This window comes from Flavobacterium sp., from assembly GCF_043722275.1.
Taxonomy (GTDB): Bacteria; Bacteroidota; Bacteroidia; order Flavobacteriales; family Flavobacteriaceae; genus Flavobacterium.
On record NZ_JAYSPC010000098.1, the window covers coordinates 1 to 57,671 of the forward strand.

At 32.5% G+C, this 57,671-nt stretch carries 51 protein-coding genes and 1 tRNA gene (1 of these 52 running past the window's edge); 23 read left to right on the forward strand and 29 right to left on the reverse strand.

Features of this window, described 5'->3' with window-relative positions:
- Nucleotides 1–105 precede the first annotated feature (105 nt).
- The 6 genes from ACHZDT_RS11965 to ACHZDT_RS11990 form a co-directional block, all read right to left on the reverse strand.
- Nucleotides 106–699: a recombinase family protein gene (locus tag ACHZDT_RS11965; protein ID WP_394774857.1), complete on the reverse strand. Its 594-nt coding sequence runs from the start codon at nt 697–699 to the stop codon at nt 106–108.
- A gap of 241 nt (nt 700–940) precedes the next feature.
- Nucleotides 941–1,321, reverse strand: coding sequence for a hypothetical protein (locus tag ACHZDT_RS11970; protein ID WP_394774858.1), 381 nt, complete (start codon nt 1,319–1,321; stop codon nt 941–943).
- Nucleotides 1,322–1,332: 11 nt separating this feature from the next.
- On the reverse strand, nt 1,333–2,532 hold the full coding sequence (locus ACHZDT_RS11975) for a hypothetical protein (protein ID WP_394774859.1): 1,200 nt from the start codon (nt 2,530–2,532) through the stop codon (nt 1,333–1,335).
- Nucleotides 2,533–5,046 (reverse strand): DNA (cytosine-5-)-methyltransferase, encoded by a 2,514-nt coding sequence (dcm, locus tag ACHZDT_RS11980; RefSeq protein WP_394774860.1) that lies wholly within the window; start codon nt 5,044–5,046, stop codon nt 2,533–2,535. It abuts the gene before it with no gap.
- 103 nt (nt 5,047–5,149) lie between these two features.
- On the reverse strand, nt 5,150–6,121 hold the full coding sequence (locus ACHZDT_RS11985) for a hypothetical protein (protein ID WP_394774861.1): 972 nt from the start codon (nt 6,119–6,121) through the stop codon (nt 5,150–5,152).
- A 133-nt stretch (nt 6,122–6,254) separates the two neighbouring features.
- Nucleotides 6,255–6,491, reverse strand: a complete 237-nt coding sequence (locus ACHZDT_RS11990; RefSeq protein WP_394774862.1) for a helix-turn-helix domain-containing protein — start codon at nt 6,489–6,491, stop codon at nt 6,255–6,257.
- 156 nt (nt 6,492–6,647) lie between these two features.
- Between ACHZDT_RS11990 and ACHZDT_RS11995 the strand changes: the two genes are divergently transcribed.
- The 5 genes from ACHZDT_RS11995 (at nt 6,648) to ACHZDT_RS12015 (ending at nt 9,723) form a co-directional block, all read left to right on the forward strand.
- Nucleotides 6,648–7,214: a hypothetical protein gene (locus tag ACHZDT_RS11995; protein ID WP_394774863.1), complete on the forward strand. Its 567-nt coding sequence runs from the start codon at nt 6,648–6,650 to the stop codon at nt 7,212–7,214.
- Nucleotides 7,215–7,301: 87 nt separating this feature from the next.
- A complete protein-coding gene (locus ACHZDT_RS12000) occupies nt 7,302–7,703 on the forward strand; it encodes a hypothetical protein (protein WP_394774864.1) in 402 nt (133 codons plus the stop codon).
- Between the two features lie 105 nt (nt 7,704–7,808).
- A complete protein-coding gene (locus ACHZDT_RS12005; protein ID WP_394774865.1) occupies nt 7,809–8,489 on the forward strand; it encodes a hypothetical protein in 681 nt (226 codons plus the stop codon).
- 428 nt (nt 8,490–8,917) lie between these two features.
- Nucleotides 8,918–9,466 carry a hypothetical protein gene (locus ACHZDT_RS12010; protein ID WP_394774866.1) on the forward strand — a complete coding sequence of 183 codons (549 nt, stop codon included), beginning with the start codon at nt 8,918–8,920 and terminating at the stop codon, nt 9,464–9,466.
- 62 nt (nt 9,467–9,528) lie between these two features.
- Complete coding sequence (locus ACHZDT_RS12015; RefSeq protein WP_394774867.1) at nt 9,529–9,723, forward strand: hypothetical protein; 195 nt, start codon at nt 9,529–9,531, stop codon at nt 9,721–9,723.
- A gap of 965 nt (nt 9,724–10,688) precedes the next feature.
- Here ACHZDT_RS12015 and ACHZDT_RS12020 read toward each other — a convergent pair.
- The 5 genes from ACHZDT_RS12020 to ACHZDT_RS12040 all read right to left on the reverse strand — a co-directional run bounded on the left by ACHZDT_RS12020 (nt 10,689) and on the right by ACHZDT_RS12040 (nt 15,283).
- A complete protein-coding gene (locus tag ACHZDT_RS12020; RefSeq protein ID WP_394774868.1) occupies nt 10,689–10,973 on the reverse strand; it encodes a hypothetical protein in 285 nt (94 codons plus the stop codon).
- A gap of 333 nt (nt 10,974–11,306) precedes the next feature.
- A tRNA-Ile gene (locus tag ACHZDT_RS12025) sits at nt 11,307–11,380 on the reverse strand.
- A gap of 146 nt (nt 11,381–11,526) precedes the next feature.
- On the reverse strand, nt 11,527–11,931 hold the full coding sequence (mce, locus tag ACHZDT_RS12030; RefSeq protein ID WP_394774869.1) for a methylmalonyl-CoA epimerase: 405 nt from the start codon (nt 11,929–11,931) through the stop codon (nt 11,527–11,529).
- A gap of 24 nt (nt 11,932–11,955) precedes the next feature.
- Entirely contained in the window at nt 11,956–14,319 is a 2,364-nt protein-coding gene (locus ACHZDT_RS12035) for a hypothetical protein (protein WP_394774870.1), read from the reverse strand.
- Nucleotides 14,279–15,283, reverse strand: coding sequence for a hypothetical protein (locus tag ACHZDT_RS12040; protein ID WP_394774871.1), 1,005 nt, complete (start codon nt 15,281–15,283; stop codon nt 14,279–14,281). Before ACHZDT_RS12040 ends, ACHZDT_RS12035 begins: the two co-directional genes overlap by 41 nt.
- A 171-nt stretch (nt 15,284–15,454) precedes the next feature.
- Between ACHZDT_RS12040 and ACHZDT_RS12045 the strand changes: the two genes are divergently transcribed.
- Nucleotides 15,455–17,143, forward strand: coding sequence for an Ig-like domain-containing protein (locus tag ACHZDT_RS12045; protein WP_394774973.1), 1,689 nt, complete (start codon nt 15,455–15,457; stop codon nt 17,141–17,143).
- On the opposite strand, the gene ACHZDT_RS12050 is transcribed toward ACHZDT_RS12045, so the two are convergent.
- Nucleotides 17,140–17,907: a nitrilase family protein gene (locus ACHZDT_RS12050; RefSeq protein ID WP_394774872.1), complete on the reverse strand. Its 768-nt coding sequence runs from the start codon at nt 17,905–17,907 to the stop codon at nt 17,140–17,142. The genes ACHZDT_RS12045 and ACHZDT_RS12050 overlap by 4 nt on opposite strands.
- Before the next feature lie 37 nt (nt 17,908–17,944).
- Here ACHZDT_RS12050 and ACHZDT_RS12055 point away from each other — a divergent pair, with 37 nt between their 5' ends.
- The 9 genes from ACHZDT_RS12055 (at nt 17,945) to ACHZDT_RS12095 (ending at nt 28,982) form a co-directional block, all read left to right on the forward strand.
- Nucleotides 17,945–18,127: a hypothetical protein gene (locus ACHZDT_RS12055; RefSeq protein ID WP_394774873.1), complete on the forward strand. Its 183-nt coding sequence runs from the start codon at nt 17,945–17,947 to the stop codon at nt 18,125–18,127.
- A gap of 13 nt (nt 18,128–18,140) precedes the next feature.
- Entirely contained in the window at nt 18,141–21,296 is a 3,156-nt protein-coding gene (locus ACHZDT_RS12060) for a SusC/RagA family TonB-linked outer membrane protein (RefSeq protein ID WP_394774874.1), read from the forward strand.
- Nucleotides 21,297–21,330: 34 nt separating this feature from the next.
- Nucleotides 21,331–22,860: a SusD/RagB family nutrient-binding outer membrane lipoprotein gene (locus ACHZDT_RS12065; protein ID WP_394774875.1), complete on the forward strand. Its 1,530-nt coding sequence runs from the start codon at nt 21,331–21,333 to the stop codon at nt 22,858–22,860.
- Between the two features lie 157 nt (nt 22,861–23,017).
- Complete coding sequence (locus ACHZDT_RS12070; RefSeq protein WP_394774876.1) at nt 23,018–24,337, forward strand: GntP family permease; 1,320 nt, start codon at nt 23,018–23,020, stop codon at nt 24,335–24,337.
- 4 nt (nt 24,338–24,341) lie between these two features.
- Entirely contained in the window at nt 24,342–24,809 is a 468-nt protein-coding gene (locus ACHZDT_RS12075) for a RidA family protein (protein ID WP_394774877.1), read from the forward strand.
- Between the two features lie 167 nt (nt 24,810–24,976).
- Nucleotides 24,977–26,008, forward strand: a complete 1,032-nt coding sequence (locus ACHZDT_RS12080; RefSeq protein WP_394774878.1) for a PfkB family carbohydrate kinase — start codon at nt 24,977–24,979, stop codon at nt 26,006–26,008.
- Between the two features lie 9 nt (nt 26,009–26,017).
- A complete protein-coding gene (locus ACHZDT_RS12085; protein WP_394774879.1) occupies nt 26,018–26,665 on the forward strand; it encodes an aldolase in 648 nt (215 codons plus the stop codon).
- A 4-nt stretch (nt 26,666–26,669) separates the two neighbouring features.
- Nucleotides 26,670–27,785 (forward strand): D-TA family PLP-dependent enzyme, encoded by a 1,116-nt coding sequence (locus ACHZDT_RS12090; protein ID WP_394774880.1) that lies wholly within the window; start codon nt 26,670–26,672, stop codon nt 27,783–27,785.
- A gap of 126 nt (nt 27,786–27,911) precedes the next feature.
- The gene (locus ACHZDT_RS12095; RefSeq protein ID WP_394774881.1) at nt 27,912–28,982 is read left to right on the forward strand and encodes a dipeptidase; all 1,071 of its coding nucleotides are present in this window, start codon (nt 27,912–27,914) and stop codon (nt 28,980–28,982) included.
- Here ACHZDT_RS12095 and ACHZDT_RS12100 read toward each other — a convergent pair.
- Complete coding sequence (locus ACHZDT_RS12100) at nt 28,979–29,758, reverse strand: DeoR/GlpR family DNA-binding transcription regulator (protein ID WP_394774882.1); 780 nt, start codon at nt 29,756–29,758, stop codon at nt 28,979–28,981. The two genes, ACHZDT_RS12095 and ACHZDT_RS12100, sit on opposite strands and share 4 nt — an antisense overlap.
- Nucleotides 29,759–29,948: 190 nt before the next feature.
- Here ACHZDT_RS12100 and ACHZDT_RS12105 point away from each other — a divergent pair, with 190 nt between their 5' ends.
- Nucleotides 29,949–32,252, forward strand: coding sequence for a family 20 glycosylhydrolase (locus ACHZDT_RS12105; protein ID WP_394774883.1), 2,304 nt, complete (start codon nt 29,949–29,951; stop codon nt 32,250–32,252).
- 64 nt (nt 32,253–32,316) lie between these two features.
- Here the strand turns inward: ACHZDT_RS12105 and ACHZDT_RS12110 are convergent, their stop codons facing one another.
- From ACHZDT_RS12110 to ACHZDT_RS12125, 4 genes are all read right to left on the reverse strand, one after another.
- Nucleotides 32,317–33,603 carry a cytochrome P450 gene (locus ACHZDT_RS12110; RefSeq protein WP_394774884.1) on the reverse strand — a complete coding sequence of 429 codons (1,287 nt, stop codon included), beginning with the start codon at nt 33,601–33,603 and terminating at the stop codon, nt 32,317–32,319.
- 221 nt (nt 33,604–33,824) lie between these two features.
- Nucleotides 33,825–34,571, reverse strand: a complete 747-nt coding sequence (locus tag ACHZDT_RS12115) for a succinate dehydrogenase/fumarate reductase iron-sulfur subunit (protein ID WP_394774885.1) — start codon at nt 34,569–34,571, stop codon at nt 33,825–33,827.
- 81 nt (nt 34,572–34,652) lie between these two features.
- Nucleotides 34,653–36,653 (reverse strand): fumarate reductase/succinate dehydrogenase flavoprotein subunit, encoded by a 2,001-nt coding sequence (locus ACHZDT_RS12120; protein WP_394774886.1) that lies wholly within the window; start codon nt 36,651–36,653, stop codon nt 34,653–34,655.
- 11 nt (nt 36,654–36,664) lie between these two features.
- Entirely contained in the window at nt 36,665–37,330 is a 666-nt protein-coding gene (locus ACHZDT_RS12125; protein ID WP_394774887.1) for a succinate dehydrogenase cytochrome b subunit, read from the reverse strand.
- A 351-nt stretch (nt 37,331–37,681) separates the two neighbouring features.
- Between ACHZDT_RS12125 and ACHZDT_RS12130 the strand changes: the two genes are divergently transcribed.
- Together ACHZDT_RS12130 and ACHZDT_RS12135 are read left to right on the forward strand one after the other, a co-directional pair.
- A complete protein-coding gene (locus ACHZDT_RS12130; protein WP_394774888.1) occupies nt 37,682–39,043 on the forward strand; it encodes a hydroxymethylglutaryl-CoA synthase family protein in 1,362 nt (453 codons plus the stop codon).
- Between the two features lie 222 nt (nt 39,044–39,265).
- A complete protein-coding gene (locus ACHZDT_RS12135; RefSeq protein ID WP_394774889.1) occupies nt 39,266–39,670 on the forward strand; it encodes a helix-turn-helix domain-containing protein in 405 nt (134 codons plus the stop codon).
- A 368-nt stretch (nt 39,671–40,038) separates the two neighbouring features.
- Here ACHZDT_RS12135 and ACHZDT_RS12140 read toward each other — a convergent pair whose 3' ends face one another.
- Complete coding sequence (locus ACHZDT_RS12140; RefSeq protein WP_394774890.1) at nt 40,039–40,488, reverse strand: GNAT family N-acetyltransferase; 450 nt, start codon at nt 40,486–40,488, stop codon at nt 40,039–40,041.
- Between the two features lie 80 nt (nt 40,489–40,568).
- Nucleotides 40,569–41,204 carry a hypothetical protein gene (locus ACHZDT_RS12145; protein WP_394774891.1) on the reverse strand — a complete coding sequence of 212 codons (636 nt, stop codon included), beginning with the start codon at nt 41,202–41,204 and terminating at the stop codon, nt 40,569–40,571.
- A gap of 453 nt (nt 41,205–41,657) precedes the next feature.
- Here ACHZDT_RS12145 and ACHZDT_RS12150 point away from each other — a divergent pair, with 453 nt between their 5' ends.
- On the forward strand, nt 41,658–42,950 hold the full coding sequence (locus ACHZDT_RS12150) for an aminopeptidase P family protein (RefSeq protein ID WP_394774892.1): 1,293 nt from the start codon (nt 41,658–41,660) through the stop codon (nt 42,948–42,950).
- A gap of 277 nt (nt 42,951–43,227) precedes the next feature.
- Complete coding sequence (locus tag ACHZDT_RS12155) at nt 43,228–44,004, forward strand: alpha/beta fold hydrolase (RefSeq protein ID WP_394774893.1); 777 nt, start codon at nt 43,228–43,230, stop codon at nt 44,002–44,004.
- A 76-nt stretch (nt 44,005–44,080) separates the two neighbouring features.
- Here the strand turns inward: ACHZDT_RS12155 and ACHZDT_RS12160 are convergent, their stop codons facing one another.
- Both ACHZDT_RS12160 and ACHZDT_RS12165 read right to left on the reverse strand, forming a co-directional pair.
- The gene (locus ACHZDT_RS12160) at nt 44,081–44,455 is read right to left on the reverse strand and encodes a hypothetical protein (protein WP_394774894.1); all 375 of its coding nucleotides are present in this window, start codon (nt 44,453–44,455) and stop codon (nt 44,081–44,083) included.
- A gap of 18 nt (nt 44,456–44,473) precedes the next feature.
- Nucleotides 44,474–44,794, reverse strand: coding sequence for a hypothetical protein (locus tag ACHZDT_RS12165; RefSeq protein ID WP_394774895.1), 321 nt, complete (start codon nt 44,792–44,794; stop codon nt 44,474–44,476).
- Between the two features lie 289 nt (nt 44,795–45,083).
- Between ACHZDT_RS12165 and ACHZDT_RS12170 the strand changes: the two genes are divergently transcribed.
- Nucleotides 45,084–45,227 (forward strand): hypothetical protein, encoded by a 144-nt coding sequence (locus tag ACHZDT_RS12170; RefSeq protein ID WP_394774896.1) that lies wholly within the window; start codon nt 45,084–45,086, stop codon nt 45,225–45,227.
- A gap of 9 nt (nt 45,228–45,236) precedes the next feature.
- On the opposite strand, the gene ACHZDT_RS12175 is transcribed toward ACHZDT_RS12170, so the two are convergent.
- From ACHZDT_RS12175 to ACHZDT_RS12205, 7 genes are all read right to left on the reverse strand, one after another.
- On the reverse strand, nt 45,237–45,911 hold the full coding sequence (locus ACHZDT_RS12175) for an ATP-binding cassette domain-containing protein (protein WP_394774897.1): 675 nt from the start codon (nt 45,909–45,911) through the stop codon (nt 45,237–45,239).
- Nucleotides 45,912–46,201: 290 nt separating this feature from the next.
- Nucleotides 46,202–48,967: a PD-(D/E)XK nuclease family protein gene (locus tag ACHZDT_RS12180; protein WP_394774898.1), complete on the reverse strand. Its 2,766-nt coding sequence runs from the start codon at nt 48,965–48,967 to the stop codon at nt 46,202–46,204.
- A 64-nt stretch (nt 48,968–49,031) separates the two neighbouring features.
- Complete coding sequence (locus tag ACHZDT_RS12185; RefSeq protein ID WP_394774899.1) at nt 49,032–50,495, reverse strand: OmpA family protein; 1,464 nt, start codon at nt 50,493–50,495, stop codon at nt 49,032–49,034.
- Nucleotides 50,496–50,607: 112 nt separating this feature from the next.
- Nucleotides 50,608–51,801, reverse strand: a complete 1,194-nt coding sequence (kbl, locus tag ACHZDT_RS12190; protein WP_394774900.1) for a glycine C-acetyltransferase — start codon at nt 51,799–51,801, stop codon at nt 50,608–50,610.
- A gap of 81 nt (nt 51,802–51,882) precedes the next feature.
- Nucleotides 51,883–55,041, reverse strand: a complete 3,159-nt coding sequence (locus ACHZDT_RS12195) for a UvrD-helicase domain-containing protein (RefSeq protein WP_394774901.1) — start codon at nt 55,039–55,041, stop codon at nt 51,883–51,885.
- Nucleotides 55,042–55,182: 141 nt separating this feature from the next.
- Nucleotides 55,183–55,788 carry a lipoprotein signal peptidase gene (locus tag ACHZDT_RS12200; RefSeq protein WP_394774902.1) on the reverse strand — a complete coding sequence of 202 codons (606 nt, stop codon included), beginning with the start codon at nt 55,786–55,788 and terminating at the stop codon, nt 55,183–55,185.
- 118 nt (nt 55,789–55,906) lie between these two features.
- Complete coding sequence (locus ACHZDT_RS12205) at nt 55,907–56,122, reverse strand: hypothetical protein (protein WP_394774903.1); 216 nt, start codon at nt 56,120–56,122, stop codon at nt 55,907–55,909.
- Between the two features lie 179 nt (nt 56,123–56,301).
- Here ACHZDT_RS12205 and ACHZDT_RS12210 point away from each other — a divergent pair, with 179 nt between their 5' ends.
- Both ACHZDT_RS12210 and ACHZDT_RS12215 read left to right on the forward strand, forming a co-directional pair.
- Nucleotides 56,302–56,658: a roadblock/LC7 domain-containing protein gene (locus ACHZDT_RS12210; protein ID WP_394774904.1), complete on the forward strand. Its 357-nt coding sequence runs from the start codon at nt 56,302–56,304 to the stop codon at nt 56,656–56,658.
- A 35-nt stretch (nt 56,659–56,693) separates the two neighbouring features.
- Nucleotides 56,694–57,074: a hypothetical protein gene (locus ACHZDT_RS12215; RefSeq protein ID WP_394774905.1), complete on the forward strand. Its 381-nt coding sequence runs from the start codon at nt 56,694–56,696 to the stop codon at nt 57,072–57,074.
- A 247-nt stretch (nt 57,075–57,321) separates the two neighbouring features.
- On the opposite strand, the gene ACHZDT_RS12220 is transcribed toward ACHZDT_RS12215, so the two are convergent.
- Nucleotides 57,322–57,671, reverse strand: partial view of a TraR/DksA family transcriptional regulator gene (locus tag ACHZDT_RS12220; RefSeq protein ID WP_394774906.1) — the 3' portion only. It continues 31 nt past the right edge of the window; the window shows 350 of its 381 coding nt (coding positions 32–381); its start codon lies off the right edge, out of view — the gene reads right to left on this strand; it ends in the stop codon at nt 57,322–57,324.

A 57,671-nucleotide genomic window follows, 5' to 3' on the forward strand; every position in this document is an offset into this window, starting at 1 on the left:
CTACTTTTTAGACACCTTTTTGAGTTCATTTATACTGCTCACTTTTATCCAGAATTAGGTGCTCACTTTATCCAGAATATCCACTTTTACAATAGATACCCTATTTTAAGATTGTAAAGTTTTTCTAATCTTAACAATTGTATTGTTAGAAAGACTAGTTATTGAGGAGAGTTTTCTAATTGAATAGTTTTTGTCTTTGATGAGTTCTAAATGGGATTGATTGTATTTGGATAAAAATTGTTCAGTTGTTTCATTTGTATTCATTTGACGCCCTTTGTAAGTACCTTTTGCTTTCGCTATTAAAATCCCCTCTTTTTGTCTTTCCAACAAAGAACTTCTTTCCATTTCAGCCACATTGCTTAAAACATCAGTAATCATTTTGAAAATGCTATTTGGTTTATTCTCAACTATCGAAAATAAACCAATGTTTTCTACAAACACATTAATATTAAGGTTGTTTAAGGTATTTAGTGTTGTTTGAATGTCATAAGCATTACGTCCCAATCTGTCAATAGAATGAACATGCAAAGTTTCTACTTTTTTAGCATTTATATCATTCAATAATTTTATTGCACTTGGACGCTCGTTAAATGGAATAGAACCAGAACATTTATCAATATAAGTTTTGTGTGTAGTGTTTTCTTGTCTTAAAGTTGATTGCTCGGTTGTACTGGTTCTAATATATTTTGCGATTTTCATTCTTCTTTGCTTTATGATTGAAACAAAGATAAGGAACCTTTATAGTTGTACCTAATTTAGCGTAGTTATTTTTGATACATTATTAAGTCAATAAAACCGAACAAAGTTCCGTGTTAATGGTACCCTGATATAAGTATAGCTAAATTTTGATACATTGATCTTCTTCAGTCAGAAGCTTTTTCTCGTTTATAGTTACTAATTCGTATTTTAAAGGAAAAACTACTTTCCAACTCGATCTGTATTATAAGACTAATCCTCGATCAAAATCAACAAGATATTGCTGAGGAATAGTACTCCTAATAACTGCTGTATTTTGAACTTTTCCCTCCGAAAAACTATGAGTTGTAATTAAATCTTGAACAAATTCATTACAATTTATTCTATGAAGTACATTTTTAGCTCTACCCTTAGTAAATTTTCTTCTTAAAGGAGGAGTAAATTTAATTAAATTAGAATGGCAATGAATTCTACCCTCTCTTCCCCAAGCACCTTGTAGTTGATTCTCTTCCCATAACAAAGAGATAGAGCCATCTGATTTTGCTAAAAACCCTAATGTTTCAAAATATTCATTTTGAGAATCAAATCTCATTCTTTGTCTTTTTCCAAAGTATTGTTGATACATAATTTTATTTTTTAATTATCATTGTAAATTTTTGCTAATTCAGTCTTTATTTCTCTAAAAGTCATATCAACTTTTAAGTCTTTACTTAACCCTGTATTTATGCAGTAAACAAATGAATCTTTTCGGTAGTAGATTTCATTTTTATTTAATGATTTTTCAATATTGTCTGTCTTTGCCAATAAACATACAAGTTGATAATCTGGATTTATAGCATCCGTTTTATTATTTGGATGTGCTTTTGTATAATGTTGTGTTGCTGTTAATTTAATTAGATTTTCTAAATAATGAGCAAGCTGAGGGAATTTGCTTTTAGGAAAAATGTGATGAACTTGTGTAGCATCTCCGTTACTCCATTGATCTTTAATTTCACTCTCAGTGTACATTTTCTTAATCTGACAGATTGCTTTTTGAACTAAATAAGCATTAAAGGCAGTTCCCGATACAATGTTTTGCTCACTTTCATTTATAGCTTCTTTTCGTGAAATGGTCTTATCTTTTGATATATCGCGCCAATTTTTTCTATTATACATTAAATCTGTATAATAAAACTGGCTTTTTGATATCTTCCCGCCGACGGAACCCGGCAAATCATTTTCGCAAGCGTATAAATTAAGAAGTTTTGGGTATATTCTTTTAATTTCAACTTCCTTATTTATTGCAGTGTTTCCGATTATAAATTTTATAAAACGACTTTTCAGAGCTTCAAAATCAACTTGTGTTAAAGTACCATCCTCATATTTTACTTTATATGATTCAAAAAACTTCAATAACCCACTATCCGATAAAACTTTTACAAAATATTGATAGAGAAAATTATAGGCATTTCTGTCTTTTAGCGAAATATATTCCAAAACTGACAAGTTTGCAATATTATAATAATTTTTCGTCCCTCGTTTTTCTATATTCAAAACTCCTGCATATGCTAAAAGACGTAAAGGTTGTTGAATGAATTTATCATATTCACTTTTCGTTGTCGGATTAGTAGCAGACGGTTTATTAAATATCGCTTTAACGTTTTTAATAAAATATTGTGAATCCCAAATATCTTGAACTGTAAACTCTTTATTTGGCTCACTTTCTCGCAAATTTATAATACAATCAGCAATAATACACACAACATCAGGTGTACATTTTTGATCCATAAATCTTGCATCTTGTTTAACCCTTATGTCGTAATTTATACTATTAAGTAATTTTTGCAATTCTGTCATCTATTCAATATCTTTTAGAAGTCCGAAGAAAAAAACGGAGTTGTTATCAATATTTAATGAACGTGTACCGTAATTTCTTGCAACAGAATAAAACTTGCTAAATTCTTCTGTACCAAAATATTCTAAATCTCTTTCATTTACTGGACGACTGCCATTTCTTAATGTTAGAATTGCTACAGAACCGTCAACAATTGTATTTTTAGGTAAAAAACAAGCTCTAGGATTGTAGGTTAAATTTGGAACTAAAACGGCCGTTTCGTTATTAATAAATTTTTTCACATCCAGACTCTCAATTTCATCTGTATAGCAATCATAATCTTTAATATCAATTGTTTTATTTGATGCTATATTTCTAGATTTAAGAACCCTAAAATTACCTTTGGTATTTGTTATTTTTTTTGTGATTTGTCTGTCCCTATAAGCATTAAAAATATTAAATTTCATTTTGTTTGAAATAGCATCAAACAGGTCATTCCTATAAATTAACCAGTATGGAAAATCTTGTGAAAAAATATATTCTTGACTTTTCATACTAATTTCTTTTGTAATGTATGATTCGATCTCAATAACATTCTTTATTGGTTTTTTTTGAGTAAAAGCAATAAAGCTTATTGTTTCTATTTTAACACCTTTAAATCCTTTTTCTCCATAATCTGTTATTTTTTTAACTTTTAAGTTTTCTAATAATTCTCTAGTTTTATTGAATTCAGGAGAGTTGATTAAGCTTTTTGGAATAATTAAAGCTACAATATTTCCAAGTTTCAATGATTTTTCAATGAAAAATGAAAATATATTATTTGTTTCAGTATTAAAGATTCCTTTTTTATATGAGGATAATAAAGACTTTTCTTTTGTGATTTTTTTAAATGGTGGATTTCCAACTACAATATCATATTTGTTCTCAAATTTGAATAAAAGGAAATCAGAATTAATAAAATTAATTGAAATGTTTTTTGGAATTTCAATTTTTTTCAACAATAACCTCAACGTATTAATTGAATTTTCATCAATATCAACTACGTCAATTATTACCTTATTTACTGTTTTATATTTCTCAATTAAAAGAGGTAAAAAATTCCCAACTCCAATCGATGGCTCCAAAATCCTTAAATTTTTGAACTCTTTGGCGTCGGGTAAATCTTTTATTACGGAGTAGCAGATGTCTTGACTTGTATAATAAGCCGAGTTTTCTGTTCTTGCAGTATTGGATAATTCTGCAATTTTTGAAAGTATTGAGTATGGAAATTTGAAACTATTTATCTCAATAAATGAATTTAAGTTTTCAATTTTTTCTAAATCGTTTTCTTCAATTAGCCTTTTTATATTTTGTTCATTAAAATTATCATTAAGCAAATAAGTTTTTATTTTTTTCGCTATTTGCTGAAATATAATTGTTGGAACCGCTTCGCCTAAACAATGGCGAATATTCATTTCTTCCTTTTTTAGAAATAATTTTTTATCTTCTAATGAAAGCTTATTTAGTTCTTCAACTGATTTTTCAGTCCATTTAAAACTGTTCGGGACCGACATCATTAGCATAAGTTCACGAATGCTAAAAACGCGGTCATCAACTGGATGAACAGTATTTTGACTGGATAAAATATCGTTGCGAGTATGGACACAAGGTGCAACTTTATTCCAATACTGTCTTTTATATTTATCTCCGTTTTTGTTGGCATTATAAATTATAGTTCCATCAACAACTTTATGAGGAATTTTATCTAAATCTTTGTTATCAAATGCTGATTCACCTTCTTTAATGCCAGAAATCCAACTTTGCATAGTTGGAGTATATTTTTTAAAACTATGATAAATATCGGTTTCCGATATTTCTCCCATTGTTTTTAAACTTGGTAATTTTCCAATTATTTCTTTTAAGGTTTTCTCTTTTACTAAACTTGGAGAAACATTAAAAGGTGTAATTTCTTTCAAATCTTTTCGAGTTCCAATCACTAAAGTTCGAGTTCTACTTGATGGATTCCCGTAATCTTTGAAGTTTAAAACTTGATAATTTATATGATATTCTCCTGCAAGATTTACTTCAATTGCTTCCTTGATACTCTTATCTTTTCCGTCAATGTCTGTGCATTCTGTATTTAAAAATGCCCGAACATTCTCAAAAATGAAAAATTTAGGTTTTATTTCTTTTGTTAATAATATAGATTCTATTACTAAAGAATTCCTGTTTAATTCGTTCCCCTTTTTATGATTTGCAACAGACATTCCTTGACAAGGTGGAGTTGCAATCAAAACATCAAGTTCTTTAGCTTTTTCCTTAATATTCCATTTCAACAATTCAGTACGGATTTTATTTTTAGCTTGAATTGTTGTTATGTCATCACTTATGTAAGCACTTTCATAATCGCATTTTGAATTATATCTCTGGATATTAAGTCTTTTTTCTAAAATTTCAACTGTCGCAACGCAATGAAAATTTTCGGATTTGAAGCCATAACAACCAACTCCAGCACTGCTGAATAAACTAATATATGTTAATGGATTCTTTAATTTCATTTTAATTTTTTAATTTTCAAAACTACAAAAATTAAAGGATTTTGACTCCGTAATTTTGATTTTTAACGAAGTTCAATTTTTAGCAGCGTTATCTAGGATCTTATTATTCCTCGTTTGTCGGTATGTGTTTTTCTTTACAATAATTTTCTACTTCTGTATCGTTAGCAAAGTAGTTATCGCAAAACTCATTGAGTTCTTTTTCTGCACCTGAGCTATATTTTTCGCTTGCCGTCATTAATTTTTCAGTCTGTTCAATAAACTTTTCAAACTCTTTATTCATTTTGCAAAGTTTGTCAATGGTTTTAAAATCCAAATCTCGGAATATTGAAGGATAAAGGATTTTACTTTGATATGGGTTTGCGTTAAGTTCAATAATTCCAATTCCAAATGATTGATTTAGTCTAGCCATTTCTTCGTTTAAACTGTCGCTAAATTCAAATGCAACTAAATAACCATAATTCGCCCAACTAGAATTTGAAACTGCTTGGAAAAAAGCTTTTTTAAGTTCGCTGTCGCTGTTTATTTCTCTTTTTAACTCATAAGAGCTTATCTTAAAAGTATCAACACGATTTATAGATTTTAAAAAATTTTGACTGGCTTTTGTTTGCAAACTCAAGAACTTAATTCCAACCATATCAGGATGCGTCCAAATTTGATTATTATCCTTTCCGTTTGATTGTTCGTGGAAAATAGTCTTTGAGTAAGTATCTGTATTTTTTAAGTAACTGCTGAGAAGTTTGTGTAAATCTCTTTCATCATAAGTCTTTGACTTGTTTGTCTTTACAGATTTTAATATTTGAGTTTCTATGTCTCCACTCAAAATTTCGATACCAATATTTTGCTCGTTTTTCGTTAAATAGTAGGAATATGTTCCGCCATCTTGCTTAATTCGTTTTACTCTAGTGTCGCCATTACGTATGAAGTCGCCAAGAACTGCTGAAATTGTCGAACCTGGTGTTTTTGCAACGCCAAAGTCATAGTAGCCTTTACTAACAATATGATTGAGAACCGCTAAATAATTGGTTATGTCGTTAATGTCTTCTAAACTTTTTAATACGGCTTCTTTTAATGTCATTGCTTGTTAGTTTTTTGTGTGTTACGCTTCGGCTTTCTACCATTAGCTAGCTCGTTGTAATCGAAATAATCTTCGTTTATCTATCCTAATTTAAGTTATCGAATGTAATATTCAGTGAGACTCTTCCAAACGCTCAAACTTCATTTTCAAATTTGAACATTAAAGATGTTTCAATTCCTAAGCCAATTGCCAAAGATTTGATGGTGCAAATAGTTGGATTTATCACACCTCGCTCAATTCTAGTAATTTGTGGCAATGAAACTTCAGCCAAATTGGCTAGCTCTTCTTGGGACATACCTTTTTCTTCTCGCATCATTTTTAGATGTTTTCCGAATCTTATCAGATAATCTTTATCCTTGGTATAGATCAAAGTTTTACAAATTATGAGTTTAAAATGTAAAAATCCTTTAATTATTGGCTACCTATCTAATCATACATGATTAGTTATTCATGTTTTTTATATATTTGCCTATGTAATTCTTACAAAATAGCCAAAGGCTTTAAAATCTTAAACCAAATCATTATTATGAAAATTGATCCATCCTCAACAATAACTATTACTTTATTACTATTTATGAGCAGTATTGGATACGCTCAAGTATCATATTTACCTAACAGTCAACATCAAGAAACTAACAATCAGGCATCTCAACAAGAACTGTCCGAAGAATACACTGAATCTAAATTTCAAGGAGAAGAAGAGATTGAGCTTACGAAATCAAGTAACACTCTTGGTATGAAAAAGACTGAAAATGGATGGGAAGCAATCAATAACAAGAAGAAAGCATTACCCGTAAGCAACAATAAAACAGTTGTTGATAGAAAACAATTTATTGGCAATTATACTGTCAAAATGAATATTGACGCTATGAACACAACTTTTTACGCTAATGTAAGTATAGTAAAAGGGAAGCTGAAATTTGTTGTGAATGAGGGTGGTTCAATAAACTCTTATTATGAAGAGACATCAATTAAAGAGATTCAAAAGAACATTCAATATGACTTTAACGCTAATGATTTAGACAGCGGAAGTAGTCGTACATATCATTTCAAGAAAAAAGGCAATCGTTTTGAACTAAAATTTAATTATTAGAATAAAACTCTATTTATTGATTTCATTTAAAAAAAAGAACTGTAATCGTAAAAATTAAAGAGTAAAAACTATTATAATTTTTAGAATATGAAACAACACAATAGACTATTGTTAGTGATATTAATGCTAATATCTATTTGTTTACATATCAGTTTAAATCCCCTTAAATCAGGGTTAATTAGGTTTTTTGATAAAAACAAGAAACACGAAATTAATCGAGAAATATTTGTTGACAGTTATGCTGTAAAAATGAGCATTGATGGTTCAAATCCTACTTTTTATGTTGATGTAAGAGCAATAGACGGAAAACTATACTTTGCTGTAAATGAGGGAGGAAAAACAGGCTTCGATTATGACGAAACATCAGCAAAAGAGATTATAAAAAATGTAGAATATCACTTTGAGGCTATTGATACTGATAGCGGAAGTAATCGTATATACTGTTTTAAGAAAAAGGGGAATCGTTTTGCACTGACATTTAATTATTAGAATAAAATCCTAGTTTATTAATACAAAATTGGAGTTCAGAAACCAAAACAAAAACGGGGTGTAATCGAAAAACCTAAAGAGTAGAAAACAACTAATTTTTTAAATATGAAAATAATAAAAATTTTATCGGCTGTAACGTTTAGTGTTCTTCTATTTTCTTGCGGAGGAAAAGGAACTGATAAAGAAGAGAAAAACACAGACAAAAAAATTGAAGATGTTATTGCAGATTGTAATTGTTCTGAACTTACTGAAGCTGATGGTGAACTTAAAGGTGTGACCAAAAAAGGGAGCAAAGATTTATATACAGGTGTTTGTGTAACAAAGGATCAATATGACACAATAACTAATAAAAATACATTTAAAAATGGTTGGCTGGTGAACGAGATAGTGAAAGAAAAAATAGGTAATGAATATATAATCACTAAGGATATTGATTATGAAAATGGAGAACCAGACACTTATAAATATGTGAAAACTGAGCAAAATAATAGTGCTAAGTTGACCTTTGTTAAAAATTACAAAGAATACAAAAAAAAGAAAGCAATCATAGATTATAATATCACAATATTCTCTGGAGAAAAATTCAGCTTGGCAGTGAGTACACATTATAGGGATGGCAATGAGTTTTCACATAAAAACGCTTCACCTCAGCCTGTTTGTATGCCAAATTCTGACGGAACTATTGATGGAGGTTGGAGATTAGATGGACTTTCTCAGGATAGACTTTATGAAATTTTAGATGATTTAAAAAAAGAATTTCCACATTTTAATTACTGGAAAAACTAAAAGATAAAAATATCAATAAAAAAAGCGGGAAGATTTTCTCGCTTTTTTTATGAATTACAATTTTATAAAACTAAAAAATCTAATAAGAATAAGTGAAAAATTACAAGTAATTTATGTTGTTCTTTTCGACTAGAAAAAAAGAAAAATAAATTAAATTTTAACATTTCTCAAAAATACCTCAACTATAAATAGATATCTCAACACTAAAAATCACTTCATTGGGGTGCAATATTTCCAAATTTTAGATGATGTTTTTTCAAAGATTCTTCATTATATCTTTGCCTAAGAAATCAAAAACAACATCTCTTAACAATCATTTAGAGATTTAAAATTCAAATCATTACAATTCGATTTTTAAAAATTCGCATTATGTGAGGGTGGATTTCTATGCTTAAAAAATAGTAACAAAGTAAAACAAAAATAAAATTATGATGAGAATACACTTTGACAATTGTCCAACTTGCGCAAATAATAATGCGGTATTAAATCTTTTAACTTCAAATAATGTGAAGTTTAAAATTGTAGAAAAAGAACAAGTGAAATCTTTTGAAACGAAAGAAATTGAAGTAAAGAGCAAAGATACTTTACCGACAACTTTTAATAATTTCTATTGCGGACCCGAAAAGAACAAAAAAACTTCAAATGTGAATGTATTGACGAAATTTATGGGCGAAAAAATTGGAGATAAAATAACTCTTAAAACAGATTTTATTTCTGCATCAAAAGAAACTCTGTATAACGGATTTAAATTATCTCTGAAAGTCATTGGTGATGATGTTTCATTAATAATGAAAGGAAATAACGAATTAGAACTAAAATGTTGGACGATTTCTCGCATTACTTCTTATATGAAAAAGAAGAACCCCTCTATTACTGAAAACAATGTTAGAGCATTGCTTTTAGGTGGTTCATTGAAAGTAAAGTTTTGCGTTTCCGTTCTCAAAGACCACGGAACACATTGGAGAGTTTTTAAATAAACAAAGAAGCAACTAAGTATTAAAGAGCTAAAAAATAAATCGTTAAATAAAACAAATTAAATATGTATAAAGCATACGGAAAAACTGATAATTGGGGAAAAAACATTAAAATAACTTATAATGATGTAGTGATATTCGAAGAGAGGTATTTAGATGTTGAAGACGAAGTAGACACGCCCGAATTTATTGATAAAGTCTTTGATAGAGAAATCTTAAAGCATCAAAGAAGTACAAAATTAGATGTATTATTAAGTTAAACAAAGCTATTCTTATTGTGTAGTTTATAAATCCTAAACATGGAAAATATTAACAAGTTATTTTTTAAGGATAATAGAATAAAGAGCAGAAATATCAAACTGAATAGTATTCTAAAATGAAAAGCGATTTGATATTAGTCAAATCGCTTTTTTATTTTTTCTCGCGCGAATAGGGCGTTTTTGGAAGGTTATTTTGAACGAAACAACACAAAGTATTGTTTCTTGTATTTTGAGTTCTTAAATGTCAATTTTTGATTAAAACATTTAGATTTTTGGTCTGGTCTTTACTTGCTGGTAATTATTTTGTTCAGATGAGTTTATCCCAATACAGATGTTAATCTGCTGGGTCATCTTGAACATAATTACCAACAATTTTTTTCTTGCCGTATAAATACCCTGTTCATAATAAATCGTCCTTGATTTACTATTGGGTTAGCCACTGTCAATGCTATTTGGACGCACTGTCATACCTCTCGCTCCTAACCTTAATGCCACGATTTCACTTTGTATAATTCCCCTGGTAGTGATTACGATATAGAACCCAGCGTTACTCATTATCCGCCATTCTATAAAGATTTTGTTTTAACTCCTTAAATTATATATAAAGAAATGAATTGTTCCTTTTCGTTTTTTTTAATTTAATCTTTCAATTTTTGTTTTTAAAATGTCGATTTGAATTAAACATCTCAACTTTTCTTTCTTTTTAATATCGGTTTCAGACTGTAACTTTTCTTTGTTTATGATAATCTGACTGTTCAACTTTTTAATTTTGTCATAGTTAATCATTGATCTTTTCTAATTTTTCTATTAGAATTACCTCCATCAACTTAAATAGAGTATGTTCGTTATAAAGATGTAAATTTTTATACTTGACTATTTCAGTATCTTGTTTTTTCAACTCTCTTTGAATTTTCGACTTTGAAACATTGACAATTTGTCGAATTGTTTCTACATCATAATACTTCTTATTTTCTTTTATTACAAATACTATCATTTGTTTTTATCTTATATTTTTTGGCTAATGAATTATATTCTTTAATCAAAGCATCAATGGTTTCATCATCATTTTCTGCAGTTTCTTCTTCATCTTGAACCTCATCATCTTTTTCATCGCCATAGCCCATTATTTCATCATATTCATCGCTGATATCTTTACTATAATTTGTTTCTTCTTCTGGAAGCTCCTGAATTTCTTTGTCGTATTTCTCAACAATAAATTTGATAAAACTGGTGTGTAATCTTTTTTTCATTTTCTGTATTTATTTTTCTGAGTTGATTTGTTTCAACCTTAAATTATATATAAAACTGAAAATATATCTTTTTAAAGAAGATGGATTTTTTATAGTAAGATTGCCGTTTTTGTATGTATTTGTCAATACAAGTTGTTACAAAACGAAAAATAGTATTTGCAACTGGTATTGAGAAAAAATAATGATTTTTAATTACTCCCGAGAATTATTAGATGAAGTAGAAAGTTGACCAGAAAAGATAAGGTGAAGATTGTTTTACACTTTGTTTTACACCTGTAAAAACAAAAACGTCTTAACTTGTTGTTTTTCAACTTGTTAAGACGTCTGTTCTTGTGGTCCCACCTGGGCTCGAACCAGGGACCACCTGATTATGAGTCAGGTGCTCTAACCAGCTGAGCTATAGGACCGGTTTGAGGATGCAATATTACTACTATTTTTTATTCACTCCAAATATTTTGGGATATGATTTCTATTTAATTTCAATACTAGTCGCTATATTCTCACAACATAATTGATTTTCAACATCTTATTTCAAATAAAAAAACTACTTTTTTTATCTAATTTCCTGACAAAGCTCGACTAAAACGCCATTTGTGTTTTTTGGATGCAGGAAAACTACTAATTTATTATCTGCGCCTTTCTTTGGAACTTCGTTAATCAATACAAAACCTTCGTTTTTTAGACGAACAATTTCGGCATGAATATCTTCGACGTCAAAAGCGATGTGATGAATTCCTTCTCCTTTTTTTTCTAAAAACTTTGCAATTGGACTTTCCGGATTTGTCGCCATCAAAAGTTCAATTTTATTGGTTCCGGTTTGAAAAAAAGATGTCGAAACTCCTTCGCTTTCCACGACTTCCATTTTATAGGACGGAACGCCTAATAATTTTTCGAACAACACATTTGCATCGTCCATGTTTTTGACTGCAATCCCGATATGCTCTATTTTATTTACCATGACATTTAAATTTAAGAAATCAACTTATTTATTAACGTAAGTATTAAAATAACCACATTCAGCAATTACGTCCTGATAGTATTTAGTGTCAGAATAGTCTTTTTTCAAGGTTTTAAAGCTATTCCAGGCAATAAAATTAATTTTATCATCATCGACTTCCCATCCATTTTTCATATTGTTGTACTTATTATTATAATATTCGTTGCGCTCGCATTTTGCCAGCATATAAATACATTTTGCCTTTTGTTCTTTTGTTGTTGCTGCTTCAAATGCTTTTTGGTAATACATTTTAGGAACATCACAATTCGTAATCATTTTTTTCATTGGCTCTCTAAACGAATATGGACCTGAGCCATAACCTATAATACTTATTTCATAAAAAGTTCTGCCGTTACCAAAATGAGTTAAATTATAAAATGCATTTCCAAGCAATAAACTATTGGTATAAACATCTTCTTTTTGAGCCAGTTTATCCTGCATTGATTTCAAAGTATTTAAAAAATCAAGTTGAGTATATTTCTTTTTTTGATACGCTGCATGATCACAATCGTGACAATCTTTAATATTTCCGTTAAACGGATTTCCTAAAAAAGTATAATATTGAACTGAATCTGTTTGCTGAATAAAAGCAATTGCCTCGGGAATTTTATTTTTGAATGTGGACTGAACTGCCTGAAAATTATTAATATCTTTCAGTTTCAAATTATAAATCCCCGCTCCTATTTTCTCAATTTCAGTTTTATTTGGCTTAGCCAAAAATGCTTTCATATCAAGCAAACTCTTTTCATTGTCATAAAAAGAATTTCCGGCGCCCCAATAATCTTCCGGCATTTCTCCGCCAAACAATTCTACCATTACAGGATTTGATTTTGCACGATAAAGTGTCGCTAAATAATTCTTGCTCCACGATGCTGCATTTTGATAACGAAATTCCTGTCCTTTATATGTTTTGGGAAGTTCATTATACAACCAGTTCAAATCGGCTAAAACTGTTTTTTCGTTTTTGTCTGTCAGTTTATCAATTTTGCTCATGTTATTTACAAAACGAAGCAATCTCAATTGATAATTTGCCAATTCGGTTTTAGGCATTGTTTTTTCTGCTTTATTCAAATTATTATCCGCAGCAGCATAATCACCTTTTAACGTTTGTAAATATCCTAACGAAATATCCCATAAATACGGCTTTTCAGTATTTCCGGCAGCAGCAATTTTTGAAACCAAATCAAAAGCTTTAGTATTAATTTTAGCTTTATTTGCTTCTTTATTCTCTGCAACGGTTTGTTTTAAAGCCGGAGTTTTATAATCGTCCGGATTTGTTTTTGCCTCAAATGAACTATTGATCGCTTGTTCCTGATTATTGACCAAACGCGTTAGCAAATAATTCAAATGCTCGCTTTTAGGATCTAATTCATAAATTTTATCTATCGCCTGAGTTTCGTCTTTATAAAATCCGTGAACTGCCCAAAGCGCGGCTTTTTCCTTATTGGTTTTTGCCAAAGCCAATGATTTATTCCAATCGGCATCATTTTGAGGATGAAAACTATACGCCGTAACAACCCTTAATGCTGGACATTTATCAAAAACCTGAGCATATAAATAATTTGAAGTCGAATATTTTTTCTGCTTGTAATTTATTCCTGCGATATAAGAAAGCGCACGATAATACAATACATTTTTAGGTACAGAAGCTTCTGTTTTATTAAAAAATTCGATTGTTTTTTTCTTATTGCTGCTATAGAAATACGCTTTTGTAGTAAGAAACCAATATCTGTTTTTCAAAAACGAATCTGAAGTTGTATTGTACACGTTTTCGATTGACTGAATCATTTTTAAATCGTCAAAAGTTTTTGCAACAACGGGATCATAACTCCAATAATCGTCACCAATAGAAACGGTTTCTATTTTTTGTGCCAAATACAAAAACTCAATAAAGCTTTTTACTTGAGCATCTTTCAGACTAATTTTCTTTCCCCATTTTAACGAAGTTGGATTTTCCTTTTTGGTTTTAAAAAAAGTATGAAGTTGCGTAATATCCGTTTTATTTTGATTCGTTTTATCATTAGACGAATACATATTTGTTTCTTCGCCAATCAGGAAATAATTTATTGTAGCGGCATCTGCTTTCCCTTTTAGATAACCTTCCCAATCTGATTTTATATCATCATTAAATCTGGAATTGTGTTGCGTATCAAAACCAATTCCGTAAAAAATATCACCTGATAAAAAAAGTGGCGAATATGATTTATCCGTAAATGTTTCCGGCGTAAAATTGGAACTATAGCCAAAATCCCAATCATCGCCGCCGCCACAAGCATAAATTATTCCATATACCGAAAGTAAAGCAGCACTAGAAACAAGAAATAACTTGTTTAAAAATATTCTTTTCATAGTTTTTAATATTGAATTCGTCTAAATCGTAAAATATAATTTCCTTTGGAGCCTGAACTACATTCTCCTGTAATTCTTCAGCCATTTCTTTTAAATCTTCTGAAGAAATTGCTTCTATTTTGAGCAAATCATTTTCTTCATAAAAAACACCATTTTTGTAATTGGATTTTATAACCTTAAAAAATATTGGAGTTATGGATTTAAAATTAGCATCTTTTTTTAATTCATTTACATTTAATTTTGAACGTAAACCAATCACTTTTTGATTCCTGATATGAACCGCCCAGGAATAAATTGGCAAAGCAAAATCAAGATGCAACGGGTATTTTTTTAAGCTTTTCAGATATTTTTCTGCAACTTTTTTACTGTAAATTGAGTTTAACGAATCCGGCGCAATTGTTCCCATATTATAGTACATCAAAACTCCGGAATCAACATTTGGGATTTTCGTTGTCTTAAAATATTTCACCTGATGCAAACGTATTGTTGCCGAAAGTTTTTTGTGCGAAAGCTTTTTGAATTGCTCTATAAATTTAAGATAATTGTCTTTGCTTTTTAAAGTCCAGTCGCAATCAATTTGAATTTCCTGACAACTAATTTTATTCTTAACATTAATTTCTTCAACTAAACGAATCGTTTTTTGAGCCAGATCATCAATATCAAGATTAACCATTGACATGACTTTGTTTTGGATAAAAACTACAGGAACAATAGTAAAATTATTGGTGTTTTCCTTAAAGTGAACAGGACTAACCGGAAATGGATCTTGCGTTATGGGATGCAAACCTATATCAAAATACCTGATATAGAGTTTACTAACTTCATTATCACGCAATACTTCTTTCTCGGTTTGGGATAATTTGAAGATAGTTTTCCAATAATAAAAAGCAACAATTGGCTTTTCGGTTTTACCACAGGAAATCAGTAAAAGAAATAGCAAACCAAAGAAATATCTTTTTATCAAAACCGGGAAAAATTAAATTTGAAATCAAAAGTAAGAAATTATATCCTCTCGGTGATTTCAAAATCAAAAAAATAGCGCCGGACAAAAGCTATAAATCCTAATAAATGGATAAAAAATTTCAATTAAAGCAAATATAATCGTTATTTTGTGCAATCAAATTCAGAAACCGTTATGTTGAAAAACAACTTCAGATATATTTCCTTATTACTGGTATTTTTAATGTTGAGCTGCGCTAAAAGAGGCAGCATTACCGGCGGATTAAAAGATACTCTTGCTCCGGTTTTAAAATATAGTTCTCCCAAAAATATGAGCACTAATTTTACAGGAAACGAAATCATTTTAGGTTTTGATGAATATGTAAAACTTAAAAATCTAAACAAACAGCTTATTGTTTCTCCACCAATGAAACATGAGCCGGTGATTTTGCCTACGGTTGCCAGTAAAGTTTTTACCATAAAAATAAAAGATACTTTACAACCTAATACAACGTATAGTTTCAACTTTGGGCAAAGTATTGCAGACAATAATGAGGGAAATGCGATCAATCAATTCAAGTATATTTTTTCGACGGGAGCTTATATCGATTCGCTGTCAATTAACGGAATTGTTAGGGATGCGTACGAAAAAAACGTAGACAATTTTGTATCAGTAATGTTATATGAGGTAAATGATACTTTTAAGGATTCCTTAATTTACAAACAAAGCCCAAGATATATCACAAACACCTTAGACAGTTTGAGAACTTTTAAATTAGAAAATTTAAAGGCAGGAAAATATTTATTAGTTGCCTTGAAGGACAAAGGCGGAAACAACAGATACAATCCTAAAGATGATAAAATAGGTTTTCTTAAACATTATATAACGGTTCCAAATGATAGTGTTTTTGAACTGGAATTATTCAAGGAAACGCTTCCGCTTAAAGCATTCAAACCAATTCAGGCTTCCGGAAACAGAGTATATCTTCCTTATGAAGGAAAACAAAATTTTAAAATTTCTAAACCCAAAATTGTTCTTAAACACAATAATGAAGTTTTAGAAACCATTGTGACTGCTTTTCCTAAAAAAGATTCCTTGCAAGTTTGGTATAAACCAATAAAAGCCGATTCATTGTCAATGGAAATCAGCAAGGATAAATATGATAAAAAGTTCGCTTTTAAAGTCAAAGATCAAAAGAAAGATACTTTAAATATTACCGCACTTCAAAGCGGAACTCTTAATTTTAGAGAAAGATTTACGCTGGAATCTTCAACGCCATTGGTAAAATTTGATAAATCAAAAATCAGATTAGTCAATAAAGATTCTGTTGCGGTAGATTATACGACAGAATATGATGAATTTGAGCAAAAATTATATCTTGATTTCAAAAAAGAACCTGTTGAAAAATACAACATTACTCTTTTTCCCGGCGCACTGACTGATTTTTATGAAAAGTCAAACGATACTTTACTATATAAATTAACGACAAAGGAATACTCTGATTACGGAAATCTGGTTTTGAATTTACAAAACGTAAAACGCTTCCCTATAATAGTTGAAGTAACAAATAAAAAAGGTGACGTTGTTTATGCCAGCGATTATTCTGAGGGTAAAACTAAAATTGAGTTCAATTTAATGGTGCCTGAAAAATTTACTATCCGAATAATCTATGATGATAATAAGAACAAAATGTATGATTCAGGAGAATTTTTAAACAAAAAGTATGCTGAAGAAGTCTTTTATTTCCAGAGCGATGTTGACGTACGAACGAATTGGGACGTAGATCAGGCAATTGATTTAAGTGTGCCTTTTAATCCGGAAGTAGAGAAAAAACAAGTCGATAAAAAGAAAAAACAGGACGAGAAAAAGAGAAAAGCATTTTAGATTTTAATCTCAAAAATATCTTTATCACTTAAAAAATCGAGTTTTTTCCGCGTTTCTAACATTACATCTTTGTCTAGTTCGACTATAAAAGTGGCTTCGGTTTCCTGAGGTTCTAAAATATAATTTCCTAAAAAGTCAACGGCTTGCGAATGTCCAATATGTTCATAATTATTGGCGTCAAGCCCAATTCTGTTTACACCAACAACGTAGCTTAAATTCTCGATTGCTCTTGCTTTTAATAAAGCATCCCAGGCGTTTGTTCGCACTTTTGGCCAGTTTGCAACATATAAAAGCAAATCATAGTTTTCGACATTTCTTGCAAAAACAGGAAATCTTAAGTCGTAACAAATTTGCAGGCAAATTTTCCAGCCCAAATATTCTACGATTACTTTTTTATCTCCGCTGGTATAAAATTTATCTTCTCCGGCAAGTGAAAATAAATGGCGTTTGTTATAATACTGAATTTCGCCTGACGGAAAAACAAAAAACATTCGGTTATAATATTGCTCGTTTTCAACAATAATCAAACTTCCCGTAATGGCGAAGTTTTTTTGTTTTGCGATAGTTTGCATCCACAACACAGTTTCACCTTGCATAGTTTCAGCAACTTGAGATGCATTCATGGTAAATCCTGTTGAAAACATTTCCGGAAGTACGACCAAATTTACTCCGGAATCGATCTCATTTATCTTCGATTCAAAGCTTTTTCTGTTTTTAGAAACGTCTTCCCAATATAAATCCGATTGTATAAGTGCTATTTTCATATTTCAAAAATACGAATTTTAAGATTAAAATTAATTTTTGCAAAAAAAACATTATCTGCAAAAATTTCTCAAAACACCGCTGAAAATCACAGATCTTTTGGATATTAAAAATGCTTCACGAAAAAATATTGCAAAAAATATGCACTTTGTGCAAAAAATATGCAAACGTGAAGAATTAATTTTTATATTTGATCGCCAACAAAAACCAAAAAAAACATGAAAACCAAACAATTATGAAAACAACGCTAATTTCATTAGTATTTATTGGGGGAATGATCTTCTCAGCAAATGCAAAAGAGGTTGCAATTAAAAAGCACCTTTTTGAACAAAAAAGCAATCAAATTGAAATTACTGGCCAGATTTTAGGTCAGGATGACGGAATGCCAATTGCCGGAGCAACTATTTATGCAGAAAGCAATAATAAAATAGCAACAATATCTGATGAAAACGGAAAATTCAAATTAGAAGTTCCGGAACACGAAAGTCACGTTGTTGTATCCTACATGGGTTACGAAACTTCAAAATTTCCGTTAATCCAATCTGCAAATCTAACCATAAGATTAAAACCTGCCGAAAATGTATTAGATCAGGTTTTAGTAACTGCATTAGGAGTTAAAAAAAGCAGCAAATCTGTAGCTTATGCAGTAACCGAATTAAAAGGAACTGAATTTACAAAAGCCAAAGAAACTAATATTGCCAATGCATTGGTGGGAAAAATTGCAGGTGTAAACGTAAGCAGCACCGCAACTGGACCTAACGGTTCGAGCAGAGTTGTGATTAGAGGAAATGGTTCGTTGAACGGAAATAACCAGCCGATGTATGTTGTAAATGATTTACCAATTGACAATACTCAGCTTAACTTACCGGGAATTGGGAACGGTGCCGGATCTACAAGGATTAATGTGGATCGTGGTGACGGAACATCAGTTATTAATCCTGATGATATCAAAACAATTACCGTTTTAAAAGGTGGAACTGCCGCTGCACTATATGGCGCAAATGCCGCAAATGGTGTAATTTTGATTCAGACGAAAAGAGGATCTGCCCAAAAAGGAATTGGAGTTGACTATAATACTTCGTTTACTTTTGAAACTCCATCAATCATACCAGATTGGCAGTATGAATATGGTTCAGGAGCAAATGGAAAAAAACCAACAACTCAAGCTGAAGCTATTGCAGACGGACGCTGGTCGTGGGGAGCTAAAATGGACGGAACAAATGTTGTTCAGTTTGACGGAGTTGAAAGACCATATGTTGCTCAAAAAAATAACATCAAAAACTTTTATAATACAGGCACAACATTCATTAACTCGATAGCTTTATCTGGAGGAAATGAAAAAGCTACGGGACGTCTTTCGTTTTCAAACATGGAAAATCAAGGTGTTGTTCCAAATACTGATTTCAACAGAAAAAGCGTCAACATGGCAAGCAATGTGAATTTAACTAACTGGTTAAAATTTGATGTTGTAGCACAATATAATTTAGAAAAATCAAATAACAGAGTTACGGTTTCTGATGCTGAAGCAAACCCAAACTGGGGAACTTATATGATCGCCAACACGGTTGATATTAGAAATCTTGCCCCGGGATATGATGCAAATGGTGTTGAGGAAGCATGGAATCCTGTTGCTGTAGCGACAAACCCTTATTTTGTAGTTAATAAAATTAAAAATAACGATACAAAAAACCGTTTTATTGGAATGTTGAACGTAAAAATGAATTTTACACCCAACTTATTCCTTCAAGGTAGAATTGGTCAGGATTTTACAGATTATGAATTCTTTGGATACATCCCAAAAACAACTTTAAACAATCCCGTCGGATATGCACAAAGTTCAAGAATGAAAATTTCCAACCTGAATTCTGAAGCAATTCTTAATTACACCAAGAAAAATATTTACAATGATTTCTCTTTAAATGCATTGATCGGAGTCAACTCCCGTACTAATTTACGAGACGAAACTAAAGTGGAAGGTTCAAATTTTGTATTAGATGATTTTTATGCCTTAAGCAATTTATCGACACTTGCTTATAGTTATCCTTACGGAAAAACCAAAACAAATTCGGTTTACGGTGCAGCAGATTTTGACTATAAAAACATAGTATTTTTAAACGTAACTGGACGTCAGGATTGGTTCTCGACACTTTCAAAAGAAAACAATACTGTATTTTATCCTTCGGTAGGAACAAGTATAATTGTATCAGATATTATAACAATGCCGGAATTTGTTTCGTTTGCTAAACTAAGAAGTTCATGGGCGCAAGTTGGTGGCGCAACACCGGATCCTTATGCATTGAACCAATCTTATTCGATGATTCAGGGCGGACATAATGGTCAGCAATTACAAGGACCTACAAGTACAAGAGTTCCTAATGCGACTTTAAGTCCGTTAACTTCTACAACATTTGAAATTGGTACAGATTTAGGATTTTTTCATAATCGTTTGAATCTTGATTTTGCTTATTACAATCGTGCAACAACAAATGACATTGTCGAAACTACAATCTCTAATTCTTCAGGAGCAAGTACAGCATTATTGAATCTTGGAAAAATGAGAAATAAAGGTGTCGAAGTTTTATTAAGCGGAAAAATCATTAGTTCTGAAAATTTCTCCTGGGACGCAAGTTTCAACGGATCTTATAATGAAAATACAGTTGAAGCACTTACAGATCAGTTGAATTCGATCACAATGGCAACTTCGGTAAACGGATATGTAACGATTACAAGTGATGTTGGTCGCCCTTATAGTATCATAAAAGGTTACAAACCTCGTGTAGATGCAAACGGAAATACGGTTTATAATGTAAGTGGCGGATCTGCTACTATCGCGCAAGGTCCTCTTGAAGAATTAGGTCAGGGAGTTCATCCTTGGGCAGCAGGACTTAGCAACGAATTTAAGTACAGAAACATTTCTTTCAGCTTTTTGATCGATGGTAAATTTGGAGGAAGTTTATATTCAGGAACAGATTTATACGGAACTCGTATGGGATTGACAAAATTAACGCTTGAAGGTCGTGAAAACGGTTTGCCAATAAAAGGTGTTGACACAAACGGAAATCCGGTTGATATGGTTATTGCTCCGGAAAACCTAAGAACGTATTATGATGGTTTAAGAAACATTTCATCAACATTTGTTTACGATGCAAGTTTTGTAAAATTAAGACAAGTAATTCTGGGTTATGATTTACCAATTGAAAAAATAAAAGGATTATCAAAACTTCAGGGAGCTTCGGTTTCATTTGTAGCAAGAAACTTATTCATTCTTTATAAGAAAACACCAAACGTAGATCCGGAATCTGTGTTTAGCGCAGGAAATGCTCAGGGTGTAGAACAATTTGGAGTGCCAAAAACCAGAAGTTTCGGTTTAAGTTTAAATGTCAAATTTTAAACTCACTTTATTGCTAATTTTTAAATTAAAAGACATGAAAAAGTTAACCATATTATACATCTCAGGTATACTTTTAGGAAGTATGACAGCCTGTACCAAGGATTTTGAAGAAATCAATACAAACCCAAACGTTGTTGAAAAACCAAATGCAAACTTTATTTTCAGCAAAGCGCAATTAGATGGTTTGAATAATAATTATTTTGCCACCAATATATTAGAATGTGGCGGAATGATTCAGCATTATGCAACGTATAAAGAAGCTTCAGGAGCCGGAGATAAATATTTGAGTAATGAAGTTTATTATTCTGCTTATTTTAATCAGGTTTATCCAACGGCAATAAATGAAACCGAAATTGTAATTAACACTTTAAAAGATACACCAACCGATAGCAATAGACTGAATATTGCAAGAATCTGGAAAGCATATTTGTATCACAGAGTTACAGATTTGTACGGAGATATTCCTTATTCTGAAGCTGCAAAAGCAAATAGTGCACAAATATTTCTTCCAAAATATGATACTCAGGAATTCATTTACAAAGATTTATTAAAAGAATTGGACGAAGCTGCAACAGCATTAGATCCTGCAAAAACAAGTTTTGGCAAAGCCGATTTTATCTATGATGGCGACGTTGCAAAATGGAAGAAGTTCTCTTATTCATTAATGCTTCGTTTAGGATTGAGATTAAGTAAAGTTGATCCGGCTTTATCAAAAACCTGGGTTACAAAAGCAATTGCCGGCGGAGTAATTTTAAATACTGCCGATAATGCAATTATGAAATATACCGATGGACCAAATGACATCAACAGAAACCCTGTTGGTTTTGATTCCAGAAAGCAGGATTTCACCGCAGGATCTTTTGGTCAGAAAAATGTTGAAGGCGGAAAATTAGGAAAAACCTTCATCGATTTATTAAAAGCAACAGCCGATCCAAGAATTAGTGTTTACGCCGGAGTTTGGCAGGGAACATCTCAAAACACAACACTTGCAATACAAAAAGGTTTCCCTAACGGAACCAAAACTGCACCAACAGCCGTTGAACAAGGAACTTATTCTGAACCAAACCAAAGTACTGTTTTTAAATATGATGCACCGCTTGTACTAATTAGCAACGCCGAAACTAATTTATATTTAGCCGAAGCCGCTGCAAGAGGTTGGTATATTGGAGAAACCGATAAAGATTTGTATGAGAAAGGCATAAAAGCCTCCTTTTTAAACATGGGAATCTACGGAATAAGTTATGCCATTACAGATGCAACTGCTTATTTAACCTTAAATCCGTTTAATGCAGCAGGATCATTTGAAGAGAAAATGAACCAGATTCACACTCAAATTTACATCGCCTTATTTGTAGACGAGCAGGAAGTTTATGCGAATTGGAGAAGAACTGGTTATCCCGTTTTAGTTCCTGTAAACTTTCCGGGCAACGTTACAAACGGCACAATTCCAAGACGTTTCAAATACCCAACTACAGAATATTCAGTGAATTCGAGTAACTTAGCTGAAGCGATAAAACGCCAGGGCGAAGACACATTTACAACAAAAATGTGGTGGGATAAATAAATAACAACTGTTGGTGAAAAATTTTTAAACACATAGAAACATAGCTTTTGTTTGCGCTAAAAAAGTATTTCACTTTCATAAGGCACATAGCTATGTTTCAATGCAGTTTCAAATATTTTTAATTTTTAATTCTCAATTTTTAATTAAAAAAAGATAAATGAGCATATTAATTCTTACGGCATGCATTGCGTTTTTAATCATTCAGATTGCCTGGTTTAAAATCAATCCGTTTATTGCCTTTATCATAACAGCTTTATTAGCAGGTCTTTTTTTAGGCCTGCCAATAAACACTTTGTCACAAACCGTTCAAAAAGGTTTGGGCGAAATGCTAGGATCGATTACATTGATTATTGTTTTCGGAACCTGTATTGGTAAACTTACCGTTTCATCAGGCGCCGCAAATGTCATTGCCAAAACAGTTATGGGATGGACCGGCAAAAAATACGTTCGCCTTGGTTTAATGATTACCGGATTTATTGTTGGGATACCGCTATTTTATAGCGTAGGATTTGTTTTGTTAGTTCCATTAATCTTTTCAGTAGCCCATCAATTTAAGCTTTCAAAAGTATATCTGGGAATCCCAATGTTAGCATCGCTTTCAGTCGCACACGGTTTTTTGCCTCCACATCCATCTCCAATGGCTTTAAGCAGTATTTTAAATGCTGATATTGGACTTGTTTTAGTTTACGGAATCATCATTGCGATTCCGACTATTTTTATTGCCGGTTTGTTGTTTTCGAATTTATTAAAAAACATCAAAACCGAATCAGATCATGAAATTTTGAATGTCGAAGAAGTTGTAAACGAAGGTAAACTTCCAAGTTTTTCTATTAGTTTATTCTCCGCTTTATTTCCGGTTTTCGGGTTAACGCTGACTTCTGTATTACCAATGATTTCTCAAAATGAAACCTTAGTAAATATTTGCAAAATGGTTGGAGAACCAAGTATGATAATGCTTATTTCTCTATTGATTTGCACCTATACTTTAGGAATCAGAATGAACAGAAGCATTACATCCGTTATGGATGATTATGCAGTTGCTATAAAAGATGTTGCCCTTATTGTCCTGATTGTTGGCGGTGCCGGAGGTTTAAAAGAAGTTATGATCGTAAGCGGAGTAAACGAAACGATTGTAACAACCCTGACACAAATAAACATTCATCCGTATTTATTGGCGTGGATGATGGCAGCGATTATTCGCATTTGTGTTGGGTCTGCAACAGCCGCCGGATTAATGACCGCCAGTGTTTTACTGCCGTTACTTCAAACAGCCGGTCTCGATCCTAACCTACTAGTGCTGGCTGTTGGAGCCGGAAGTCTAATGTGCTCGCATGTAAACGATCCAAGTTTTTGGATGTTTAAAGAATATTTTAACATCAGCCTGAAAGACACTTTTAAATCATGGACCGTCATGGAATCTTTAGTATCAGTTTTAGGAATCATTTTCGTTTTTATTTTAAACTCTATAATACATTAATATCATGAATTTATTACCACAAGAAAAATTTGAAACTCTTGGTTTATCTTTACCGCCGGCCCCTCAGCCACTTGGTATCTATAAACCTTATTTAGTTGATGGTAAATATTTATATCTTTCAGGTCATGGGCCTGTTAATGATGACAAATCCCTAATCATTGGCCGAATTGGCGATGACATGAATATCGAAGAAGGAAAATTAGCAGCAAGACAAGTCGGCTTAACAATGCTTTCTACAATTGTAACCAATTTTGGAAGCCTGAATAAAGTAAAACGTGTTATAAAAGTTTTAGGAATGGTAAATTGCAATGGCGATTTCCTTAGACATCCGTATGTAATAAATGGCTGCAGTGAATTATTTGCTGAAGTTTGGGGACAAGAAAACGGAATTGGCGTAAGAAGCGCCGTAGGAATGGGTTCTTTACCGGATAATATTCCTGTTGAGGTTGAAGCTGTTTTCGAATTATATTAAAAATTAGGCCACAGATTTTACGGATTAAACAGATTCGCACAGATTAAATATTTGTTTGCAACGAATTTTACTAATTAATTTTTCACGTACTGATTTGTGAAAATTTGTGGAATTTGCGGTTAAAAAACCATTAGAAACAAAAAATATGTGGCAAAAAAAATAAACAAATGAATATAAATACTCCACAAACTAGAATTGCAACTTTTGGAGAATTATTGCTCCGAATGAGCGTTGCTAATGGAAACAGGTTTACGCAGGCCAATGAAATAAAAATTCATGTTGGCGGTGCCGAAGCAAATGTTTGTGTTTTACTTTCTCAACTCGGCATTCAAACCGATTATATTACCCGATTACCCGAAAATGATTTGGCACAATTAGCCTTAAACGAACTTCAGAAATACAAAGTAAATACTTCAAAATGTGTTTATGGCGGAGAACGTTTAGGATTGTATTTTGTTGAAGCCGGAAACCAAATCAGGCAATCACAGGTTATTTACGATAGAAGCAATTCTTCGTTTGCAACAATTAAAAAAGATCAAATTGACTGGGATTTGGCTTTAGCCGATGTTACCCATTTTCATTGGTCAGGAATAAGTCCGGGAGTTTCTGAGGAAGCAGGTTTAGCTTGCAAAGAAGCGATTCTCGCAGCACACAAAAAAGGTTTGCCGATTTCTTCTGATTTTAACTTTCGATCAAAATTATGGCAATATGGGAAACATCCTTCTGAAATAATGCCTGATTTGCTTCAATACAGCACAATTACCGTTGCTGATTTAGATGCGATTGAAATTTATTTCGGAATCAAAACTGATAACAAAGATTCAGATGAAGATCGTTTTCAGAAAACGTTCGAATTATTAAAAGCAAAAATGCCTTTTTTAAAAACATTAGCAATGAGTTTTAGAAAATCAGACGGACCAGCACATTTATACAAAGGTTTACTGATTCACGAAGGTAATTTCTACCAGACACAAGAACACAAAATACACGTTGTAACGGATCAAATTGGTTCCGGAGATGCTTTTAATGCTGGATTATTATACGGATTATCCAATAAATTTTCCGGACAGGAATGTATCGAATGGGCAACGGCTTGCGGCGTAATCAAACAAAGTATTCACGGAGATTTCGCGATAACGAACCTTAACGAAATAAGTCATTTTATCAAAAACGGCTCAAGTAATAGAATTAACAGATAAAGAAAGAATATGTACAGCATTTTAAAAGCACAAGGCGTACTTCCGTTAGTAACACAAATTAATATTGAAACAGCCCAAATTGTCTTGCAATCCGCGGCTGATGCTGGAATAAAAATTATAGAGTTTGCTGCTCGTGCAGATAATGCTAAAGAAGTTTTTAGCCAAATGATCGCCTTTAAAAAAGCGAATAATTTAGATGTTAAAATAGCCGTTGGATCTATTTTAAGCGTTGACGATGCCAAAACTTTTCATCAATTAGGAGCAGATTGTATTGTTTGCCCGCATACTGATTTAGAGATTGGAAACTATTGCTTCAAAAATAATATTTACTGGATTCCCGGCGCTGCAACTTTAAACGAAATCCTTCACGCTAATAAATTAGGAGCCGAAATCGTAAAACTTTTTCCTGCTGATAAAATTGGCGGACCAGGATATGTAAAAGCAATTATAGCACCTTTTCCGAATTTGAAAATAATGCCAACCGGAGGCGTAACTTTGGAAGAAAGCAATTTGAAATCCTGGTTCAAATCCGGCGTTGTTTGTGTTGGAATTGGTTCTAATTTATTTTCGAAAGAAATGCTTTTGGATTTAAAGTATGAACAATCATTACAAGCTTTTCAAAATTTAATTGAAGTTGTCGCAAAAACAAGAAACTAAAGTTATGCAAGAAAATTGGTGGAAAATTAATTCCGAAATCCGTATTGATACGCCATTTTTAGCTGTTTACGAAGATCGTATTCAGTCAAATATCGAGCGTTTGATTGAATCAGTAAATGGCGAAACTCAAAAGTTGCGACCACATATAAAGACACATAAAATTGGTGAGATTCTGGATTTATTTAAAACCTACAACATCAATAAAATAAAATGCGCCACAATTGCCGAAGCTGAACTTGCTGCGATACATGAAATTCCAGATGTGCTTCTCGCCTATCAGCCTGTTGGCGTTAAAAAAGAAAGATGGATTTCGTTAATACAAAAATATCCAAATACGGCTTTTTCGACCATTGTTGACAATTTTGAATCGGCGAAAGCCTTGAATGAAATTGCCGAGAAAAATGATTTGAAACTTGCTGTTTATTTAGATTTAAATACCGGAATGAACAGAACCGGATTTTCAACTTCTGAAAATTGGAGCGCTTTGATTATTGCCATTATTCATTTAAAGAATCTTCATTTTACCGGAATTCACATTTATGATGGTCATTTAAAAGGCGATGTAGAAGAACGGACTGCTGCGGCTTCAAATGCCTTTTTCAGCATCAATGAAAAGATTAAAGAAGTGGAGCAAAATTTAGATTATAAACTAAAAATTGTTGCGGGAGGTTCTAATACATTTCCGTTTTATTCCTCAGAAAAAAATGTAGAATCAAGTCCCGGAACTTTTGTTTTTTGGGATTCAAATTATCAAATTCATTTACCGGAACAAAACTTTGAACCCGCTTTGGTTATTGTTGGAACCATAATTTCAAAACCTACAAGTTCTACATTTTGTATTGATATCGGATACAAAGCTGTAGCTTCTGAACACCCAATTGACAAAAGATTAGTGATTTTGAATGATGAAAACCTAATCCCAACGGCACATTCAGAAGAACATTTGATTATAGAAAATAAAGGGAAAAACGAGTACGCTATTGGCGACAAAATTTATGCAATTCCTTATCATGTTTGCCCAACTTGCGCCCTTTATGATTCAGTTCAGGTAGTAAATGCAGCACATGAAATTTGCGATGAATGGCAAGTCGTTGCGCGCAGCAGAAAAATTAATATCTAGCAGAAGAAAAAGGCGAAAAAGAAAAAAGAATAAAAAATAGAGCGAAGAAGAAAGAGAACAGACCTTATAATAATACTTGTAGAGAATCTCTGAGCCTTTGTCCCTTTGTCCCTTAAAAAAAATAATATGTTTATAATAGACGCCCATTTAGACCTGAGCATGAATGCAATGGAATGGAATAGAGATTTAAGAAATGACGTTCCCACTTTACGCCATCTCGAAAAAGGAATGACGGATAAACCAGATCGTGAACGTGCTACGGTTTCGTTTCCTGATTTACGACGCGGCAATATAGGTATTGTTGTGGCAACTCAAATTGCAAGATTTGTAAAACCGGACAGTATTATTCCCGGTTGGAATTCTCCTGAGCAAGCCTGGGCACAAACTCAGGGACAACTTGTGTGGTACAAAGCGATGGAAGAAGCCGGAGAAATAACCGCCATTACAGATAAAAAATCACTCCAAAAACAAATTGATTTATGGAATGATGGAACCCCAAATGATAAAAAACCTATAGGATATATTCTAAGTCTTGAAGGCGCTGATTCTATTATTGATGTTTCGTATTTAGAAAAAGCATACAATTACGGATTACGCGCTATTGGTCCTGCACATTACGGACCCGGACGTTACGCAAACGGAACGGATGCAACGGGAAAAATGCAACAAAACGGACTTGATTTATTGAAGGAAATGGAGCGTTTGAATATTATTCTGGATGCGACACATTTATGCGATGATGCTTTTTGGCAAGCTTTAGACCATTATAATGGACCAGTTTGGGCGAGTCATAACAATTGTAGAAGTTTAGTAAATCACAATCGTCAATATAGTGATGAAATGATTCAGGCATTAATTTCAAGAGGAGCCGTAATTGGTGGAGCTTTAGATGCGTGGATGTTAGTTCCTGATTGGGAAAGAGGCGTTTCGACTCCGCAAAGCACAAATTGTAATTTAGAAACTGTTTTTAAACACATGGATCACATTTGCCAATTGGCAGGAAATGCGAATCATATTGGCGTGGGTTCTGATCTTGACGGTGCTTTTGGGACAGAACAATCTCCGGCTGATTTAAATACCATTGCCGATTTACAAAAATTGGTTCTGATTTTTAAAAACAACGGATATTCTGATGAAGATTTAAATAAGATCTTTCACCAGAACTGGATTAACTTTTTAATGAAAAATTGGGATTAAAGAAAAACTAAACTGGGAACTGCCTTTTTGTATGATTGTAATTTTTCGTCGTTTGGATCAACTTCCGTGACAACATAATCAACTTCGGATAAATTGGCAATTTTCATTTTTAGAACCGTATCCAGTTTTTCAGAAATAGTCAGAATCGCAGTTTTTTCCGAAGCCTGAATCATTGCTTTTTTTACCTGAACGGTTTCCCAATCAGAATCTGAGAAACCACCTTCGATATCAAGGGCATTGGTTCCTAATATTAATAAATCGACTTTAATATTCGCCAACTGATTATAAACATCGCCGCTAACACACATTTGGCTATAAGATGAAATACTGCCGCCAATCATGATAATTTTAACATTGGGTTTGTCCAGAAGTTCAACCGCAGATAAAACGGTAACGGTAAAAATAGTAAGATTTAAATCATCAGGAATCAAACGGATAAATTCACGAATTGTAGTTCCGCCGCCAATTAACAAAACCATTCCGTCATGAAGTAAACCTAAAGTTTTTTGCGCAATAATTTGTTTTGATTCGCCTGCATAAGTCTGATTATTAGTCGAAGAATGGTGATATGCTTTTGTCATTGCACCGCCTTTTACCTTAATCAACAAAGATTCTGATTCAAGTTCATTAATATCACGTCTGACCGTATCTTCAGAAACAAATAATTTTGCCGAAAGCGTTTCAAAACTTACACGAGTATGCAAGTTAATCTCTTTTAAAATAAGATTTTTACGTTCTTCCTTGGTATAATTTACCACTTCATTCTCAGTATTCATGCAAATTCGTTTTTGTTGGAACAAATGTAAACAATAAATGCAATATTATTGCGAAACATATTATAACACAAAGTAATAAAAAAGTTAATTACGCTATTTTAAAGACATTTAAAGCCAAATAAGTTTTGCAAAAAAAATGCAAACTTAACATACAAAACATAAATTTGTTTAACAAACCAAAAAAGCAACCATGCACAAAAGTATATTTCTCTTTTTGATATTCTGTTATTCCTTTGCGAATGCTCAAACTACTTCTGATAATAATACTATAATTCCTGCTCCAAATTCATACAAAGCAACGGGAGATAGTATTCGTTTAAACGGAAAAATAAAAGTTGTTTTTGAGAATAATAAATTTAGTGCCAAAGAACAAAAAACAGCAGACATTTTTGAGTCGGCTATAAACTCAAATGTTGCAAATAAAAAAAGCAATATTGAAGTTTTGTTCATCGCCAAAAATCCAACTGAATCTTCAAAAAAAGAAGCATATAAAATCACTATTACTCCAAAAAAAATAATTGTTACAGGAAGTGAAGAAGGATTATTTTATGCCGTTCAGAGTCTTTTGCAGCTTTTACCGAACAAACCAAAAAATCAGGAAATAAAATTACCTTGCGTAACTATCGAAGATGAGCCGAGATACAGCTACCGTGGGCTTCACCTCGATGTTTGTCGCCATTTTTTCTCTATTGATGTCATAAAAGATTTTATCGCACAAATGTCCAGTTATAAGTTAAACAACTTTCATTGGCATTTAACTGACGATCAGGGATGGAGAATTGAGATAAAAAAATATCCAAAACTAACCGAAGTCGGATCAAAAAGAGCACAGACATTAGTTGGTAATAAATTCGAAAGATCACCAATGTTTTTTGACGGAAATTCATACGGAGGATTCTATACACAGGAAGAAATTAAAGACGTTGTAAAATTTGCCGAAGCACATTATGTAAATATAATTCCTGAAATCGAAATGCCCGGTCATGCAACTGCCGCAGTTACGGCTTACCCTAATTTATCCTGTTTTCCGGATCGACCTTATAAAGTTATTGAATCATGGGGAGTTTTTGAAGATATTTTCTGCGCCGGAAAAGAGGAAACTTTTACTTTTTTAGAAGATGTTTTAACTGAAGTTATCGCTTTGTTTCCGAGTAAATATATTCATATTGGCGGAGACGAATGTCCGAAAGCAAGATGGAAAATTTGTCCGAATTGCCAAAAGAGAATCAAAGATTTAGGATTAAAAGATGAACACGAATTGCAAAGTTATTTAACAACCAGAATAGAAAAATTTCTAAACGCGCACGGAAGACAAATTCTGGGTTGGGACGAAATGCTTGAAGGCGGATTAGCTCCAAATGCGGCGGTAATGTCCTGGCGAGGAGAATCGGGCGGAATTAGTGCTGCCAGACAAAAACATCTTGTAGTCATGAATCCGGAACAAATTTTATATTTAGATTATAATCAGGGTTATTCGCCACAGGAACCATTAACGGTTGGGAGATTAATTACGGTTGATAAAATTTACAATTACAATCCAACGCCAGTTGATAGTTTATCGGTCGACGAACAAAAGTACATTTGGGGAGTTCAGTCTAATCTTTGGTCGGAATATTTAACAAGTTCGGCAAAATTAAATTATCAGCTTTATCCGAGAATGTTTGCTTTAGCAGAAATTGCCTGGACAGAACCTAAAAACAAAAATTACAACAATTTCGTTTTAAACAGAATGCCATATCACTTAGAAAAATTAGAAGAACAAAAAAGATTGTATAAAGTTCCAACGCCTTTCGGCTCAACCGAAACAGCTTTAATCGCATCAAAATATATTTTAAATTTAAAGCCAACGATCAAAAATGGTCAAATTTTCTATACAATTGATGGTTATAATCCGGATGAAACCGCAGAACTTTATGAAAAACCAGTAACTATAAATATCCCCAAAGGCGAATACCGAATCATAAAAACAGTTCAAATCAGCCCAAGCGGGAGAAGAAGTTCAATCAATAAAATATTGGTTAGAAACCCAGATCTAAAATCGGCTCTAGCCATAAAACCAGCTAAGAAAGGGTTAAAATTTGACTATTATACGGGAACATTATTCCAGCAAGTTCAGGATTTAGAATTGGCAAAACCCGTTAATTCAGGAATTTTTGAAGGCGCAATAAGCAGTGAAAAATGGAAATCAAAAACAGAGCGTTATATCGGCTTAAAATTCGACGGATACATCAATATTCCCGAAACTGGAAATTACACGATTTCTACGCTTTCAGATGACGGATCAAAGCTTTTTATCGATAATGAATTAGTGGTTAATAATGATGGCATTCATTGGCTTAATGAAGCGTACGGAGCTGTAAAACTCGAAAAAGGTTTTCATAAAATCTATATCAATTATTTTGACCAGATTGGCGGAACAACTTTAACTTGTTTTATCCAACAGGAAGGAAAAGAAAAGCAGGAAATAAGCGCTTCGCAATTGTATTACGAATAAAAAAAGATGCATTACTAACAGCCCGTTCTGTGTTTTTTTTTGAACCTTTATTTTTTTAATTAAATCAAAAAATAACTGGAAATTTTTTTAATCCCCGAATTATATTGCTGGTACGCCATTCTATAGAATCAGCTGTATGATCAAGTTTTAAATTAGGCAAACGATTTAAAATAGCGGTAATAGCAATTTCACATTCTAAACGGCCTAATGGAGCTCCAATACAAAAATGTATTCCGTATCCAAAAGCCAGATGTTTGATGTTTTTTCGTGTTATATCAAAACTTAAGGAGTTATCAAATTTAGTTTCATCATGATTTGCTGATAAAAAAATCACTAATACACCTTCTCCTTTTTTAATTGTGACTCCATTAATGAGAATGTCTTCTGCTGCCAATCTCATAGTAGAGTTTATAACTGGTCCGTTATATCTTAGCATTTCTTCTACAGCTGAATGAATTAATTCAGGATTGTTTTTTAAGAGATTTAATTGTTCAGGATGAGAAAGCAAAGCATACATTCCGTTGCTAATTAAATTAACGGTGGTTTCATGTCCGGCAATAATAAGAAGAAAAATGGTTGCATAAAGCTCATCTTCTGTCATATTATCATCAGTCTCTTGTAATTTTAAAAATGCACTGATTAAGTCATTTTTTGGTTCTTTCCTGTGCAAAGCAAAAACATTTTTCAAGTAATCAATGAAAGCATCCGCACTGTCTTCAATAGATTGTTTGTTTTTTTCGGTTACCTGAACTTCTATTAATATATCAGACCAGTTTCGTAATTTTTCACGATCTTCCACTGGAAGACCTAATAATTCTGCTATTACAATAATTGGCAGCTGATAAGCGAAGTCATCAATAAAATCGAATTTTTTATTACTTTCAATTTTGTCAATTAATTCATTGGTAATTTTCTGAATTTGAGCACGCATTCCTGCAATGATTTTTGGCGTAAATGCTTTTTGAGCAAAATTTCTTAGACGAGTGTGTTCTGGCGGATCATTAGCAAGCATGTGAAATCTTCGAAGAATATAGGCCGAAGTTGTTCGTTTTGTTTGTCCTTTTAAAGTTTCATCTCCAAAAACTCTTAAATTATTGGGGGATTTGATGAATCTTGGATCACGCAATACATACACTGCGTCATCAAATTTGGAGATTAGCCAAACAGGAAAACCATCGCCTAAAGTAATTTGTTGGATAGGAGCATTGCTTCTTAATTTTTGAAATGTCAGCTCTGGACTTTTGTTAAAGATTGGATCTTCAAAATTAATAGGAACATTCGATTTGCTCAAGTATGGGCAAGCGCCCTTGGTTTCTAAAGAATGTATTTTCTTTTCAATTGGATTTTTCATATAATGTAGCTTAATAGATTCAATTTATTTAGAAACGCAAGTCAAATGTAGGAAAATATTTTAAATAAACTCGCAATTAACTGATATTTAGCTAACTATAAATAAATCATATAAAAAGAAACAAGAAATTAGTGCTTCGCAATTGTATTACGAATAAGACATAAAAAAAGGTTCCGAGCATCGGAACCTTTTTTTTAAAATTAAAAGTATTTTTTTTTAAATTATCCTTGTAAACTTGCAGATAAATACTCACGGTTCATACGTGCAATATTTTCAAGAGAAATTCCTTTAGGACATTCTACTTCGCAAGCTCCAGTGTTGGTACAGTTACCAAAACCTTCATGATCCATTTGGTGAACCATGTTTAAAACACGATCAACAGCTTCGATTTTACCTTGAGGTAATAAAGCATATTGAGATACTTTTGCAGCAACGAACAACATTGCCGATGAGTTTTTACAAGTTGCAACACAAGCTCCACAACCAATACAAGCAGCAGCATCAAATGACTTATCAGCATCGTGTTTGTTAATTGGGATTGTATTTGCATCGATTGTATTTCCTGAAGTATTTACCGAGACAAATCCTCCTGCATGTTGAATTCTGTCAAAAGAACTTCTGTCAACAACTAAATCTTTAATTACCGGGAAAGCTTTTGCTCTAAATGGCTCGATAAAAATCGTGTCACCATCTTTAAACATACGCATGTGTAATTGACAAGTTGTAACTCCTCTGTCTGGTCCGTGTGCTTCTCCGTTGATGAATAATGAACACATTCCGCAGATTCCTTCACGACAATCGTGATCAAATGCTACTGGTTCTTCGCCTTTGTTGATTAATTGTTCGTTAAGAACGTCAAGCATTTCAAGGAAAGACATATCTGGTTCGATTCCGTCAATTGGGTAATCAACAATTCCTCCTTTATCTTGGGCGTTTTTCTGACGCCATATTTTTAATGTAAGTTTCATACTGTTTTAGTTTGAAAGTCCTAAAGTCGAAAGTCGAAAGCCTTTCTTTAAGACTTTTGACTTTCGACTTTCGACCAAATTTTACTTGTAGCTTCTTTGAACTAATTTAATGTTTTCGTAAACCAGCGGTTCTTTGTGTAATACGGCATCACTTGGTTTTCCTTTATATTCCCAAGCTGCAACGTATGCAAAGTTTTCATCATCACGAAGTGCTTCTCCTTCTTCTGTTTGGTATTCTTCACGGAAGTGACCTCCACAAGATTCATTACGGTGCAATGCATCTTTCGCGAATAATTCTCCTAACTCTAAGAAATCGGCAACACGTGTCGCTTTCTCTAATTCCTGATTAAATCCATTAGGACTTCCCGGAACTTTTACATCTTTATAAAACTCTTCACGTAAAGCAGCAATTTCTACGATAGCTTCAGATAAACCTTTAGCATTACGCGCCATACCAACTTTATCCCACATGATTTTTCCTAATTTCTTATGGAAATAATCTACAGAATGAGTTCCTTTATTATTGATAAATCTGTCGATTTGATCTTTCACTTCTTTTTCTGCTGCTATGAATTCTGGTAAATCTGTAGAAATTTCTCCCATTTTAATATCCGGAGCTAAATAATCTCCAATAGTATAAGGTAATACGAAATATCCATCAGCTAAACCTTGCATCAAAGCAGAAGCTCCAAGTCTGTTTGCTCCGTGATCAGAGAAGTTAGATTCTCCAATTGAGAAACATCCCGGAATTGTAGTCATTAAGTTATAATCAACCCATGTTCCACCCATTGTGTAGTGAACCGCAGGATAAATCATCATTGGCGTTGTATAAGGATCTTCGTCAACGATTTTGTAGTACATCTGGAATAAGTTTCCGTATTTACTTTTCACGATTTCAGCTCCTAATTTAGTTACTAGTGCAGCATCATTAGCATCTAAACCTTTTACAAAAGCTTCTTCAGTTCCGTAACGTTTGATTGCTGCAGCAAAATCAAGGTAAACAGCTTCTCCGGTTTTATTAACTCCAAAACCAGCATCACATCTTTCTTTTGCAGCACGAGACGCAACGTCACGAGGTACTAAGTTACCAAAAGCAGGATATCTTCTTTCTAAGAAATAATCTCTTTCAGCTTCAGATAAATCAGTTGCTTTTTTCTTTCCTTCACGAATCGCTTTTGCATCTTCTTGTTTTGCAGGAACCCAAATACGACCGTCATTACGTAACGATTCAGACATCAAAGTCAGTTTTGACTGGTGATCTCCTGAAACCGGAATACAAGTTGGGTGAATTTGTGTGTAACAAGGATTTGCGAAAAACGCTCCTTTTTTATGAATTTTCCAAGCTGCTGTTGCGTTACTTCCCATAGCATTTGTTGACAAGAAAAATACGTTTCCGTATCCTCCAGAACCAACTACTACTGCGTGAGCAGAATGTCTTTCTATTTCTCCTGTAACAAGATTACGAGCGATAATACCTCTCGCTTTTCCGTTCACGATAACAATGTCAAGCATTTCGTGACGGTTGTACATTTTTATTTTTCCACGACCAATCTGACGGTTCATTGCAGAATAAGCTCCTAACAATAATTGTTGACCGGTTTGTCCTTGTGCGTAAAAAGTACGGGAAACCAAAGTTCCTCCAAAAGAACGGTTATCTAATAATCCGCCATATTCACGAGCCAATGGAACTCCTTGAGCCACACATTGATCAATAATATTAGACGAAACTTCGGCCAAACGGTGAACGTTTGCCTCACGTGCACGGTAGTCACCACCTTTTACAGTATCATAAAATAATCTGTAAACTGAGTCACCGTCACCTTTATAATTTTTTGCTGCATTGATACCCCCTTGTGCTGCAATAGAGTGCGCACGACGAGGTGAATCCTGAAAACAAAATGCTTTTACGTTATATCCCTGCTCAGCCAAAGTAGCCGCAGCTGAACCTCCAGCCAAACCTGTACCAACGATAATAATATCTAAATTACGTTTGTTTGCAGGGTTTACTAAATTAATATGATCTTTATAATCTGTCCATTTGTCCGATATTGGGCCATGTGGAATTTTTGAATCTAATGCCATTATAATTGATATTAATTATTGAAATGATGAAATAATGCGATAATTATGAAAAGTGCCGGAACCACAACTGCGAACCAGTAACCTACTTTACTTAAAAATCTTGAATATTTATTGTGCATCCCCATTGATTGAAGAGAGGAACCGAATCCGTGCCAAAGGTGAAACCCTAATAACACAAATGAAACACAATATATTCCGGTGCGAATTGGGTCATGAAATTTATGAACTAATTCTCCATAATATCTCGTAGCATCTGGCGCAGTTCCGTTTACATATTTATAAGCAACTTCCGGAAACCAGAAATCGTAAAAATGCAGTCCTAAGAAAGCCAAAATAACCAATCCGGAAATAATCATATTTCTAGAACTCCATGAAGCATTTGCAGCTCCGTTGTATTTTGCATAAGCAATTGGTCTTGCATCAGTATTTTGAGCAGTCAATACGAATCCCATAACGAAATGGAAGATTACTCCGATTGCCAAAACTGGTTGCATTACATATTGAATCAGCGGATTGTATCCCATAAAGTGAGAAGCTTCGTTAAAAACATTTTCACTAATAATAGAAATAAAATTTAAGGAAACATGCAGCGCTAAAAACGTGATTAAGAATATTCCCGAAAGGGCCATAGCCACTTTCTTTAAGATGGAAGCATTCAATAGTGCAGATTGTGCCATAAGTGTTTAAGTAGTTTGTTTTAAAAAATTACACAAAAATAACTCAATTAACAATGAACTACAACCATTTCGCTGTTATTTATAATGATTTTAAAATAGAAAATATATAAGTACTTCTACGTATAAAAAACATTTGATACCACATAAAAATCTATAAATGTACATTTTAAAGAAACAAATTAGCATAATGACACACAATCCTGATCATCTCAAAAATTTATCATATTAGTATTTTAAGTAAACTTTTAATTTGTTTTCTTCAAAAGTGTCATTGAGAACAATTTTAATAGATTTAAAAAGTTGTCATTCCATAACATAATTTTACCTTTATCGGCTTCAAAAAAAATGATAATGAAAACAGGAATTGACGCTATCTCTTTTGATGTAGCCAACATACATTTACCTATAAAAACTTTGGCAATAGCCAGAAATATTGAACCCGAAAAACTAGAAAAAGGTCTCGGACTAATCAAAATGACTTTACCGGACGTTCATCAGGATGTAGTTGTTTTTGGAGCAAATGCTTTGACCAAACTTATCCTTGAAAACGATATAAACCTGAACGAAATCAATCGGATTTATGTGGGAACTGAAAGTGCAATAGACAGTTCTAAACCAATTAGTTCTTTCCTGATTAGTTTAATGGAACAAAAATTTGGAGAAGATTCCTTGTCCGAATGTGATGTTGTTGATTTTACTTTTGCCTGTATTGGCGGTGTTGACGCTTTGCAAAACTGTATTGATTTTGTAAAACTGAATCCAGCTAAAAAAGCAATTGTTGTTACGACCGATTTTGCAAAATATGATTTAAATTCGACCGGAGAATACACACAAGGAGCCGGAGCACTTGCAATGCTAATAACTTCGAATCCAAGAATTATTGCTTTTGATGAAAATTGGGCAACAAGTACCAAGGGTGTTTTCGACTTTTTTAAACCGTACAGAACTATCTCAAAAGAAGCGATTACGCAAAACGAAAACAACAATCCGTGGTTTGATAATATAGAAGCCGAAATCGAAATCCATAAAGATCAACCGGTTTTTGATGGTCAATATTCGAATCAGTGTTATATGGATCGCACGCGAAATGCCTATTTTTCATTCAAGAAATTAAAAAATACTACCGAAACTTTATACAATTCCTGGAACAGTATTATTATGCATCTTCCCTACTCTTTTCAGGGACGCAGAATGTTATCTGAAATTTATGCTTTAGATCATGAAGATAAAATTATTTCCGACAATATTGAACCCGCAGATTATCAAACCAAAATTAAAGAAGTTGGAAAATCTGACGAATACAAAAAGTTCGTAACTGAGAAATTGCAACCAGCAGAATTGGCTTCGTCTTTAATAGGAAATCTTTATACAGGTTCTATTTTCATGGGATTATTATCGACTTTGGCTCATTATTACGACACAAAGCAAGAAATTGCAGGAACTAAATTTGGATTTCTTGCCTACGGAAGCGGATCTAAATCAAAAGTTTTTGAAGGAACAATTCAACCTGAATGGCAATCGGCTTTAGCCAAAACAAAACTTTTTGAAAATCTGAAAGAAAGTGTTGAAATTAGTTTTGAAACTTATGAAAGTCTTCATAAAAAAGAACAAAAACAAAGTGTTCGAACTCCTAAAAACGAATGGATTTTAGCCAGAATTGAAAAAGAAATTCCTAATTTAATTGGAGCGAGATATTATAAATGGGTGGAATAATTAAATTCCAATATAAAAATTCCAAATTCTAAATAAAACCGAAGCAGAAATGCTTCGGTTTCTCTATATCAAGATTACGCAATTCTATTATAAAAATCAACAAGAGTCCGAAAAATTGTATTTTTACACCTTGAGAAACAAATCCAAAAATGTATCTCACAAACAAAGACTTGTTTCCCACCGAAACCCAAAACGTAACAGAATTTTAAATATCTTTGAACTATGAGCACAGATACAAAACCAAAACATATTGGGCGAAACATTAGCCGAATCAGGGAACTTAGAGATATGAAACAAGAGGCACTTGCGATGGCAATAGGCACGACGCAACAATCTATTTATATTATTGAAGGAAGCGAAAGCGTTGATGATGAAAAACTCAAAGCAATTGCCGAAGCTTTGGGCGTTCCTGCCGAAGTAATAAGGAATTTTTCAGATGAAGCTATTTTTAATATTATTGGGAATACAGCAGATAATAATTCCTCTATAGTAAATTTAGGTTGTACTTTTAATCCGTTAGATAAACTTCTGGAATCTATCGAAGAAAATAAAAAACTTTATCATTTATTAATTCAGGCTGAAAAAGAAAAAGTTGCTCTTTTAGAAAAGTTTTTGAGCGAGAAATAATTTTTTAAATAAGAATTTCTTAATAAACATTCTGCATCTTTGTCAAAATTTTAAAACTTTGACAAGGGTTTTTTTATGAATTTGCTTATTGTTGCGGGCACGGATTGCAAATCCGCGCTATCGGTTCAATTGTTGTCGAATATTGGATGTGATTTCTCCTCTGTCGAAATTGACAAAAACTAAAAATTCAATTCCATTATTGGCAATTATGCACAATCTTGTCATTTCGACAGAGGAGAAATCGCACAAGAAACTCCGCAAAGAAAATTGTTAATCGTTGCCGAATATTGGATGTGATTTCTCCTCTGTCGCAGAAATGACAAAGCTTGCGAATAAACTAAAACACATTTCTCAGAATCACAAAAAAACTAAAAATTCAATTCCATTATTGGTAAAAATCGATCTTTAATTGAAGTTTCTATTTGACCAATTTTCACAAATCCGAATTTTGCATAAAAAGCTTCGGCATTTGGTTCTGAGTTGAGAATCACTTTTTGAACTTCAGTGTTTTTTAATTTGTTTAAAAAATCGTTCATTAATATTTTCCCAAGTCCTTTACCAATAAATTCAGGCAAAACAAACAAATTATCAAGCTTGATAGTATTTTTACTTTCATGGAAGAAAGAATAATATCCAATAATCTTGTCTTCAACAATTAAATTATAAACCGGATTGGCTTCGATATATTCTTTAGAAACCGTTAGAAATTCAGACCAGATTTCGATTTGCTCATTTGAATATCCCCAATATGCTTTTGACTTTTTGGTGATTTCCGTGAGAGTTTCGTGGTTGTTGGGGATTGCTTTTTTTATGCTCATTTTTTAATAAATCGTGGTATTTTGGGTTTTGCCCTCGGTAATGGATTGGTAATTGGCGTTATTAAATTTCTATTTTATCTTTATTCAATAACATAAATTAACTTTGGTGCGCCTGTGTCATGTTCAGCAACTGCAAAATAAAATGGCTTTTTTAAATTAAGTTTTTCAAAAATATTATCTTCATTTGCCTTTTTAAACAATTGATTTATTTCTATTAATGCTGTTGATTCAAAGAGATTGTAAATAGTATTCACATCAATAAAATCATCAAAATTATTTTCCTCGCCTTGTATATTTTCTGTTAAATAATATAAAGTGGGAGAAACAAAAGCGGGCAAAGAGGATATATTATCTAAATATTCCATTCTATCATCCATTATTTCAAATTCAGAAAGTTGCAAATCTGAATCATTAAAGTCAATAGCAAAAGCTTCTAATTCTCCACCATACAAACCTCCATGTTCAAAATAAATCATATTGAAACTTTTTTCAATATCATTATTGTATTTATCGGCTAGCCAATATTTATCTATATTCAATTTTAATTCTTCAAACATCAACTGAATTGTATCTTTTCGATCTTGATTTTTCCATAAATTATAAAAAGCAAAAAAGGTTTTATTTTCTGATTTCTTCAAATCGTCTGTAACTATTTGTTTTGCTTCGTTTTCAATTTCTTGAAACCGCTTTAAAATTGAATCGTTTATTTTTTCCATATTCTTAATTGTAATGGACACCAATATACAAAATACCATAATTGAAAAACCGACTTATTTCTAAATATTAAACTTCTAATAAAAACTAAGATTCGCGTGAGGGATTGAGGCGGAATAAAAGATATAGCCGAAAGCCCGACCCGGACGGACACACCATTATAAGATTCTAAGGTTCTGAGAGTCTAAGTTGCTAAGTTATCCAAGATTGTGCAAAAATCACTCAAAATCAATCTTTGACAAACCCGACAGGTTTTTAAAACCTGTCGGGTTTACTTTGCGGAGCTACTTACGGAGATTCTTCGTTTCAGAAACAATATGATTGTGTAAAAAAACTTTGTGACTTAGTGTCTTCGTGCAAAACCAAAACAAATAAGAAAACTTTAATAAAGCAATCTGATGCCATTCTCTAAAAATTAGTAATTTTGAAATTCGAAGTTCAAAAAATAAGTTATTATGAAATATCATCAAATAAACAGCGCTCTTTTTGTAAAAAATCGCAGAAAATTTACGGCAGAAATGAAACCTAATTCTGTTGCCGTTTTCAACTCAAACGACATTTATCCGGTTAGTGCTGATAGTACTTTGTCATTTGCGCAACACAGGGATATTTTTTATCTGAGCGGTGTGGATCAGGAGGAAAGTATTTTGCTTTTGTTTCCGGATGCGCCTTATGAGAACCAAAAAGAAATGCTTTTCCTGAAAGAAACCAGCGAACATATTGCAATTTGGGAAGGGGAAAAACTGACTAAAGAACGTGCTTTTCAGGTTTCTGGAATCAGAACGGTTTATTGGCTGCAGGATTTTCATAAAGTTTTGAACGAAATGATGACGTATGCTGATACAATGTACATTAATACGAATGAACATTATCGCGCAACTGTTGAAACTGAAACTCGCGAAGCTCGGTTTGTAAAATGGTGGAAAGAACGTTATCCTGCGCACAATGTCGCAAAAAGCAACCCAATTTTACAACGTATTCGGTCTGTAAAAGAAAGCGAAGAGATCGATTTGATTCAGCACGCTTGTGATATTACTGAGAAAGGTTTCCGTAGATTATTGCCTTTCGTGAAACCAAATGTTACTGAATATGAAATCGAAGCCGAGTTGGTTCATGAATTCATCCGTAACCGTTCTAAAGGTTTTGCTTATACGCCTATTATTGCTTCGGGAAATAATGCGAACGTTTTGCATTACATCGAAAACAATCAGCAATGTAAAGCGGGAGATTTAATTTTATTAGATGTTGCGGCCGAATATGCAAATTATTCCAGCGATATGACGAGAACAATTCCGGTTTCGGGAAAATTCTCTGAAAGACAAAAAGCGGTTTATAATGCGGTTTTGAAAGTTAAAAACGAAGCGACTAAAATGTTGACTCCGGGAACGCTTTGGAAACAATATCATTTTGAAGTTGGTAAAATCATGACTTCGGAATTGCTTGGTTTGGGTTTAATCGATAAAGCCGATGTTCAGAACGAAAATCCAGAATGGCCAGCTTACAAAAAATATTTCATGCACGGAACTTCTCACCACATGGGACTTGACACGCACGATTATGGCTTGCTTCACGAACCTATGAAAGCAAATATGGTTTTTACAGTTGAACCTGGAATTTATATTCCGGCAGAAGGTTTCGGAATTCGTCTTGAAGATAATGTTGTGGTTCAGGAAAAAGGAGAACCTTTTAACTTAATGCGCAATATTCCGGTTGAAGTGGAGGAAATTGAAAGTTTGATGAACTCTTAAGTGAGGAAAGACTAGAAGAAGAAAGAGTATAGAAGAAAGATGGTTGGCGGAAATGCTGACCATTTTTTTGTTTTAAACCATATAAGTGATATAAGTTCATTTTAGTTTAAAACGCTAATTCAGATTCAACTTTTAAATGAACTTATATAACTTATATGGTTTAATTATTTTGCTAAAATTGAACTGAATGACTTATTTTTTTTAACCCGAATGAACTAATGTTTTTTATATGGTTTTGGGTTTTGTTATCTTTGCAATTATAATTTAAAACATCATTTTGAAAAATATTCTATATAAAAATACTAAAATATCTTTTACTGATTCGGGTCAGGGAACTGTAATTGTATTACTTCACGGCTTTTTAGAAAACAAAAAAATGTGGCAGGAATATGTTGCTCTTTTCTCTGAAAATTATCGCGTTATCACCATTGATTTATTAGGTCACGGCGAATCTGATTGTTTGGGATATGTGCATTCTATGGAGGATAATGCAAATGCTGTTCATGAGGTTTTAGATCATTTAAAAATCGAAAAAGCGATTGTTCTTGGACATTCTATGGGAGGTTATGTTGGTTTGGCTTTCGCCGAATTATTCCCGAAGAACATCAATAAATTAGTTTTATTAAATTCCAGCTCTAAAGCAGATAGTCACGATAAAAAAATAAACCGAAATCGCGCCATTAAAGCAGTAAAACAAAATTATGTGAACTTTGTAAGCTTGGCGATTGCTAATTTATTCAGCGAAAACAACAGAACAAGATTAGCCGATGAAATTGAAAAAGTAAAAATTCAGGCTTTAAAAACTCCTTTACAGGGAATTGTAGCTTCGCTTGAAGGAATGAAAATCAGGAAAGACAGAGAATCGTTCTTGAAACAGGATTTATTTCCTGTATTATTGGTTTTAGGCAAAAAAGATCCGGTTTTAAACTACGACGAAAATAGTACCCAAATAGAAAACACAACCGCAAAACTGGTTTCTTTTGATGACGGACATATGAGCCAGATCGAAAATAAGGAAGAATTGAAAACTATTTTGTTAGATTTTTTCGAATAAAACAATTCAGATAAAAAGCAAAAAAGGCCGCTCAAAAAATTTTGAAACGGCCTTTTTCTCATTATTGGGGGCAAAATTATAGTTTTGAAATAATGTCTTTTTTGAATTTAGCTAAAGTTGCTCTTGTTAATCCAAGGTTTGCTTTAGTTGAATCAACTGCTAAATAAATAAAATATTTACCATCTTCAGATACATCTATAATATGTATTTGATCTGTAAGTGTAATTAAGATATCATTGATTTTTTGATTTAATCCTAAAGCTTTAATGGCGTTCAATTTTGCTTTTACAACTTCTAAATTATAAGCAGATGCTAATTCCGGATCAAAATCTGGATTTAGAGAAAGTGAACAATAAGACATTCCTGTTTCAACTTCAGTTACTGAAACGGCAATAAATCCATTAATATTTTCTTTTAAATCGTTTTGAAAATTCTGTAAAAAATCTGACATGTTTTAAATTTTATTTAATTAATTATTGAAAACGGTATCCATTTTGCGTAACAAAAGTCCCATTTTGCTTATATCTTTAGAAAGCAGCGCAACACAATTATCATATTCGTCTTTATTTGCCACTATAATACCATCTTTATTTTTAATCATTACTTGTTTTAGATCTCCATTATTTACGTCTTCAGACATCTCTAAACACATTTTTAAGATCATTCCAATCATTGCAGCTACATTTCCATCATACTCCAAATTAACCGATTCCAGCAAGATTCCATCTATGTTAAATGTTAACCCAGATTCAGCTCCAGTTTCCTCGACAAGTGTATTCAAATCTATCATATTGCTATTATTTCATTTTTAAGAAGATTCAAAGATATTTTAATAATATAGTATTGTCCGATAAACACTTGTTAAAAAAAAGTAGCACGTAACCATTTGAATTACTTTTATTTATACTATAATGTTTCCTGATTTTTAAAATAAATCTAGTAAAAAAGAGCAAGAAAAAAAGAAGAATTGTTTGAAAAATTTAGATTCTGTTTGCGATATCTTAATTCCCATCTTAACACTTGGAACAAACAGTGTTTACTGGGAGTTTTTCATAACTTTGCAAAAAAAATTGCACGATATGAAAACTGTTGACGAAGTACGTTTTGACTTAAATGTCAAATTAATGAAATTTAGAAGGTTTCGTTTTGAAAACGGAAGCATAAACAATTCTAACTTACAAGAACAAGCAAAAAAAGGATTTTTTAAAAAAATCTTTAGTTAGAAAAAATGGCTATAAAAAAGCTGAACTAGTTAGATATCCTTTATCAACAAGTTCAGCTTTTTCTTTGATATAATGGGTTTTACCATCTTTGATCAAAATCAACTGAGTCGAAATCTTAATTACGTTTTGATAATTGTGATCTGTAATGACAATTCCCTTTTTGTACGAATTGGTTTTTATCAATTCATTGACCGTATCTACCATTATTGGCGACAATCCGTTATAAGGTTCGTCCAGTAAAACAAATTTTGAAGCATTAAATAAAACAATTTTAATTTCAAGATATCGCAATTCTCCACTTGATAAATGATTTATTCGTTTACCTGAAATCGACCGAATAAACTCATCTTCATTGAAAAATTTTATTTTTTGTTTATCGACAGATAATAAAACTGCTTTTTTTACGGAGAAATGATTGGGAATGAATTGTTCTTGCGACAAGTAACTAATATCATCCAATAAAATATTTTGGTTATTTTTTGACACAGCATCAATCCGAATACATTTATTTGGAGCTGATATTACTCCGAAGATTATTTTTAACAAAGTCGATTTTCCGGAACCATTTCTTCCTAACAAACCAATAATATCTGAAGTTTCGCATTTTAGGTAAACATCTGAAAGAATTACTCTTTCGCCATATTTCTTTTGGATTCCATCAACTTCTAAAATATGCTTTTTCAAAATATTTTCTTTATTAAAAAAATCATGAACCCTATCAAGATCGTCGCTCCAAAAGTAAAAAGATAACTGAAAACTAAAAGTTGAATTTTCGAAATTCCATTATTTGCATAAAACAAATATTCGTTTTTACGGTATAATTCTTTAAAACCTATACTTATTAAAAAACCAAAACTTAAAAACAGAATAAAAAAATCAAAACCACCCAGCAAAACAGCAATAGAACAAACAGTTAAGTTAATAACCAAAGTGGTTTTAAAAAATTCGAATATGTTTTGTAGTTTTCTAATCTCTTAATTTATTTTTTCCTCGAAAGGAATAGTAGCGTCAAAAATTTCTGATAGTAATATTACGATTTCTTCTGTATAATTATTCAGAATTTCTTTTGTAACGGTATAATTTAATTCTCTTTCTTCTTTAAATCCAAAAGGAAGAAAACCGGATTTCAGGTTTTTAAACGAAATAATTCCAACTTCGATTGGCAAATCACCTGCTTCTTTTTCAAACATAAAGGCATAAGCCAAAACCTGAATAATTTTGTCGTTTTTAAGCTCTTGTGTTAATCCGTTCCAGGACTTAAGTATAATATTCGTTTTTTCGACTTTTCCCGTCTTATAATCGATAATTCTGATTTTTCCGTTACGTTGTTCAATTCTGTCGACATTTCCTTTAATTAAAACCGGAAAAGGTAACTTTGGATGATGCAATTCACGTTGATATGTTTTTTCTAAAGCTATAATTTTTATTGCATCTCCGTTTTTAATAGATTCTAATTCGATTTTTAAGAAATTAGAAACATTTCGTTTTGCCACTTCAAATGCCAAAAGATTCCGTCCTTTTTTTATTTCACCTTCTTTATAAATCATTTTGAATTGCTTTAAAACTTCTTCATCTAAAAGTTTAAAACAATTTTCCAGATCAGTTTCCGAAATAAATTTCCCCACAAACGGATCATACAATGCCTTTAAAGTTTCGTGAATAATAGTTCCCAACGTATTTAACGCAATATTTTCCTCTACTTCATCTACTTCCCGAATACGCAGAATTTTTTGGAAATAAAACTGAATCGGATTCCGAATATAACTCGTCAATGCCGAAGGTGAAAAACCTGCAATTGCGATTTCTTTTAAACGTTCCATCACAGCTTCAGATTTTAAAACTGTCATTGGCGTATATGCCATAGTTGGCAAAACAGGATTGTAAATATCAAAAGTCAAATTATGTTTGTGCTGTTTCTCGACCTCTAATTGTGTTATAAATCTGCTTCGTTCACCAGCATCTAATCCATCATTTTCAGTATTATAAATTAAATAAATATTTTTAGCCCTTTGCAGTAAATGATAAAAGTGATAGGTATAAATGGCATCTTTTTCTTTAAAAGTCGGCAAGCCTAATTCATTTTTCACATCATAAGGAATAAATGAATTTTGAGATTTACCGGCAGGAAATTTTCCTTCGTTCATAGAAGTTACAATTACGGTATCAAAATCCAGAACACGACTTTCAAGAACTCCCATAATTTGCAATCCATGCAAAGGTTCTCCTTCAAACGAGACTTCGGCTACATCAATAATTTGTTTGTAAATAGCATGCAAAGTGTCGATATTATCAATATGATGATGTTGCGAATAATAATTTATCAACTTATTAATCACTTTAAAAACCGCAAACACAAACGCCTTCGCAATCTTTTCTTCTTCATTATCATTATTAAAATTCTCTTTTATCAAAAGTAAAAGCGCCGATACATTTTCAAGAACAGATATGGAACCGCTTTCCCATTTTTGAAATAGCAATTTAAACAATTGCGATGGCTCAGGATTAAGTTCAATAACCCTGTTATGTGTAATAAAAGTATAATTATTCTCTTTGATAATCCTGACTAAATTACCCGCATTTGCATAAGGTTCAACTAATGGATGCGTTAAAATATCAAGTACATCTTTATAATAAAACACATAACTATCGCCTTTTCTGGAAAGCGCATTTGTATGCATTTTAAATAGTTTTGCAATTAATATTTGAGACGGATTATTTTTTCCGGAATATCCCATAGTAATATTCAAACTCCCAACTGATGAAGGCAACGAATATAAAATTGGCATTAATAAATTTTCCTCTCCCAATACAATAGCAACTTTATCCAGTGAAGTCATTGGATTTTCGTTGATTATATTTTCGATTATACTTCCTGCTAATTTTGCCTGACCGATAGTTTTAGGAGTTCCAATTACCTGAATATTTTTAGATTGAGAAAAATCATCTACAATCCATTCAAAAATATTTGTTTTATAATGTTTCCAACTCTCTTTAAACCTTCTCACAAAAAGTCCGGCATCATGGTAAGGATCATTTAAAAATGTTTGATCAACATCCCAATAAATTTTAGCCTGATCCAACGCTAAAAGATGTTGTACAATTTTTTCTTCGGCAGCATTTAATGCATTGAAACCTGCAAAAATAAAAGTTCGGTTTGCAATAGTATTTGAAAAGTGATTTAAGTTATTTACTGCTTCTCTATAAATTAAACCTTGATATCCGATAGATTTATTTAATAAATGATTGTATAATGCATCATAATACATTGGCAGCAATTTCCAGAAGTCAATGTAGTTTTCTAATAGCCTGGTACTATTTTCAACTTCAATTCCCCATTTTTTGATATCTTCAATATCTTTCAAATAAGATAAAACATGACTTGGATCTAAAAGATAACGATCTATTTCGTTAAAATCCTGTAAAAGTGTTTTTGCCCAATTGGCGAATAATTCAAACGATTGTTGGTTTTGCTTATCAGTTACAGAAAGATAAACTTCATAAAACTCAAACAAAAGTTCGATTGCATCTACAGATCGTATCGAAGCAACATCTTGTACAAAGTCTTCAATACTAATAATTTCAGGCGAAAGAATTGTATTTTTAGTTTCATTTTTTAAAGCTTCGATTAAAAAAACCTTAGCTCTTTTATTAGGCAAAATAATAGTCGTTTCAGCAAGTTTCGCTGAATAATCCTGAATTATAACGGATGCTATTTTGCCAAGAAAAGAAGTATTTATCATTTGATAAAAATAAAAAAAGCCATTCAATTAAGAATGGCTTTTAGCATTTATTTACGAAGGTAGATTATAGTTTACCAGCAAATTTAGAACCAATGTGTTTGATTTCAGTTCTTCTGTTTTGTGCTTTACCTGCAGCAGTTTTGTTACTTGCAACTGGTTGAGACTCTCCAAAACCTTTAGACTGTAAGTTATCAACGTTTACTCCTCTTTCGATTAAAGCGTTCATAACAGCAGCAGCTCTGTCTTCAGAAAGTTTTTGATTCAATTTATCAGAACCATCGCTATCAGTATGTCCTTCAACGCTAAATTTAGCATTTGGATAGTTGATAAGGATTTGTTTGATAGCATCTAATCTAGCTAAAGTTTCTTTGTCTCCAGTTTTGAAAGTAGCTTTACCTGAGTTAAAGTATACCGCTCTAGCTTGAACTTTAAGATCTTCTAATGCTTCAGCAGTTACTTCAGGACAACCTCTATTACTAGCAGGACCTGCAACTGTAGGACAATCATCATCTTTGTCAAGAACACCATCTTTATCAGCGTCTAAGAAAGGACAACCACCATTTTCTTTAGGACCAGCAACTGTAGGACATTTGTCATCTTTATCAGCAACACCATCTCCGTCAGTATCAGGACAACCTTTTAAAGCAGCTAAACCAGCAACATCTGGACAAGCATCATCTTTATCAGCAATTCCGTCTCCGTCAGTATCAGGACATCCGTTTAATGCAGCTAAACCAAATACATCTGGACAAGCATCACTAGCGTCAACGATTCCGTCTCCATCAGTATCAGGACATCCGTTGAATTGTTTTAGACCAGCAACATCTGGACAAGCATCATCTTTATCATAGATTCCGTCTCCGTCAGTATCTTTACCTCCGAATTTGAAAACTAGACCTGCAGTGTGTTGAAAGTGAGATGGAGCATCTGGAGCTCCAGAAGCATCAACTCTATCACCACTAACTGACCATTTGTATCTTGTAGCAAGCTCAAGACCAATAGCATCTGTAAACCAGAAAGTTACTCCAGCACCTGGATTAACTGTTCCGTAGCTGCTATCACCAAAGAAAGTGTAACCTCCACCAACAGATAACGAAGGATCAACTACTTTAGATTTGATTAATTCCTGGAAGCTATATTTAATAGTAGCATCAATTCCGTAATACATTAAATCACCAGGATTAGTTACAACGTTACCTCTTCCGTCATGCCCAACAGCATTTGGAGCGAAAGTAACAAATTTATCAATTTTGTTTACAGATCCTTGTAAACCAACAGAGAAACCACTACCTACATATCTAGACACACCAATGTAAGATAAAGAAGGAAGAATATTCCAGTTGTCTTTAGCAGCGAATGCTTGAGAAAAGTGTTGATCAAAGAATCCACTTCCTGATCCAGAACTTGTTCTAGTATCAACGGCATTAACTCCAAAAGAGATAGCCCATGGATTGTTACTGTCTTGTGCGTGAGAACTTAAACCCATCACCATCATCACAGCAACTAAAAGTTTGTTAAGATGTTTCATACTTAATTTTTTTAATTACAATTTAGTTAATTACAGACAAAAGTAACACCAAAATTTTTAAATACAAAATGAAATGTTAAAAAAAACCTACAAAAATTCCAGCAAATGGGAATTATATAACTTTTAACAAATGTCCAACAACTTTAAATGCCTCTATTGCCCTGTCTAAGTGGTCTTTGGTATGCGCAGCTGAGAGCTGAACTCGAATCCTTGCCTTATCTTTAGGAACCACAGGAAAGAAGAATCCGATTACATAAATCCCTTGTTTTAAAAGCTCATCAGCCATTTTTTGAGATAATTTTGCATCATATAACATTACCGGCACAATGGCAGAATCTCCATCAATTATATCAAAACCGGCTTTTTTCATTCCGTCCTTGAAATAATTTGTATTCCATTCTAATTTATCTCTTAAAGAAGTATCTTTTTCTAATAATTCAAAGACTTTTATAGAAGCTCCAACAATTGCCGGCGCCAGAGAATTTGAAAATAAATAGGGTCTTGAACGCTGACGCAGCAATTCAATTATTTCTTTTTTAGCTGTTGTATAACCGCCCATTGCTCCACCAAGAGCTTTACCCAGAGTTCCTGTAATGATATCAACTCTGCCCATTACACCTTTTGCTTCAAGCGTACCTTTACCTGTTGCACCAATGAATCCTGCAGCATGACATTCATCAACCATAACCATCGCATCATATTTATCAGCCAGGTCACAAATTTTATCTAATGGCGCTACAACACCATCCATCGAGAATACACCATCAGTAACAATTAATTTAAAACGCGCTCCGGCTTCATTAGCCTTAATAAGCTGTTGTTCTAAATCTTCCATATTACTGTTTTCATAACGGTAACGTGCTGCTTTACACAAACGTACACCATCAATAATAGAAGCATGGTTTAAACTATCCGAAATAATTGCGTCATTTTCCCCTAATAATGGTTCAAAAACTCCTCCGTTTGCATCAAAAGCCGCAGCGTAAAGAATTGTATCTTCGGTTCCATAAAATTCGGCGATTTTTTTCTCTAAAGTTTTATGAATATCCTGAGTTCCGCAAATAAAACGCACGGATGACATTCCGAAACCATGAGTATCCATAGCGTCTTTTGCAGCTTGCACTACTTCAGGATGTGATGAAAGACCTAAATAATTGTTTGCACAAAAATTTAAAACCTTTTCACCTGTCGAAATAGTAATTTCTGCATCTTGTGCCGAAGTTATAATTCTTTCCTTTTTAAAAATTCCGTTTTCTTCAATAGTTTGCAACTCACTTTGCAAATGCTCTTTTATTTTACCGTACATTTTTATTTATTTAAAACGTTAAAAATTAACAACTTAAACCTGTTAAGGCGTCAATTATACTTTAACATCTGATTAATTTTTTCACAAATTTACTACATCGATTTCTGTTCCTATATACACCAAAGCCTTTTTTAACACTTTGTATCCTAAATCTTCAATAGCATCCTGATATTCTTGAATTTGTTGTGCGTATTTTGAATTTATCACGCCGGTTTTATAATCCAGAAGATAAGCCTCTTTGTTTTGAGTAAGAACAATTCGGTCCGGTTTCAGTATTCTGCCTTCTTTCTGAACTATTGTTTGCTCATTTAAAACAGTATAATTACCATCAAAACAAACACTTAATTCAGGATGATTTACAATTTCATTCAGCGTTTTTAAAACTAACTCTGTCTGATCGATTGTAATTAAACCATTTTCAAGTGCTTTGGTGACCGCCAAATCAATATCTGATTTATCTTTAACAAATGCCAGAATCTCATGAATTATATTTCCATAAGATATTGCTTCCTGCTGATGTGTTCCCCACATTAAAGCTTCACGTTGCGCAATCCTAATATTTTTCGGATTCAAAACTTCTGAAACAACTGGTATAGTTTTCACTAAATCAAAAGAATCCACAAACTCTGAAAGCCTGGCTTTATTTCCAAATTCATATTCTAGTTTTTCCTGATCATAAACTCCTTTATTCATTAAATATTTAATAAAAAACGAAGCCATATTATTCGGGAATTCTCCGTCTTTTCTTTCTTTCAAAGATTGCGAAATAATATATAATTGTTCTTCAGCACGGGTTAGCGCCACATACAACACATTTATATTGTCCAGCAATTCTTCTTGTTTTTTCAAATTAAAAACTGCCGAAGCACTTTCTCCAAAACCTTCAACTGCGCTGCTATTATCAATTAATGCCTTCGGAACACCTAAATCAGTATCTTCGGTATCAAGCCATAATTTATCTTTTGGTTTTCGATTATAATCTTCTTCTGCAAAAGGCATGATAACAACAGGAAACTCTAATCCTTTTGACTTATGAATGGTCATTATTCGCACGGCATTATTTCCTTCCGGCGACGGAATACTAAATTTCTCTCCGTTTTTATCCCAGTAACTTAAAAAATCTGCAATTCCGGCCTGATTTCTAATATCCCGCTCTAAAACGATGTCCAGAAAAAACTGCACATAGGCATTTCCTTCCGAAATCATTACAAATTTTGAAATGATAATCTCGACTGCTTCGTAAAGTGATTTTTTTCGAATATTTTCAAAAGACAGTGAAACATCAAAAGTCAATAACCATTTTTCAAAATCAACTTCAAACTTTTTTGACATTCCGGCAGCAATGAAATCATGAATTGGCATTTGAATATCTTTGCCTGAAGCCAAAAAGTGCAGGAAATTTGCTTTGGATTCCAGATCCGCACTATTGTTTAAATATTTCAATAAATGAACAATCAGCCGAACTTCTGTGGCATTTTGAATCATTAAAGTTTCCGATGATAAAAGCGGAATATTTTGCTCTGTTAAATAATTGGCAATTGCAATTCCCTGATCTCTTTTACGAGTCAGAATTACAATATCTTTATATAAAAAACCTTCGCGAACAACTTTCTGAATCGCATTTAAAGTTGCCAAAACATACAAATCTGATTTTTCTACAACTTCTTCATCATCTGCAAAATCATTTTTTTCAATTATCGGAAGGAAAGAAATATTGACATAACCTCCTTTTTTTGAATTGGAATTCTGAAAACTATGATTTTCATATAAATCTTTATAATCTTCATTTGAAAACTCGGCCGAAATCAAACTAAAAAAAGCATTGTTAAAATCAATTACTTCGCTATAACTTCGATAATTAGTATCTAAATGTTCCACTTTCTTTTCATGATTAAAAAAAGAAGTAGCTTCCTTTCCTAATTCAATAAATTGCTCAGCTTTTCCTCCTCTCCATCGATAAATGGATTGTTTTGGATCGCCTACAATCATCAAAGTTCCTTTATTACCAAAATCATCCTGACCGGAAAGTGAATTATGTATCAACGGAATCAAATTTTGCCATTGCATCTCTGAAGTATCCTGAAATTCATCAATAAAAAAATGGCGATACTTTTCTCCCAAACGTTCGTAAATAAATGGCGCGGGCTGATTTTGAATTTCGCGATGAATGATGGCATTAAATTCTGAAATTGACAAAATATTTTGTTCTGATTGTATTTTCGCCAACTCATTACTAACTGTATTCAGGAGAGAAAGCGGCGTAATATTTTTTAGAAATGCTTTATAAAAATCTCTTTTTTCGAAATTCTTATAAATCTTCTCTAAAATCTGAAGTAGTTCCGGAATAATATTTTCGATTAACGCTTTGTCTTTTGCCGTTTTATTAATTGCAATATCATCAAATTCATGAAAGGTTTTATTTCGCGGATTAAATTTTCCATCACGAATGCTCTCTAAGTGATTCGGAAAAGTTCCTCGGGAAAATGATTTTAAATCAATTCCGTTTTTATCAATTAAGACAAGAGCTTCAACCGAAAAATTTTCATTTTCAGATTCCAGTTCTTTGCACAGCGCCTGCATTTTCTTTTTTATTATTACAAACTCTTCGATCGAAGTATCCTGAAAATGCGAAATCTCATTTCTGTTATTTTCATTTAAAACCAATCTTCCAGTTTCCAGAATTTCACGCGAGACATCCCAACTTTTATCATCGTCGGTTTTTTCCATCGTAAAATCGATCAGTAATTTTGTCAAAGTTTCATCTTGACCTGCCTGAGCAATAATTGCATCAACGGCTTCTACCAATAAATTTTCAGTATCTAAAGTGACTTCAAAAGTCATTGGTAAATTCAAATCATGCGCAAAAGCACGAATTACTTTATGGGTAAATTTATCGATTGTAGAAATATCAAAAGCAGCATAATTATGAATTAAATGCTTAATTATATTCTGAGATTTTGTTTTGATTTTAATAACCGAAAGTCCTGTGGCACGAGATAAATCCTCCATTAAATCTAACGCTTTCGCGGAAGGCTGCTCTTTTGTAAACTCAGACAAACTGCCCACAATACGGCTTTTCATTTCATGAACCGCTTTGTTGGTAAAAGTTATTGCAAGAATATTTCGGTAAGCATCGTTTTTAGGAGAGGAAAGAATAATTTTGAGATATTCCTTAACTAACGTATAGGTCTTTCCTGAACCTGCTGATGCATCATAAATAGAAAAAGACGGACTTTGCATAAGTTCAGTTTTATAAAGCAAAAATAGCACAATAAAAGATCAAATCCCAATAATGTAAAATTCCAAATTCCAATACTTGCAAGCAATTAACGCTTCAAATATTGGAATTTGGAATTTATTTATTTCTTGATTTTAAAATAATTATGCCGTTTTAGGAAAGGCTCTTTTATTAAAGAACAACAAAATTCCAACTCCTGTAGAAATTGCCATATCGGCTACATTAAAAATAGCATTAAAAAAAGAAACTTCTTCTCCGCCCCAAACAGGGAACCAAGTTGGCAAAGTTCCTCTCCAGATAGGAAAATAAAACATATCTACCACTAAACCGTGAAACCATGTTCCGTAAGGTTCCGGTGAAAAAAGCGTTGCAAGATTACCATGACTGTCATCAAAAATAATTCCGTAAAAAACAGAATCGATAATATTTCCTGCTGCTCCTGCAAAAATCAAGGCAATTGAAACTATTAAATAAGTCGAATGGCGTTTTTTGATTGAATCAGATAACCAATAAGCAATTCCGAATACTGCGAAAATTCTAAAAACGGTCAGAATCAATTTTCCGTATTGTCCGGGTATTTTTGTTCCCCAGGCCATTCCTTCATTTTCTATGAAATGAATTCTGAACCAATCAGCCCCCATTACCTTTACTTCATCACCTAAAACAAAGTTTGTTTTTACGTAGATTTTTGAAAGCTGATCAATAATTAAAACTAAAAATATAAGGAAATACGCTTTTCGTAATGACATTTTATTAAATTTTGATGCGCAAAAGTAACAATTTAATCAAAAAAAACGCCCCAATAGGAGCGTTAATTCTTTTATAATATTAATCTGAGCAATTAAAATACTTTTATTATTACAAGATCTATTTTTTCACATTTTGCTGAGCCGTTGTCTTGGGCGTATCACTAAAAAATTCAGAAATAGATTTAAGCAAACCTTTTCCTTCCTTTCCAGACGCTGCTTTTTTTGCTTCAGCCTTTTTTATATCGGCTTTAAGCTTAATGCGAATTTTTTCAAAATCCTTCATTTTGTTTTCCACATCCGAGGTTACTTCTTTGAATTTCAATACTTTAGCCATTATGTAAGTTTTTTACGGTAAATAAATAAAATTATTAACGATTTAGTATTACAATGATACATAAATTAATTTATATTTGTTAATAAAAATTAACACTTGTTTAGAACAAAAACTCATATTTAGTCCAATACCCCAACAAAACCTAGTAAATTTTAACAACTTTCCCAAATCTTACAAATATGAATGAAATTACAACTACTCTAAACGACTTTCTGGTTAATACTAAATCTTCGGCTGCATTAATTTTAAACGGAAAAGGAAAACTAATCACTTCCCTGCATCTTGATTATGCAGATAGTGTTGCCGCAATGAGTGCAGCAATTTTATCAATGAGCGAAAAACTTTTAATTGATCTCGATAAGGGCGCTTTGAAACAGCTCTTTTTAAAAACCTCTGAAGGTGTTGTTATTGGAAATAAAATAAGCGGCACAAACTTTATAATTGCTTTTTCAAAAGACGGCAGTAATCTTGGCTTATTAATGCGCTCAACAGATGAAGTTGCTGTAGAATTAAGTAAGAATTCCCTATTAAAATAACATAGATCTATTAACCCAACAAACCCACCTAAATTATGAGTAATGACTTTTTAAACGTGTTTTTAAATGAAATGAAAACCAACGTAAATGGCTTTATTGCTGTTGCCGTAACCGAAATTGAATCAGGATTAAGCTTTGGCAACCTAACAGTAGATCCTTCGTTTGATCCGGAACTTGCTGCGGCTTATAATCTTGAAGTTGTTAAAGCAAAATTAAGCGCCGTAAAAGCCTTAAATTTAAAACAAGATATTGAAGATATTTTGATTACACTTACGAATCAAATACACATTATCGACATATCTCCAAACAAAAAATTTATGATTTACCTGGCTGCAGATGCTACTAAGGCAAATTTAGGAATGACAAGAGCTGTTTTAAGAAAACACAAATTAGAATTAGAGAAAAACTTAGCTTAGTTTTTATCTTATTTTTTTAATTGGAACTATTTTTAATTAAGGATAGTTCCAATTAAAATTATTTTTTCATTGCCCCAAATCAAGACTTTTTACCTTCTTACAAAAAAGAGAGTTCTAATTTCAGCTCATCTTTATTACTTATAATTAAATTCTTTCAAAAGCTTTACAATCTTTTTATGCTTCGTTTCAATAAAACATTAAACAAAAAAAACGCCCCTAAAAGGAGCGCTTATTTTATTAATATTGATTATCGTTGCAAGTTTTTCGCTTCGATACTCATTGTAGCGTGAGGAACGATTTTTAGCCTTTCTTTGCCAATTAACTTCCCTGTTACTTTACAAATACCGTATGTTTTATTTTCAACACGGAATAATGCGTTTTTTAGGTCGCGTATAAACTTTTCCTGTCTGATAGCCAACTGTGAGTTTGCTTCTTTAGACATTGTTTCGCTTCCTTCTTCAAATGCTTTAAAAGTGGGAGATGTATCATCTGTTCCGTTATTTAAATCATTCATGTAAGCACTTTTTATCAAATCCAGATCGGATTGTGCTTTTTGTATTTTATTTTGAATTATTTCTTTGAACTCCGCTAAATCAG

Coding starts and splice junctions, on each gene's coding strand:
- ACHZDT_RS11965 (WP_394774857.1), bottom strand. CDS start 699: ATGAAAATCGCAAAATATATTAGAACCAGTACAACCGAGCAATCAACT.
- ACHZDT_RS11970 (WP_394774858.1), bottom strand. CDS start 1,321: ATGTATCAACAATACTTTGGAAAAAGACAAAGAATGAGATTTGATTCT.
- ACHZDT_RS11975 (WP_394774859.1), bottom strand. CDS start 2,532: ATGACAGAATTGCAAAAATTACTTAATAGTATAAATTACGACATAAGG.
- dcm (WP_394774860.1), bottom strand. CDS start 5,046: ATGAAATTAAAGAATCCATTAACATATATTAGTTTATTCAGCAGTGCT.
- ACHZDT_RS11985 (WP_394774861.1), bottom strand. CDS start 6,121: ATGACATTAAAAGAAGCCGTATTAAAAAGTTTAGAAGACATTAACGAC.
- ACHZDT_RS11995 (WP_394774863.1), top strand. CDS start 6,648: ATGAAAATTGATCCATCCTCAACAATAACTATTACTTTATTACTATTT.
- ACHZDT_RS12000 (WP_394774864.1), top strand. CDS start 7,302: ATGAAACAACACAATAGACTATTGTTAGTGATATTAATGCTAATATCT.
- ACHZDT_RS12005 (WP_394774865.1), top strand. CDS start 7,809: ATGAAAATAATAAAAATTTTATCGGCTGTAACGTTTAGTGTTCTTCTA.
- ACHZDT_RS12010 (WP_394774866.1), top strand. CDS start 8,918: ATGATGAGAATACACTTTGACAATTGTCCAACTTGCGCAAATAATAAT.
- ACHZDT_RS12015 (WP_394774867.1), top strand. CDS start 9,529: ATGTATAAAGCATACGGAAAAACTGATAATTGGGGAAAAAACATTAAA.
- ACHZDT_RS12020 (WP_394774868.1), bottom strand. CDS start 10,973: ATGAAAAAAAGATTACACACCAGTTTTATCAAATTTATTGTTGAGAAA.
- mce (WP_394774869.1), bottom strand. CDS start 11,931: ATGGTAAATAAAATAGAGCATATCGGGATTGCAGTCAAAAACATGGAC.
- ACHZDT_RS12035 (WP_394774870.1), bottom strand. CDS start 14,319: ATGAAAAGAATATTTTTAAACAAGTTATTTCTTGTTTCTAGTGCTGCT.
- ACHZDT_RS12045 (WP_394774973.1), top strand. CDS start 15,455: ATGTTGAAAAACAACTTCAGATATATTTCCTTATTACTGGTATTTTTA.
- ACHZDT_RS12050 (WP_394774872.1), bottom strand. CDS start 17,907: ATGAAAATAGCACTTATACAATCGGATTTATATTGGGAAGACGTTTCT.
- ACHZDT_RS12060 (WP_394774874.1), top strand. CDS start 18,141: ATGAAAACAACGCTAATTTCATTAGTATTTATTGGGGGAATGATCTTC.
- ACHZDT_RS12065 (WP_394774875.1), top strand. CDS start 21,331: ATGAAAAAGTTAACCATATTATACATCTCAGGTATACTTTTAGGAAGT.
- ACHZDT_RS12070 (WP_394774876.1), top strand. CDS start 23,018: ATGAGCATATTAATTCTTACGGCATGCATTGCGTTTTTAATCATTCAG.
- ACHZDT_RS12075 (WP_394774877.1), top strand. CDS start 24,342: ATGAATTTATTACCACAAGAAAAATTTGAAACTCTTGGTTTATCTTTA.
- ACHZDT_RS12080 (WP_394774878.1), top strand. CDS start 24,977: ATGAATATAAATACTCCACAAACTAGAATTGCAACTTTTGGAGAATTA.
- ACHZDT_RS12085 (WP_394774879.1), top strand. CDS start 26,018: ATGTACAGCATTTTAAAAGCACAAGGCGTACTTCCGTTAGTAACACAA.
- ACHZDT_RS12090 (WP_394774880.1), top strand. CDS start 26,670: ATGCAAGAAAATTGGTGGAAAATTAATTCCGAAATCCGTATTGATACG.
- ACHZDT_RS12095 (WP_394774881.1), top strand. CDS start 27,912: ATGTTTATAATAGACGCCCATTTAGACCTGAGCATGAATGCAATGGAA.
- ACHZDT_RS12100 (WP_394774882.1), bottom strand. CDS start 29,758: ATGAATACTGAGAATGAAGTGGTAAATTATACCAAGGAAGAACGTAAA.
- ACHZDT_RS12105 (WP_394774883.1), top strand. CDS start 29,949: ATGCACAAAAGTATATTTCTCTTTTTGATATTCTGTTATTCCTTTGCG.
- ACHZDT_RS12110 (WP_394774884.1), bottom strand. CDS start 33,603: ATGAAAAATCCAATTGAAAAGAAAATACATTCTTTAGAAACCAAGGGC.
- ACHZDT_RS12115 (WP_394774885.1), bottom strand. CDS start 34,571: ATGAAACTTACATTAAAAATATGGCGTCAGAAAAACGCCCAAGATAAA.
- ACHZDT_RS12120 (WP_394774886.1), bottom strand. CDS start 36,653: ATGGCATTAGATTCAAAAATTCCACATGGCCCAATATCGGACAAATGG.
- ACHZDT_RS12125 (WP_394774887.1), bottom strand. CDS start 37,330: ATGGCACAATCTGCACTATTGAATGCTTCCATCTTAAAGAAAGTGGCT.
- ACHZDT_RS12130 (WP_394774888.1), top strand. CDS start 37,682: ATGAAAACAGGAATTGACGCTATCTCTTTTGATGTAGCCAACATACAT.
- ACHZDT_RS12135 (WP_394774889.1), top strand. CDS start 39,266: ATGAGCACAGATACAAAACCAAAACATATTGGGCGAAACATTAGCCGA.
- ACHZDT_RS12140 (WP_394774890.1), bottom strand. CDS start 40,488: ATGAGCATAAAAAAAGCAATCCCCAACAACCACGAAACTCTCACGGAA.
- ACHZDT_RS12145 (WP_394774891.1), bottom strand. CDS start 41,204: ATGGAAAAAATAAACGATTCAATTTTAAAGCGGTTTCAAGAAATTGAA.
- ACHZDT_RS12150 (WP_394774892.1), top strand. CDS start 41,658: ATGAAATATCATCAAATAAACAGCGCTCTTTTTGTAAAAAATCGCAGA.
- ACHZDT_RS12160 (WP_394774894.1), bottom strand. CDS start 44,455: ATGTCAGATTTTTTACAGAATTTTCAAAACGATTTAAAAGAAAATATT.
- ACHZDT_RS12165 (WP_394774895.1), bottom strand. CDS start 44,794: ATGATAGATTTGAATACACTTGTCGAGGAAACTGGAGCTGAATCTGGG.
- ACHZDT_RS12170 (WP_394774896.1), top strand. CDS start 45,084: ATGAAAACTGTTGACGAAGTACGTTTTGACTTAAATGTCAAATTAATG.
- ACHZDT_RS12180 (WP_394774898.1), bottom strand. CDS start 48,967: ATGATAAATACTTCTTTTCTTGGCAAAATAGCATCCGTTATAATTCAG.
- ACHZDT_RS12185 (WP_394774899.1), bottom strand. CDS start 50,495: ATGAAACATCTTAACAAACTTTTAGTTGCTGTGATGATGGTGATGGGT.
- kbl (WP_394774900.1), bottom strand. CDS start 51,801: ATGTACGGTAAAATAAAAGAGCATTTGCAAAGTGAGTTGCAAACTATT.
- ACHZDT_RS12195 (WP_394774901.1), bottom strand. CDS start 55,041: ATGCAAAGTCCGTCTTTTTCTATTTATGATGCATCAGCAGGTTCAGGA.
- ACHZDT_RS12200 (WP_394774902.1), bottom strand. CDS start 55,788: ATGTCATTACGAAAAGCGTATTTCCTTATATTTTTAGTTTTAATTATT.
- ACHZDT_RS12205 (WP_394774903.1), bottom strand. CDS start 56,122: ATGGCTAAAGTATTGAAATTCAAAGAAGTAACCTCGGATGTGGAAAAC.
- ACHZDT_RS12210 (WP_394774904.1), top strand. CDS start 56,302: ATGAATGAAATTACAACTACTCTAAACGACTTTCTGGTTAATACTAAA.
- ACHZDT_RS12215 (WP_394774905.1), top strand. CDS start 56,694: ATGAGTAATGACTTTTTAAACGTGTTTTTAAATGAAATGAAAACCAAC.